The sequence below is a fragment of the Kitasatospora sp. NPDC032757 genome (genome assembly GCF_055579305.1).
Map to the genome: position 1 here is coordinate 108,340 of NZ_JBVINN010000006.1, position 56,470 is coordinate 164,809.

50 protein-coding genes (1 of these 50 cut by a window edge) are annotated in these 56,470 nt (G+C 74.4%); 24 read left to right on the forward strand and 26 right to left on the reverse strand.

Annotated features, from left to right (window positions below):
* The first annotated feature begins 60 nt into the window (after positions 1-60).
* Positions 61-780 (forward strand): TetR/AcrR family transcriptional regulator C-terminal domain-containing protein, encoded by a 720-nt coding sequence (locus ACZ5WK_RS11365; protein WP_465547107.1) that lies wholly within the window; start codon positions 61-63, stop codon positions 778-780.
* A 109-nt stretch (positions 781-889) separates the two neighbouring features.
* On the opposite strand, the gene ACZ5WK_RS11370 is transcribed toward ACZ5WK_RS11365, so the two are convergent.
* On the reverse strand, positions 890-1,360 hold the full coding sequence (locus ACZ5WK_RS11370) for a MarR family winged helix-turn-helix transcriptional regulator (protein WP_465547108.1): 471 nt from the start codon (positions 1,358-1,360) through the stop codon (positions 890-892).
* 133 nt (positions 1,361-1,493) lie between these two features.
* On the reverse strand, positions 1,494-3,623 hold the full coding sequence (locus ACZ5WK_RS11375; RefSeq protein WP_465547109.1) for an MMPL family transporter: 2,130 nt from the start codon (positions 3,621-3,623) through the stop codon (positions 1,494-1,496).
* Positions 3,624-4,055: 432 nt separating this feature from the next.
* Between ACZ5WK_RS11375 and ACZ5WK_RS11380 the strand changes: the two genes are divergently transcribed.
* The gene (locus ACZ5WK_RS11380; protein WP_465547110.1) at positions 4,056-4,856 is read left to right on the forward strand and encodes a HEAT repeat domain-containing protein; all 801 of its coding nucleotides are present in this window, start codon (positions 4,056-4,058) and stop codon (positions 4,854-4,856) included.
* A 61-nt stretch (positions 4,857-4,917) separates the two neighbouring features.
* Here ACZ5WK_RS11380 and ACZ5WK_RS11385 read toward each other — a convergent pair whose 3' ends face one another.
* Both ACZ5WK_RS11385 and ACZ5WK_RS11390 read right to left on the reverse strand, forming a co-directional pair.
* A complete protein-coding gene (locus tag ACZ5WK_RS11385; RefSeq protein WP_465547111.1) occupies positions 4,918-5,286 on the reverse strand; it encodes a hypothetical protein in 369 nt (122 codons plus the stop codon).
* A gap of 183 nt (positions 5,287-5,469) precedes the next feature.
* Positions 5,470-8,592 carry a phosphocholine-specific phospholipase C gene (locus tag ACZ5WK_RS11390; RefSeq protein ID WP_465547112.1) on the reverse strand — a complete coding sequence of 1,041 codons (3,123 nt, stop codon included), beginning with the start codon at positions 8,590-8,592 and terminating at the stop codon, positions 5,470-5,472.
* A 261-nt stretch (positions 8,593-8,853) separates the two neighbouring features.
* On the opposite strand from ACZ5WK_RS11390, the gene ACZ5WK_RS11395 reads away from it, so the two are divergent.
* Positions 8,854-9,123, forward strand: a complete 270-nt coding sequence (locus tag ACZ5WK_RS11395; protein WP_465547113.1) for a GlsB/YeaQ/YmgE family stress response membrane protein — start codon at positions 8,854-8,856, stop codon at positions 9,121-9,123.
* A gap of 42 nt (positions 9,124-9,165) precedes the next feature.
* Here ACZ5WK_RS11395 and ACZ5WK_RS11400 read toward each other — a convergent pair whose 3' ends face one another.
* Complete coding sequence (locus tag ACZ5WK_RS11400; protein ID WP_465547114.1) at positions 9,166-10,977, reverse strand: APC family permease; 1,812 nt, start codon at positions 10,975-10,977, stop codon at positions 9,166-9,168.
* A 460-nt stretch (positions 10,978-11,437) separates the two neighbouring features.
* Here ACZ5WK_RS11400 and ACZ5WK_RS11405 point away from each other — a divergent pair, with 460 nt between their 5' ends.
* Complete coding sequence (locus ACZ5WK_RS11405) at positions 11,438-12,178, forward strand: polyprenol monophosphomannose synthase (RefSeq protein ID WP_465547115.1); 741 nt, start codon at positions 11,438-11,440, stop codon at positions 12,176-12,178.
* Between the two features lie 92 nt (positions 12,179-12,270).
* Positions 12,271-13,551: an FUSC family protein gene (locus tag ACZ5WK_RS11410; protein WP_465547116.1), complete on the forward strand. Its 1,281-nt coding sequence runs from the start codon at positions 12,271-12,273 to the stop codon at positions 13,549-13,551.
* 65 nt (positions 13,552-13,616) lie between these two features.
* On the opposite strand, the gene ACZ5WK_RS11415 is transcribed toward ACZ5WK_RS11410, so the two are convergent.
* From ACZ5WK_RS11415 to dnaK, 9 genes are all read right to left on the reverse strand, one after another.
* Positions 13,617-14,066: an SRPBCC domain-containing protein gene (locus tag ACZ5WK_RS11415; protein WP_465547117.1), complete on the reverse strand. Its 450-nt coding sequence runs from the start codon at positions 14,064-14,066 to the stop codon at positions 13,617-13,619.
* Positions 14,067-14,070: 4 nt separating this feature from the next.
* Complete coding sequence (locus tag ACZ5WK_RS11420; RefSeq protein ID WP_465547118.1) at positions 14,071-14,544, reverse strand: VOC family protein; 474 nt, start codon at positions 14,542-14,544, stop codon at positions 14,071-14,073.
* A 139-nt stretch (positions 14,545-14,683) separates the two neighbouring features.
* The gene (locus ACZ5WK_RS11425; protein ID WP_465547119.1) at positions 14,684-16,684 is read right to left on the reverse strand and encodes a phosphocholine-specific phospholipase C; all 2,001 of its coding nucleotides are present in this window, start codon (positions 16,682-16,684) and stop codon (positions 14,684-14,686) included.
* 97 nt (positions 16,685-16,781) lie between these two features.
* The gene (locus tag ACZ5WK_RS11430; RefSeq protein WP_465547120.1) at positions 16,782-18,227 is read right to left on the reverse strand and encodes an endonuclease/exonuclease/phosphatase family protein; all 1,446 of its coding nucleotides are present in this window, start codon (positions 18,225-18,227) and stop codon (positions 16,782-16,784) included.
* A 405-nt stretch (positions 18,228-18,632) separates the two neighbouring features.
* Positions 18,633-19,961: a cryptochrome/photolyase family protein gene (locus ACZ5WK_RS11435; protein ID WP_465547121.1), complete on the reverse strand. Its 1,329-nt coding sequence runs from the start codon at positions 19,959-19,961 to the stop codon at positions 18,633-18,635.
* A 147-nt stretch (positions 19,962-20,108) separates the two neighbouring features.
* The gene (locus ACZ5WK_RS11440) at positions 20,109-20,465 is read right to left on the reverse strand and encodes a PRC-barrel domain-containing protein (RefSeq protein ID WP_465547122.1); all 357 of its coding nucleotides are present in this window, start codon (positions 20,463-20,465) and stop codon (positions 20,109-20,111) included.
* Between the two features lie 281 nt (positions 20,466-20,746).
* Positions 20,747-21,775 (reverse strand): BadF/BadG/BcrA/BcrD ATPase family protein, encoded by a 1,029-nt coding sequence (locus ACZ5WK_RS11445; RefSeq protein ID WP_465547123.1) that lies wholly within the window; start codon positions 21,773-21,775, stop codon positions 20,747-20,749.
* A 189-nt stretch (positions 21,776-21,964) separates the two neighbouring features.
* Entirely contained in the window at positions 21,965-22,864 is a 900-nt protein-coding gene (locus ACZ5WK_RS11450; RefSeq protein ID WP_465547124.1) for a hypothetical protein, read from the reverse strand.
* Between the two features lie 76 nt (positions 22,865-22,940).
* On the reverse strand, positions 22,941-24,827 hold the full coding sequence (dnaK, locus tag ACZ5WK_RS11455; protein ID WP_465547125.1) for a molecular chaperone DnaK: 1,887 nt from the start codon (positions 24,825-24,827) through the stop codon (positions 22,941-22,943).
* Positions 24,828-25,311: 484 nt separating this feature from the next.
* Between dnaK and ACZ5WK_RS11460 the strand changes: the two genes are divergently transcribed.
* The 3 genes from ACZ5WK_RS11460 to ACZ5WK_RS11470 all read left to right on the forward strand — a co-directional run bounded on the left by ACZ5WK_RS11460 (position 25,312) and on the right by ACZ5WK_RS11470 (position 28,569).
* Entirely contained in the window at positions 25,312-26,436 is a 1,125-nt protein-coding gene (locus ACZ5WK_RS11460; RefSeq protein ID WP_465547126.1) for a DegT/DnrJ/EryC1/StrS family aminotransferase, read from the forward strand.
* A 67-nt stretch (positions 26,437-26,503) separates the two neighbouring features.
* Positions 26,504-27,469, forward strand: a complete 966-nt coding sequence (locus ACZ5WK_RS11465) for an NAD-dependent epimerase/dehydratase family protein (protein WP_465547127.1) — start codon at positions 26,504-26,506, stop codon at positions 27,467-27,469.
* Between the two features lie 11 nt (positions 27,470-27,480).
* Positions 27,481-28,569: an MGDG synthase family glycosyltransferase gene (locus tag ACZ5WK_RS11470; RefSeq protein WP_465547128.1), complete on the forward strand. Its 1,089-nt coding sequence runs from the start codon at positions 27,481-27,483 to the stop codon at positions 28,567-28,569.
* Positions 28,570-28,711: 142 nt separating this feature from the next.
* Here the strand turns inward: ACZ5WK_RS11470 and ACZ5WK_RS11475 are convergent, their stop codons facing one another.
* The 3 genes from ACZ5WK_RS11475 to ACZ5WK_RS11485 all read right to left on the reverse strand — a co-directional run bounded on the left by ACZ5WK_RS11475 (position 28,712) and on the right by ACZ5WK_RS11485 (position 31,445).
* On the reverse strand, positions 28,712-29,440 hold the full coding sequence (locus ACZ5WK_RS11475) for a polysaccharide deacetylase family protein (RefSeq protein WP_465547129.1): 729 nt from the start codon (positions 29,438-29,440) through the stop codon (positions 28,712-28,714).
* Positions 29,441-29,451: 11 nt separating this feature from the next.
* Positions 29,452-30,258, reverse strand: a complete 807-nt coding sequence (locus ACZ5WK_RS11480) for an SDR family NAD(P)-dependent oxidoreductase (RefSeq protein WP_465547130.1) — start codon at positions 30,256-30,258, stop codon at positions 29,452-29,454.
* 299 nt (positions 30,259-30,557) lie between these two features.
* The gene (locus ACZ5WK_RS11485) at positions 30,558-31,445 is read right to left on the reverse strand and encodes a hypothetical protein (RefSeq protein WP_465547131.1); all 888 of its coding nucleotides are present in this window, start codon (positions 31,443-31,445) and stop codon (positions 30,558-30,560) included.
* A 385-nt stretch (positions 31,446-31,830) separates the two neighbouring features.
* Between ACZ5WK_RS11485 and ACZ5WK_RS11490 the strand changes: the two genes are divergently transcribed.
* Entirely contained in the window at positions 31,831-32,238 is a 408-nt protein-coding gene (locus tag ACZ5WK_RS11490) for a YciI family protein (protein WP_396322234.1), read from the forward strand.
* A gap of 8 nt (positions 32,239-32,246) precedes the next feature.
* Positions 32,247-33,392 (forward strand): RNA polymerase sigma factor, encoded by a 1,146-nt coding sequence (locus ACZ5WK_RS11495; RefSeq protein WP_465547240.1) that lies wholly within the window; start codon positions 32,247-32,249, stop codon positions 33,390-33,392.
* Between the two features lie 199 nt (positions 33,393-33,591).
* Here the strand turns inward: ACZ5WK_RS11495 and ACZ5WK_RS11500 are convergent, their stop codons facing one another.
* From ACZ5WK_RS11500 to ACZ5WK_RS11520, 5 genes are all read right to left on the reverse strand, one after another.
* Complete coding sequence (locus tag ACZ5WK_RS11500; RefSeq protein ID WP_465547132.1) at positions 33,592-35,337, reverse strand: condensation domain-containing protein; 1,746 nt, start codon at positions 35,335-35,337, stop codon at positions 33,592-33,594.
* Between the two features lie 174 nt (positions 35,338-35,511).
* On the reverse strand, positions 35,512-36,336 hold the full coding sequence (locus tag ACZ5WK_RS11505) for a 4'-phosphopantetheinyl transferase family protein (protein ID WP_465547133.1): 825 nt from the start codon (positions 36,334-36,336) through the stop codon (positions 35,512-35,514).
* Positions 36,333-37,157 carry a hypothetical protein gene (locus ACZ5WK_RS11510; protein ID WP_465547134.1) on the reverse strand — a complete coding sequence of 275 codons (825 nt, stop codon included), beginning with the start codon at positions 37,155-37,157 and terminating at the stop codon, positions 36,333-36,335. The genes ACZ5WK_RS11505 and ACZ5WK_RS11510 overlap by 4 nt, the downstream gene beginning before the upstream one ends.
* Positions 37,158-37,161: 4 nt before the next feature.
* Complete coding sequence (locus tag ACZ5WK_RS11515; protein ID WP_465547135.1) at positions 37,162-37,452, reverse strand: acyl carrier protein; 291 nt, start codon at positions 37,450-37,452, stop codon at positions 37,162-37,164.
* A 128-nt stretch (positions 37,453-37,580) separates the two neighbouring features.
* On the reverse strand, positions 37,581-38,513 hold the full coding sequence (locus ACZ5WK_RS11520) for a 3-oxoacyl-[acyl-carrier-protein] synthase III C-terminal domain-containing protein (RefSeq protein WP_465547136.1): 933 nt from the start codon (positions 38,511-38,513) through the stop codon (positions 37,581-37,583).
* 123 nt (positions 38,514-38,636) lie between these two features.
* On the opposite strand from ACZ5WK_RS11520, the gene ACZ5WK_RS11525 reads away from it, so the two are divergent.
* The 4 genes from ACZ5WK_RS11525 (at position 38,637) to ACZ5WK_RS11540 (ending at position 41,978) form a co-directional block, all read left to right on the forward strand.
* On the forward strand, positions 38,637-38,936 hold the full coding sequence (locus tag ACZ5WK_RS11525) for a hypothetical protein (RefSeq protein ID WP_465547137.1): 300 nt from the start codon (positions 38,637-38,639) through the stop codon (positions 38,934-38,936).
* Positions 38,933-40,111: a glycosyltransferase gene (locus ACZ5WK_RS11530; RefSeq protein ID WP_465547138.1), complete on the forward strand. Its 1,179-nt coding sequence runs from the start codon at positions 38,933-38,935 to the stop codon at positions 40,109-40,111. Before ACZ5WK_RS11525 ends, ACZ5WK_RS11530 begins: the two co-directional genes overlap by 4 nt.
* Before the next feature lie 121 nt (positions 40,112-40,232).
* Positions 40,233-41,189 (forward strand): ATP-binding cassette domain-containing protein, encoded by a 957-nt coding sequence (locus ACZ5WK_RS11535; protein WP_465547139.1) that lies wholly within the window; start codon positions 40,233-40,235, stop codon positions 41,187-41,189.
* Positions 41,190-41,213: 24 nt separating this feature from the next.
* Positions 41,214-41,978, forward strand: a complete 765-nt coding sequence (locus ACZ5WK_RS11540; protein WP_465547140.1) for an ABC transporter permease — start codon at positions 41,214-41,216, stop codon at positions 41,976-41,978.
* A 78-nt stretch (positions 41,979-42,056) separates the two neighbouring features.
* Here ACZ5WK_RS11540 and ACZ5WK_RS11545 read toward each other — a convergent pair whose 3' ends face one another.
* The 4 genes from ACZ5WK_RS11545 to ACZ5WK_RS11560 form a co-directional block, all read right to left on the reverse strand.
* Positions 42,057-43,397, reverse strand: coding sequence for an aminotransferase-like domain-containing protein (locus tag ACZ5WK_RS11545; protein WP_465547141.1), 1,341 nt, complete (start codon positions 43,395-43,397; stop codon positions 42,057-42,059).
* Entirely contained in the window at positions 43,394-44,332 is a 939-nt protein-coding gene (locus tag ACZ5WK_RS11550; RefSeq protein ID WP_465547142.1) for an alpha/beta hydrolase, read from the reverse strand. The genes ACZ5WK_RS11545 and ACZ5WK_RS11550 overlap by 4 nt, the downstream gene beginning before the upstream one ends.
* Before the next feature lie 115 nt (positions 44,333-44,447).
* The gene (locus tag ACZ5WK_RS11555; RefSeq protein ID WP_465547143.1) at positions 44,448-45,218 is read right to left on the reverse strand and encodes a class I SAM-dependent methyltransferase; all 771 of its coding nucleotides are present in this window, start codon (positions 45,216-45,218) and stop codon (positions 44,448-44,450) included.
* A gap of 244 nt (positions 45,219-45,462) precedes the next feature.
* The gene (locus tag ACZ5WK_RS11560) at positions 45,463-46,554 is read right to left on the reverse strand and encodes an alpha-hydroxy acid oxidase (protein ID WP_465547144.1); all 1,092 of its coding nucleotides are present in this window, start codon (positions 46,552-46,554) and stop codon (positions 45,463-45,465) included.
* Positions 46,555-46,731: 177 nt separating this feature from the next.
* On the opposite strand from ACZ5WK_RS11560, the gene ACZ5WK_RS11565 reads away from it, so the two are divergent.
* The 10 genes from ACZ5WK_RS11565 to ACZ5WK_RS11610 all read left to right on the forward strand — a co-directional run.
* The gene (locus ACZ5WK_RS11565; protein ID WP_465547145.1) at positions 46,732-48,156 is read left to right on the forward strand and encodes a class I adenylate-forming enzyme family protein; all 1,425 of its coding nucleotides are present in this window, start codon (positions 46,732-46,734) and stop codon (positions 48,154-48,156) included.
* A 193-nt stretch (positions 48,157-48,349) separates the two neighbouring features.
* Positions 48,350-48,622: an acyl carrier protein gene (locus ACZ5WK_RS11570; protein ID WP_465547146.1), complete on the forward strand. Its 273-nt coding sequence runs from the start codon at positions 48,350-48,352 to the stop codon at positions 48,620-48,622.
* The gene (locus ACZ5WK_RS11575) at positions 48,619-48,918 is read left to right on the forward strand and encodes an acyl carrier protein (protein WP_465547147.1); all 300 of its coding nucleotides are present in this window, start codon (positions 48,619-48,621) and stop codon (positions 48,916-48,918) included. Before ACZ5WK_RS11570 ends, ACZ5WK_RS11575 begins: the two co-directional genes overlap by 4 nt.
* Positions 48,915-50,075, forward strand: coding sequence for a beta-ketoacyl synthase N-terminal-like domain-containing protein (locus ACZ5WK_RS11580; RefSeq protein ID WP_465547148.1), 1,161 nt, complete (start codon positions 48,915-48,917; stop codon positions 50,073-50,075). The genes ACZ5WK_RS11575 and ACZ5WK_RS11580 overlap by 4 nt, the downstream gene beginning before the upstream one ends.
* On the forward strand, positions 50,072-50,668 hold the full coding sequence (locus ACZ5WK_RS11585) for a beta-ketoacyl synthase chain length factor (RefSeq protein WP_465547149.1): 597 nt from the start codon (positions 50,072-50,074) through the stop codon (positions 50,666-50,668). Before ACZ5WK_RS11580 ends, ACZ5WK_RS11585 begins: the two co-directional genes overlap by 4 nt.
* Before the next feature lie 203 nt (positions 50,669-50,871).
* Entirely contained in the window at positions 50,872-52,491 is a 1,620-nt protein-coding gene (locus tag ACZ5WK_RS11590; protein WP_465547150.1) for a class I adenylate-forming enzyme family protein, read from the forward strand.
* On the forward strand, positions 52,488-53,756 hold the full coding sequence (locus tag ACZ5WK_RS11595) for a beta-ketoacyl-[acyl-carrier-protein] synthase family protein (RefSeq protein WP_465547151.1): 1,269 nt from the start codon (positions 52,488-52,490) through the stop codon (positions 53,754-53,756). The genes ACZ5WK_RS11590 and ACZ5WK_RS11595 overlap by 4 nt, the downstream gene beginning before the upstream one ends.
* A gap of 84 nt (positions 53,757-53,840) precedes the next feature.
* The gene (locus tag ACZ5WK_RS11600; protein ID WP_465547152.1) at positions 53,841-54,923 is read left to right on the forward strand and encodes a VOC family protein; all 1,083 of its coding nucleotides are present in this window, start codon (positions 53,841-53,843) and stop codon (positions 54,921-54,923) included.
* Between the two features lie 30 nt (positions 54,924-54,953).
* On the forward strand, positions 54,954-55,868 hold the full coding sequence (locus tag ACZ5WK_RS11605; protein ID WP_465547153.1) for a phytanoyl-CoA dioxygenase family protein: 915 nt from the start codon (positions 54,954-54,956) through the stop codon (positions 55,866-55,868).
* A gap of 74 nt (positions 55,869-55,942) precedes the next feature.
* Positions 55,943-56,470, forward strand: partial view of a thiamine pyrophosphate-dependent dehydrogenase E1 component subunit alpha gene (locus ACZ5WK_RS11610; protein ID WP_465547154.1) — the 5' portion only. The gene runs 414 nt beyond the window's last position; 528 of the gene's 942 nt are visible here — the first part of the coding sequence; its start codon is at positions 55,943-55,945; its stop codon lies off the right edge, out of view.

Below are 56,470 nucleotides of genomic sequence, written 5' to 3' on the forward strand. Positions count from 1 at the left end.
AGACACAGTGGGGCCGGTTCGGCAAGGAGCCGGCGCCGGAGGCAGGGACGGGAGCGGGGATTGAGCAGCGGATCCGGCAGCGGGGCGGCCGACACGGCACGACTGCTCTGGGGCCCCCACCCGAAACCGACCCGGGGGCCCAAGCCGGCGCTCACCCTGGAGCGGATCGCCCGGGCCGGCATCGAGATCGCGGACGCGGAGGGGCTCGGCGCCGTCTCGATGCAGCGGGTGGCCGGGCTGCTCGACTACACGAAGATGTCGCTCTACCGGTACGTGCCGGGCAAGGCGGAGCTGGTCGCGCTGATGGTCGAGGAGGCGGTCGGCGAACCCGCCGCAGCCACCGGCGCACCCGACTGGCGCGAGCAGCTCCGCGACTGGTCCGCACAGTTGACCGATGCCTTCGGTGCCCACCCCTGGCTGCTGGACGCACCCGTCGGCCCCCGGGTGATGGGCCCGAGGGAACTCGCCTGGCTGGAGCGGGTGGTGGCCGCGCTGGACGGCAACGGGCTGACCGGGCCCGAGCGGATGGACGCCGCCGTCCTGCTGGCCGGCCACGTCCGCGGCATCGCCGAGCAGGCCCGGGCCGCCGGGCCGGGCGGCGAACCCGAGTCGCAGATGCTGGCCGTCCTCGGCGGGTTGGTCCAGGAGCACGCCGACCGCTTCCCCGCGCTCGCGGTGGCGATGACGGCGCAGGACGGCCACGACCAGGCCCTGGCGTTCGGCCTGGAGCGCATCCTCGACGGTCTGGACGCGCTGATCACCCGTCGGCTCGGCCGATAGAGCTCACGGGGGGCACGGTCAGCGCGGGGGGCACGGTCTGTGCAGGTGCCGCTGCCGGCGCGTGCACTCCGGCCGGGGCGCGCACCGCGGTCAGCGCGTGTGCCGCGGGTCAGCGCGTGTGCCGAAGTTCCTCCAGCTCGCCGGTGAGCCGGCCGAGGAAGCGGGCCACCGCGGCCAGCTCCGCCGCCGTGAACTCCCCGCGCACCACCTCCGTGCGCCGCGCTACCGGCGCGAACCACTCGGCGGCCATCAGCCCGGCGCCCGGCAGGTAGTGCACCAGCACCTGCCGGCGGTCGGCGGCGTCCCGGGTGCGCCGGATGTGCCCGGCGCGCTCCAGCCGGTCCAGCACCGCGGTGACGGCGCCCGAGGTGAGGGCCAGCTCCTCGCGCAGCCGGCCGGGGGTGATCCCGCCGGGGCCGCCGTCCTGCCCGGGCGCCGCCCGCATGACGGCCAGCAGCGCCTGGACGTCGGTGGCGTGCAGGCCGCTCGCGGCGGCGAAGCCGTGGCCGAGCAGGTGCAGCTCGGAGGCGAGGTCCTGGAGGAGCCGCCCGAGAGCCGGAGTGTCGGCCGCTACGGGCATCGTCGGGGGCGTGCTCGGCTCCTGCTCCGACAAGATCATCCGCTCCGGGTCGTGTACGGCGTGCTGACCCGTTCAGCCTAACGGGCGGCGCTCACCCGCGGCGCCCGCCGACGGCGCCCGCCGACGGGCGCCGTCAGACCCGCTCGCCGACCTGCTCAGGCACCGCCGGACGAGCCGTCACCCGGCCCGGCCGGGCGGGCCACCAGACCCCCTCCCCGAGGTCGCGGACCAGCGCGGGCACCAGCAGCGACCGCACCAGCAGCGTGTCCAGCAGCACGCCGAAGGCCACGATGAAGGCGATCTGGGCAAGGAACGCGAGCGGGATCACGCCGAGCGCGGCGAAGGTCGCGGCGAGCACCACCCCGGCCGAGGTGATCACCCCGCCGGTCGCGGTCAGCCCGCGCAGCACCCCCTCCCGGGTGCCGACCCGCTGCGCCTCCTCGCGCACCCGGGTCATCAGGAAGATGTTGTAGTCCACGCCCAGCGCGACCAGGAACACGAACCCGTACAGCGGCACCGAGGGGTCGGTGGCGGTGAAGCCGAAGACGTGCGGGAAGACCAGCGCGCTGACGCCGAGTGTGGCCAGGTAGGAGAGCGCGACGGTGGCGGCCAGCAGGACGGGTGCCAGCAGCGAGCGCAGCAGCAGGACGAGCACGGCGAGGATGCAGAGCAGCACCACCGGCATGATGAACGACCGGTCGTGCTCCGCCGTGACCCGGGTGTCGTACTGCTGCGCGGTGTACCCGCCGACCAGCGCGTCCGCGCCCGGCACCGTGTGCACCGCCTGCCGTAGGCGGCGAACGGTGGCGATGGCCTCGTCGCTGTCGGCCGGGTCGGCGAGCGTCACGTCCAGCCGGACCCGCCCGTCCACCACCTTGGGAACGCCTCCCGGCACCCCTCCCGGCGCCCCACCCGTGTACGGCCGGACGCCGGCCGTCCCGGGGACGGCGGCCGCGGCGGCCGCCGCCTCGGCCTGCCCGGCCCCGGCGAGGACGACGGCCGGGTTGCCCGAGCCGCCCGCGAAGTGCGCCGACAGCAGCCGCTGGCCGGCCGCCGAGGGCTGGGCCTTGACGAACAGCTCGCTCTGCGGCACGCCGCCGGAGTCCAGGGTGGGCGCGAACGCGGCCAGGGCGGCGAGCACCGCCAGGCTCGCCGCCCAGGTGGCGCGCGGCCGGCGGCCGACCAGCGCGGCCACCCGCTCCCAGACGGCGTGCACCGGAGCCCGTCCGTCGGCGGCCGGCCGGGCCGGCCAGTAGGCGGCGCGGCCGAGCAGAGCGAGGGCGGCGGGCAGAAAGGTGAGCGCGGAGAGCACCGCACAGCCGATCCCGACCGCGCCGACCGGCCCGAGCGCCCGGTTGTTGGTCAGGTCGGAGAGCAGCAGGACGAGCAGCCCGAGGGCGACGGTCGCACCGGAGGCGGCGATCGGCTCGACCGACCGCCGCCAGGCGGTGCGCATCGCGGCGAACCGGTCGCCGTGCAGGTGCAGCTCCTCCCGGAAGCGGGCGGAGAGCAGCAGCCCGTAGTCGGTGGCCGCACCGATCACCAGGATCGAGAGCAGGCCCTGCACCTGGCCGTCCACCCGGACCAGGCCGTGGCCGGCGAGCAGGTAGACCAGGGCGCAGGCGATCCCGAGGGCGAACACCGCGCCGAGGATGACCAGCAGGGGCAGCAGGACGGCCCGGTAGACCGCGAGCAGGATCAGCAGCACCACACCGAGGGCGACGCCGAGCAGCAGTCCGTCGATACCGGCGAAGGCGCTGCCGAGGTCGGCCGCGACCGCGGCCGGGCCGGCCAGGCCGACGGTGGTGTCCGGTACCCGGGCGGCGAGTTCGCGCACCGCGCGGACGCTGTCGCCGGTCTGCCGCCCGAGGTCGGCACGGAGCTGGACGACGCCCTGCAGGGCGCGGCCGTCCCCGGCGGGCACGGCGGGCGACACCCGCCCGGTGGCGCCGGGGACGCCGGCGGCCGCGGCCAGGGCGCGTTCGGCGGCGGCGCGCTGCTCCTCGCCGACAGCCCCGGTGCGGCTCTCCCAGACCACGATCACCGGCAGCGTGGCGGCGGTCTGGAACTCCTGCCCGAGCCGGGCCACCTCGGTCGACTCCGCGCTGCGCGGCAGGAAGGCGGCCCGGTCATTGGTGGCGACCTCGGAGAGCCTGCCCGCGTACGAGCCGAACGCCCCGCCGAGGCCCAGCCAGACGAGCAACAGGGCGAGCGGGATCAGCAGCCGGGCTCGGCGCCGGGCGGTGGGGCTGCCGGTGAGCATCGTGAAGCGCCCTTCGTGCCGGGGCCGGTGACGGTCGGTCGCATCATATCTCTCAATGATCGAGAGACTTGACCGGTCGAGAGACCCCACCTGCCGCGAGGCCCTCCGGTCGGGTGCCATGCCCGGCCGGACGGCCTGCCCGGTCGGGTACCCTGACCGGCCGCGAGGCCCGACTGCGCGCCGGGCACGGTCAGCCGGCAGGGCGCCCAGCCGCCGTGCGAGTTCGGCCCGCTCGACCCTGTTGGCGGTCAGCCGGATCGCCTCCCGGCACGCGTCCGCGGCCTCATCCTGTGCGACGCGGTTCCTCCGCCGGATTCGACACGTCCGGAGGAATTCGTTCCGGAGCTTCCGGCCCCTCGCCCCTCGCCCCTCGCCCCTGCCCCTGCCCCTGCCCCTGCCGCTGCCCTGGGCAGCGCGCTAGCATCCCGCTCCATGGCGATCTTCGTTCATCTGACCTCGGCGGCGAGCGCGGCCCGGATCCGGCGGGCCGGCATCCGGGCCGACAGCCGGGGACAGGGCGGGGCGCGCGGCGTGTACTGCTTCCCGGTGCTCCCCTCGTACACGCTGACCCACCAGTGGCTGCGCGAGCTGGCCCGGTTCGGGACGAGGGGCGGCCTGGTCGCGGTGCACGTCCGGCTGGACGACGAGCAGCCCGTGCTGGTCGGCCACTACGGGCACCGCGCCCGGGGCACCCAGCAGCTGGTGCCGGCTGCCGAGGCGGTCCGGCGGGTCGCCGCCCTGGACGACCCGCGCGGCTGGGAGGTCTTCCTCCCCCGCGCGGTGACGGCCCGCGAGGTGCACCGGATCCGCAGCGCGCCGCAGGTGGCGGGCTGGCGCTACCGGCCGGATGCGCACGGCACCCGCCCCTGCACCTGTGCCGGCTGCCGGATCCGCGGCGAGTACGGCGGGCGCCGCCTGCGCGAGCGCCGTCCGCACCCGCTGGACGGCCCGCCACCGCCGGTGCGCGTCCTGCTCGCCCGGATCGCCGCGGCGGGCGATCCGGGCGATCCCGCGGTGCTGCGCGAGGCCCTGCACTGGTTCTCCCTGCGCCGCCGCGGCCCGGTGGACCGGCTCGCCGGGCTGGCCGGTCACCCGGAGGCCGCCGTACGCGAGGAACTGGTCTGGGCCCTCGCCCGCTGGTCCACCCCTGGCGTGGCCGAGGTGCTGGACGGGCTCGCCGACGACCCCGACCCGGACGTCCGCGAGGCGGTGGCGGCCGTACGCGAGGAGTAGGTCCTGTCCGGTCGATCGCGCGCCCGGCACGACCGGCCGGACAGGACCTGGCGGCGGGGCGTCAGGAGACGCGCTTCAGCTGCCACGAGTTCTTGCTGAAGCTGGGCACCACGGAGTAGTTGCAGCTGGAGCTGTAGAAGTCGCTGACCTGCACCCAGCCCGCCGGCGGCCAGGTGGAGGCGCAGGCGTTGACCACGGTGCCCACCGGGTAGCCGGTGAGCTGCATGATCTTCTTGGAGTTGGGGCTGAAGGTGCCCGCCCCGCAGCCGGCGCTGTTCCACCACTGCACGTCGACGAACCCGCTCGGGGTGAGCACGGACCCGCAGACGTTGGTGGTGTCCCCCGGCGCGGCGTGCGCGGTGGACATCGTCAGGGTCAGCGCAGCAGCGGTACAGCCCAGGGTCAGGGCGGCAGCCCGAAGACGGATCACGGCTCTCGGCTCCTCTCGTCGACGCGGCGTGTCCGCGTCCATGACATCCTGACGTGACGCCGCATTGACGCACAGCGACTTTCCGGCCCGATCCGGCGATCACCCGGCGCGAATCCGCTCCCCACGCGCGCGGCCCGCGCACCCCTCGCGGACGGGGTGCGCGGGCCGGGGCCTGCCTGGGCGTCAGACGGTGATGGGCCTGGTGTCGAGGCGGATGTGGTCGACGGCCCAGTACCAGTTGTTGCCGGCGTCGTACATCCGGAACCTCAGGGTCACCGTGCGGGCGCCGGCGGGGACGGCGAACTGCTTGGTGACGAAGGTGTTCTGGACGTCCTTGCCGGCGTTGTCGGTTCCGGTCGCCTCGCTGCCGTAGGTGAGCAGGCGGGTCTCGGTGCCGTCGTCGAAGACGGCGGTGACCGTCGCCTTCTGCGGGGCCTCCTGGCGGTAGTGGGAGTCGAAGGCGAGGTGCAGGGTGTCCGTGCCGGCCGGGATCGGGACGGCGGGCGAGACGAGGGTGGAGTCGAAGACGCCCTTGCGGGACGGAGCGCCGGTGTCGTCCCAGTCGTCCGGGTCGGCGACGGCGAGGATGCCGAGGCCGCGGGTGAAGTTGCCGCGGTCCTGGCCGGCCGGCGTGGACCAGGCGCGCTTGGTGTGGAAGGTCCAGCCCTGGAGGCGGACGGTGCCCTGCGGCATGGCGGGGGCGTTGACCACCGACCAGCCCTGCGGCGCCTGCGGCGTCCAGCCGAGCACGCCGTCCAGCGGCTGGAGCGCGCCGGCCAGCGACTCGAAGTCCTCACCGAGCAGGTGGCCGGCCATCACCGGGGCGGTGCGGGCGGCGAGTTCGCCGTCGGCGAGGGCGAAGCGGTCACCGGCCAGGGCGCGGGCGGTCACCAGGATGCGGTGGGTGGCGCCGTCGGGCAGCCGGGCGGGCGGGGTGACGTCCCACTCCGCCGTCGCCACGGCGCCCGCAGCCAGGGCGGCGGGCGGGGCGGTGACGGCGGCGACCGTCCAGCCGGCCGGGACGACCGGCTGCGCCTCGATCGCGGTGAGCGCGGCGGTGGTGGTGAACCGGGCGGAGACCCGGGCCGGGCGGCCGGGCAGCAGGATCGCCTCGTCGATGGTGGCGGAAGCCGCCTTGAGGGTGGCGTCGAGGGCGAGCGGGTCGGCCAGGCCCATCGCCGGGTCGGTCTGCAGGTGCTCGCCGTCCCAGGGGAAGCGCCCGGCGATCCGGCGGCGGAAGGCGAGGTCGCCACGGACGCCGACCGCGACGTCGTACCAGCCCTCGGGGCCGGCCTTGACGTTGACGGTCCTGTCGTCGCCGGCCGCTACCCGGACCTCGCGCAGCCCGTCGCCGTAGGCGAGGTCGCCCACCAGGAAGGTCTGGGCGGTCCGCGAGCGGTTGATCACGTCCACCTCCAGCACCTTGCCGTTCTGCTCCTCGGAGAGCGAGATCTCGTACGCGGAGGCGGCGTCCCCGCGCAGGTGCCAGAGCGCGCCGTTCGGGCCGTGCACCCGCAGGTCGTAACCGTCCGGGCCGACCGTCCAGACGTCGGAGAGGCGGGACTTCGCGCCCACCGTGTAGTGGCGCGGCGCGGCGCCCGGCGCCGGGTAGACGGCGAGGACGGCGCCCTGGCGGCCCTGGTTGATGAGGTCCAGCGTCAGCTCGTCGCCCTTCAGCCGCGGCTTGACCAGCAGGTCGTACGGCAGTGGGCGCGCGGTGCGGGTGCCGCGCTGCTGCTGCGGGAAGGTCTGCGGGCTGGGCACGGTCGGGGCGGGCAGCTTGCCGGTGTCGACCACCTTCTGCCGGTTGCCGCTGGTGTCCGGCAGCTGCGGCCAGACCGGATTGCGGCCGGAGAAGTCGAACACGTTGGTGAGGTCGCCGCAGATCGCGCGCCGCCAGGGGCTGATGTTGGGCTCCTGGACGCCGAAGCACTGCTCCAGGAACCGCAGCACCGAGGTGTGGTCGTAGACGGTGGAGTCGACCACGCCGCCGCGGGTCCACGGCGAGACGACGATCATCGGCACCCGGACGCCGAGGCCCATCGGGTACGGGCCGGAGACCAGCGTCTCCCCGGCCGGCAGGGTGTCGGACCAGGCCGGCGAGCCGTCGGCGGCCTTCACCCGGTACTTTCCGTCCTGGCTCACCACCCGGTGGTAGGTCGAGCCGCCCTTGCTCACCCGGACCACGACCTCGCCGTCCACCGGAACGGTCGACTTGCCGCGCCCGGCGGCGAGCGGCGGGACGGGCGGCAGCTGGTGGTCGAAGAAGCCGCCGTGCTCGTCGTAGTTGAGGATGAAGACGGTCTTCTCCCAGACCTCAGGCTTGGCCGCCAGCGCGGCCAGCAGCCTGGCCGTCAGGTGCTCGCCGTTCGGCGGCGCGTAGTTGGCGTGCTCGGAGAGCGCCGCGGGCGCGACCAGCCAGGAGACCTGCGGCAACCGGTCGGCCTGGACGTCGGCGGAGAAGGCCTCGACCAGCGCGTCGCCCATCGCGAACGGGTCGTTCTTCTTCGCCGGGTCGCCGACCGCGCGCATGCCGCGCTCGTACAGCGGCTCGCCGGGCTTGGCCTTGACGAAGGGCGCGAACCAGGCGAGGGCGTTGTCGTCGAAGTTGTCCAGTGCCTGGTACGTCCTCCAGCTGACGCCGGCCCGCTCCAGCCGCTCGGCGTAGGTGGTCCACTCGTAGCCGCCGGGGATCTCGGTGTTGTCGGTCACCGGGGTGTCCCGCACGGTGCCGCCGCTGGTACCGGTCATCAGGTGGTCGCGGTTGGTGTTGGTGTTGCACTGCACGGACGCGTAGTAGGCGTCACAGGTGGTGAAGACGGAGGCGAGCGCGTTGTAGAACGGCATGTCGGCGGGCTCGTAGTAGCCCTGGCCGAGCCAGCCGCCGGAGCGGCGGGTGACCGAGCCGTCGGCGAGGCCGTCCTTCCAGGCGTTCATCGAGTCGACGAAGCCGAAGGCCGGCGCACCCTGCTGGTAGGCGTTGGTGTGCGCGGCGTTCATCGGGAAGGGCAGCAGGTGGCCCTCCTTGCGGCTCGGGTCGGGCTGGTGGAACACCGTGCGCCCGTTGACCCCGCGCACCGCCGTCCGGTCGCCGAAGCCGCGCACCCCGGCCAGCGTGCCGAAGTAGTGGTCGAACGCGCGGTTCTCCTGCATGAACACCACGACATGCCGGATGTCCGCCAGCTTGCCGGGCTTCGCCGGCGCGGCCAGCGCGTCGCGCACGCTGAGCGGGAGGGCGGACAGCACGGCGGCCGCCGCCGCACCGCCGAGAATCGTGCGGCGCGACAGTTCGGGCATCGGACTCATCGGGGGTCGCTCCTTGTCACGGGCGCTGGGCGGGGGCTGGTTTCGGCCCAGACCCGTTATGTCTACGTGCCCCAGATGGACGGCGCCGGAGTGCCGCATGTCGGCTCGGTGACGACCCGTCGACCCCAAGCTGTCCAGACAACTTGACGCAGATTCCGGGCCTGCCGACACCGGGCGCGCGGCCGCCACGCACCGCTCCGACGTGCCGGGCCCGGCGATCCGGGCGATCATGTGACGACGCGCCTCGAAAGGTGGAATGCGATGTTCCAGCTCCTGTGGATTCTGCTCATCGGCTTCGTGCTGGGCGTGATCGCCAAGTTGATCCTGCGCGGCCCGCAGGCGATCCCGTGGTGGCTGACGATGCTGCTCGGCGCCGCCGGTGCCCTGCTCGGCAACGCGGTGGCCGGCTGGGTCGGCGTCCGCCACACCTCCGGCATCGACTGGATCCGTCACCTCCTCCAGCTCGTCTTCGCCGTCGCCCTGATCGCCCTCGTCGCCCCCGCCTGGAGCAGGTCCCGCCCCAGCAGGTGACGACCCCGGCCCCGGGCGGGCCGCTCGGGAGCGGCCGAGGACTCAGCCGACGTGGACGCGGGGGCGGCGGCGCCGGTCCGGCTCGGCCTCCCGGAGCACCTCGCGGGTGACCGGGGCGACCTCGCCGTGGCCGAACAGGAAGAACCGCAGGAACTGCGCGAACGGATTGCCCTCCGTCCACTCGAAGTAGATGTGCGGCTGCTGCCCCGTCCGGTCGCGGACCGTCAGCAGCAGCGCCGCCAGCGCGTTCGACACGCTGGAGCTCTCCAGCGAGAGCACCCGGTAGCGGTCGTGCAGCACCTCGCCGTGGACGCGCAGCACGGCCTCGAACTCCGAGGGGTCGCGTACGGTGACCTCCACGAAGACCAGGTCGTCCTCGGCCGGGATGTCGTTGTCCGCCCGGATCTGCCGCTTCTTCTCCTGGTACTCCACGAGGTCGCGGTTGTTGGGCTCGTTGGCGATCAGCCGCAGCGGCCGGTGGGTGTAGTCGCGGACGAAACGTTCCGCCGCCTCGTCCAGGACGACGTCGGTGACCCGCAGTTCGAAGGCGCGCTTGAGCCGGGAGAGCAGCGACAGCAGCATGATGCCGGCGATGAAGCAGGCGCCGATCTTGACGCCGTCCGGCCGCTCGGCGATGTTCACCGCCGTGGTGTAGAGGAAGACCGCCGCGATCACCGCGAAGCCGATCGTCCAGTTCCGTTCCCTCGCCTTGTGGGCGGCGATGGTGACGGCGATGGCGGCGGAGCTGATCAGCACCAGCACACCGGTGGCGTACGCGCCGCCCTGGGCGTCCACGCTGGCGTCGAAGAGCCACGTCACCAGGAAGCCGATGGCGGTCAGCACCAGGACGGTCGGGCGCACCGCGCGGGCCCAGTCCGGAGCCATGCCGTAGCGGGGCAGGTAGCGGGGCATCAGGTTGAGCAGCCCGGCCATCGCGGAGGCGCCGGCGAACCAGAGGATGAGGATGGTGGAGAGGTCGTAGATGCTGCCGAAGGTGTTGCCGAGGTACTCGTGGGCCAGGTAGGCGAGGGCGCGTCCGTTGGCCGCGCCGCCGGGCTGGAAGGCGGGCTTGGGGATGAGCAGCGTGGTGATGAAGCTGGTGGTGATCAGGAAGACGCTCATGATCAGCGCCGCCGTGGTCAGCAGCTTGCGGGCGCCGCGGATCCGGCCGGTCGGTTTCTCCTCGGTGTCGTCCGGGTCGCCCTCGATGTGCGGCATCACGGCGACGCCGGTCTCGAAGCCGGACAGGCCGAGCGCCAGCTTGGGGAACGTGATCAGCGCGACGCCGATCATCGCGATCGCGTTGCCGTGCTCGGCGATCAGCGCGTCCTTCCAGTCGGTGACCAGGTGCGGGGCCCGGAGGACCTCCCAGAGACCGGTGATGACGACGACCACGTTCAGGCTCAGGTAGACCGCGACCAGCACCACGGCCAGGCCGATCGCCTCACTGAACCCCTTCAGGAAGACGCCACCGAGCAGGGCCACCAGGATCAGCGTGATCAGCACCTGCCGGCCGCTCAGCGCGCTGTGCAGGTGCGGGTTCTCCACCAGGTGCGCGGTGGCGTCGGCGGCGGACAGGGTGATGGTGATCATGAAGTCGGTCGCGGCGAAGCCCAGCAGCGTCAGGACGAAGAGCTTGCCCTTCCAGAACGACAGCAGCCGCTCCAGCATCGCGATCGAGCCCTCGCCGTGCGGGGACTCCTGCGCCACCCGCCGGTACACCGGCAGCGCACCGAACAGCGTGACCAGCACCAGCACGATGGTCGCCACCGGCGACAGCAGGCCGGCCGCCAGCGCGGCGATCCCGGGCTGGTAGCCGAGCGTGGAGAAGTAGTCCAGGCCGGTCAGGCACATCACCCGCCACCAGCGCTGGCCCTTGTGCTCGACGGGGGCCTGGGCGTGGGGGCCCGGGTGCTGTGTCGCCGTTTCGGCGCCTTGGAGCAGCCACGCGCGAATTCGCTGTCGTACCGACGGGGCGGGCCCCCGAGCGGCCCCCGGATCGGCCGAAGCTGACGAGCCCACGTACTCCCCTGTCCACGACGCCGGCCGCCCACCCTCGTGCGGCTCCCGACCACTGGCCGCCGGACGGACGGCCCGGTCAGGCTATGTGACCTGGTCACCGGTACCCGGGAACGCGGCGGGCGCGCCCCCGCGCGTCGCCCGCTCGGCGCCCCTGGGTCTGCCACCGGGCACCCGCGGTGGAACCCGCCGATCCCCACGCGGCTAGACTCGCCCGACCGAAATGAACAACTGTCCGGCCGGGTGCAGGCGCCGACGGCGCGCCACGGGCCGGGGATCGCGCGAGGGATAGAACATGGTCGAGGCCTCCCCCAAGGTCGTTGTCGTCGTACCCACGTACAACGAGCGGGAGAACCTCCCGGTCCTCGCCGGGCTGCTCGCGGACCTCAAGCTGCCCGGCCTGAACCTGCTGGTGGTCGACGACAACTCCCCCGACGGCACCGGGGACGTCGCGGACAAGCTCGCGGCGGACTCCCCCGGCACGGTCGGCGTGCTGCACCGCACCGAGAAGGACGGCCTCGGGCGGGCGTACATCGCGGGCATGACCCGGGCCCTGGAGGAGGGCGCGGACGTGGTGATCCAGATGGACGCCGACCTCTCGCACCCCGCGTCGGTGCTTCCGGTGATGGTGGAGACGCTGCTGGCCGACGACACCGCCGTCGTGATCGGCTCCCGCTACGTACCCGGCGGCTCGACCGCCGAGGAGTGGCCGTGGCACCGCAAGGCCCTGTCGGCCTGGGCGAACTTCTACGTCAACACGATCCTCAGCCTCGGGGTCCGGGACGCCACCGCCGGTTTCAAGGCCTGGCGGGCGGAGACCCTGCGGGCGATCGACCTGCCCTCGGTGAACAGCAACGGGTACTCGTTCCAGGTCGAGCTGAACTACCGCGTCGTCAAGCGCGGGCTGACCATCCGGGAGGTGCCGATCCGCTTCGAGGAGCGGATCAAGGGCGCGTCGAAGATGAGCCTCGGGGTGCAGGTCGAGTCGGCGATGGCGCCGTGGAAGCTGCTCCGCGACCAGCGCAAGCAGCCGTAGCACCACCCCCGGCCGCACCGGCGGGCGGCTCTTTCGGGTAGCGGTCCGGCGGTTCGGCGGTGGAGGCCGCGTCACGGGGGAAGAAGGGCGGCATGGCCCTACTACCGGAGTCCTTCGCGACCGCACTGCGCCGCGGCGCCCGAGAACCCTTCGTCGTCCAGACGATCCGGGCGACGGTGGCCGCCACCCTGTCGTACGCGGTGGCCACCCAGCTGAGCAGTGAGCCGGCCCCGCTGACCGCGCCGCTGACGGCACTGCTGGTGGTCCAGGTCACCGTCTACTCGACGCTGACCACCAGCATCCGCCGGGTCAACTCGGTGGTCGTCGGGGTGCTGATCGCGATCGGGTTCAGCTCGGTGGTCGGGCTCTCCTGGTGGAGCCTCGGGCTGATCATCCTGGCCTCGCTGACGATCGGCCGGTTCGTCCGGGTGGACGAGTTCGTCCAGGAGGTGGCGATCAGCGCGATGCTCATCCTGGGCGTCTCGCAGGTGACCTCACAGGCCTGGGACCGGGTGCTGGAGACCCTGATCGGCGCCGTCGTCGGACTGCTCTTCAACCTGGTGTTCGCGCCGCCGGTCTGGGTGGACACGGCCGGCGAGTCGATCGAGGACCTCGCCCGGCGCGCCCGTCACCTGCTGAACGGCATCGCCGAGGAGCTCGGCCGGCCCACTCCGGTCGAGCGAGCGGCCGAGCGCCTGCACGAGGCCCGGCGGCTGGACCAGGCCATTGCCGACGTGGACGGGGCGCTGCGGCAGGCCGAGGACAGCCTGCGACTCAACCCGCGGATCAGCGAGGGCCTGCTCTCCCGGCTGGTGCTGCGCACGGGGCTGGACACGCTGGAGATCTGCGTGGTGGTGATCCGGGTGCTGGCCCGCTCGCTGACCGACCTGGCCAAGCGGCGCGCACCGGGCGAGCGTCTCCTCCCGGCCGACGTCGCGGTGGCGCTGGAGGAGCTGCTGGCGCACGTCGGCGGGGCCCTGGTGAGCTTCGCGGTACTGGTCACCACCCAGGTGAGCAGCAACGCCGAGGAGGCCGAACGGCGGCTCACCTCGGAGCTGACCGCCGCCTGGGCCAGCCGCGAGAACGTCGCCCAGCTGCTGCTGCGGCAGGTGCAGCTCCACCCGGAGGCGTGGCAGCTGCACGGCGCGCTGCTGGCCGAGGTGGACCGGATCCTGGACGAGCTGGACCTCGAACACCGCAGCCGGCGGCTGATGGAGGAGCTGGACCGGGCCTCGGTGGCGAACCGGGAGCGGTTCTCCCGCTTCGCGTGGCTGCGCCGGCTCGCCCGCGGCGAGCGGCTGCGCTCCGGACGGCTGCGGCCCGCCCGGCTGGCCCGGCTCTGGCGCGGCAACCGGGCGGGCGAGCGGGCCTAGGTGTTCTGACCTGGGGAGCATCGTGCGCCGGGCGGGAACGGTCGGACACGCCCCGCGGCCGGGTGTCAGGGCATCGACCAGGGTTCCTGCGGGAGCGGCCGGCCGCTCTCCAGGTAGGTCTTCAGGTTGGACAGGACGGCCGACCAGCCGGCTTCGGCGTCGGCGCGCTCGGCCTCGTCGGCGAGCCGGTCGTGCGTGACGGTGAGCCGGGTGAGGTCCAGGTGCCCCTGGAGCTCGAAGGTGACCCGGGAGGGCCCGGCCGGGCGCTTCTCGTCCGGACCGGCCCAGGTGGTGACCAGCAGGTGTGGGCGTTCGGCGGTCTCGACGGTGCCGGCCACGTCGGCGGTGCCGGAGTCGTCGGCGCGCCGGTGCTCCCAGCGGGCGCCGGGCAGCCAGGTCGAGACGTTGCGGTGGCCCCAGTAGACGGCGGACTCGTCCGCGTTGGTGAGCGCGTGCCAGACGTGCTCGGGGGTGGCCCTGAGGTAGAGGATGCAGCGGTAGGGCGCGGCACTCACGGCCTCACCCCCGCGCCGCGTCGAGGAGCGGCTGGATCTCCAGCTTCCGCATCCGCATCATGGCCGCCATGACGCGGTCGACCTTGGCCCGGTCCGGATCGGCGATCAGGTCGATCAGAACGCGGGGGGTGATCTGCCAGGAGAGCCCGTAGCGGTCCTTGAGCCAGCCGCAGGCGCTCTCCTCGCCGCCGTCGGCGAGGAGCCCGGTCCAGAGCCGGTCCACCTCCTGCTGGTCGGCGCACTCCACCTGGAGCGAGATGGCCTCGGTGAAGTGGAACGTGGGACCGCCGTTGAGGGCGGCGAAGCGCTGGCCGTCGAGCTCGAACTCGACCGTCATGACGGAGCCCTGCTTGCCGGGGCCGTCCGCGCCGTAGTGCGTGATGACGGTGATCCGGGAGTTGGCGAACAGCGAGGTGTAGAAGCGGGCGGCCTCTTCGGCCTGGTCGTCGAACCAGAGGAAGGTGATGATTTTCTGCATGCGCCCGACGGTAGCCTCGAGGCCCGGCCGGGCGGCCGCGCCACGTCCGGGGGTCACCGGTTCGGAGCCCCCGGACGGTGGTGCGGCCGGGCTTGGGGCGGGTGGTCGCGCTCAGCAGGCGGTCTCGCTCAGGGGGTGGTCAGTGGACCCAGCCCGCGTAGCGCTGGGTGAACCGCAGGCCGGTGGCGGCCGTCACGACGACGTCGTAGCGGCCCTGCTTGTCCAGCGGCCAGGCCAGGTTGACCTGCTTGCCGGGCTTGACCCAGACGGTCTGCGCGGTGCCCGCGAAGTCGTTGGGCGCGGCGGTGAAGGCGACGTCGGTCATGCCGTCGTTGACCAGTTGGAGGGTGAGCCGGGAGGAGTTGCTCAGGTCGGCCGTCACGATCGGCACGCCCACGTCGTTCTGGCCGTCCGGGCCGTCCGGGGCGTTCCGGCCGTCACGGACCACGGTGCCGGCGAAGCGGCGGACGAAGCCGTCGGGGCCGTGGACCGTGAAGTCGTAGCGGCCGTGGGTCGCGGCGGCCTCCCAGACGTAGGTGGCGGTGGCACCGGGGGCCACCGTGTAGGGCGTGCCGGCGAACGGGAGCACGATGTTCGGGTAGACGGTGTACGGGAAGGCGACCGTGCCGTCGTTGGTCATGGTGCAGGTGACCTTGCCGGTCTTCCGGTCCACGTCGACGTCGGCCCAGGGCTGGTAGGGAAGGTGGCGGTGCGGGCGCTCGCCGCGTTCCTGGACGGGCATCGACTGGGCGCCGACGGCCGGGAGTTGGACGCCCGGGAGCTTGGTGCCCGCGTCGGCCTTGGCCATCAGGGCGTTGGTGTCCGGCAGCCGCGGTATCGAGAGGTCCGGGGCGGCGAAGTCGAAGCAGCTGGTGAGGTCGCCGCAGACGGCCCGGCGCCACGCGGAGATGTTGGGCTCGGCGACGCCGGTGACCTGCTCCATGAAACGCAGCACGGAGGTGTGGTCGAACACCTGGGAGTTGACGTATCCGCCGCGTGACCAGGGCGAGATGACCCAGAGCGGCACCCGGTTGCCGAGACCGATCGCCCGCCCCTGGGTGAACTCCTCGGGCGTGCCCGCCTCCGGGGTGGGCGGGACCATGTGGTCGAAGTAGCCGTCGTTCTCGTCGTACATCACCAGAAAGACGGTGTGCTGCCAGACCGCCGGGTTGGACATCAGCGACTGCAGCGCCATGTCGACCCAGTGCGCCCCGTACGCCGGCCCGGCCTCCGGGTGCTCGGAGAAGAGGTACGGCGCGACCAGCCAGGAGATGGTCGGCAGGGTGCCGTCCTTGCAGTGCGCGTCGAAGGCGGCGGGGTCGAACTTGGTCATCGCGTTGACGTAACGCGGGTCGGTGGCAGGGAAGTTGTGGAACTGCTTGAAGTAGGAGAGGGCGTTGTCGTCGTAGTCGCCCGTCCGGTCGTCCTTGCTCGGGTTGTGGTAGACGCGCCAGCTCACACCGGCCGCCTCCAGGCGCTCGGCGTAGGTCGTCCAGTCGGCGACGGGGTTGTCCGTCACCGGGGTGTTGTCGATCCACGGGCCGGTGGTGCCGTCCCGGCCGGGACCGGCGGTACCCGTCCAGAGGTAGAGCCGGTTGGGGTCGGTCGGGCCCGCCAGCGAGGTGAAGTAGGCGTCGCACAGGGTGAACGCATCGGCCAGCGCGTACTGGTAAGGGATGTCCTCGCGAGTGAAGTAGCCCATGGCGCGCTCGCCCTTGGCGGCGATCCACTTGTTCATCGCGCCGTTGTTGATCGCCTGGTGGCCGGTGGCCCAGTCGTGGGCGAGGCCGCCCGCGTTCTGCGCGTTGTACTTGGAGGTGTCCATCCGGTACGGCAGCATGGCGCCGCCGTCGCTGCGCCCGGCGTCGGGCTGGCGGAACACGTCCGTCCCGTCCGGGAACTGGAGGGCCTGCTTGTCGCCAAAGCCGCGGACGCCGTTGAGGGTGCCGAAGTAGTGGTCGAAGCTGCGGTTCTCCTGCATGAGGACGACGACGTGCTTGACGTCCTTGATGGTGCCGGTGAGCCGGCCTGCGGCGGGCACGGGTGCGGCGTCGGCGGGTGCGGCGGGGAGGCCGGTGAGCACGGCGGCGCCGGCGGCCGCGGTGACGCCGACGAAGGTACGGCGGGAGAGTTCGGACATGGCGAACGGGGCCTCTCAGGGGTGGCGGAGGAGGGTGGGCGGGCGCCGGGGCGCGCGGGTGCGCGGGTGCGCGGGTGCGCGGGTGCGCGCCGGGCCGTCAGAGCTGGAAGGTGGCGACGGCGGCGGCCGTGTCGGAGGGCCACTGGTTGGCGGCGAGGGCGGCCGGGTCGGTGCCGGTGGCGGGCCAGTCGGCAACCAGGGTGTGCGCCTCGACCAGCTTCAGCGGGCCGCCGTACAGGACGTAGTCGATCCGGTCCTGCGGCTCCGGCTTGCTGCCGCGCTGCTTGCGGACCGGGGACCAGGTGTGGCCGGGCGCCTTGGCCGGGTCGCGGTTCTCCTCACGGAAGCTGTCGGTCAGTCCGGCGGCCTGGAGCGCGGTGGTCACCGGCCAGGCGACCGGGCCGACCCCGTTGTGGGAGGCGGCGGTGGCGGCCGTCCAGTCCAGGTGCGACGGCGAGGAGAGCGCCCCGGCGAGGACCACCGGCGTGTGCCCGACGGCGTCCGCCTGGACGGCGGCGGCGAGCGCCTTGGCCTGCCGGCCGCGGGTGGAGGCGGTCTCGGCGGCCTCCACCTGGGCGGCGCTCCGGCCGTCCTGGACGGCGTACGGGCCGTAGTCGGCCTCGTCCAGGTGGGCGGCCCAGAACCGGACGGTGCGGCCGCCCGGGAGCTGGAGGGTGGCCCCGGCGGCGGGCAGCGAGGCGGTGACGGCCGTGACGGCGGTCAGCGGGTACCGGCTGAGGATGCCCACGCTGCCGGCGCTCTGGTAGGCGTACCAGCCGAGGGCGGTGGCCAGGCTCTGGGCGGCCGTCCCGGCGGTCTCCTGCAGCGCCAGGACGTCGATGCCCTGGGTGAGGACGGTGCGCAGCTGCTTCTCCGGTGCGTCGGTGAAGGCGGCGCCCGCGTCGGCGAGGTTCCAGCTCGCCACCTTCAGGCGCAGCGGGCCGGCCGGATCGGCGACCGGGACCTGCACGGTGACGGCGTCGGTGGCGCCGGCGCTGTCCCGGACGCCGACGACGACCGTCTCGGGGTTCCTGGTCGCGCCGCCGGGCGCGGTACCGGTGACCGTGCCGTCAGCGGCCACCGAGAGCCAGGAAGCTCCGCTGACCTTGCGGAAGGTGGCCGTCCCCGCCGGGTTCCCGGCCGGACGGGACCAGAGGCCGCCGAGCCGCACCGAGACGGCGGCGCCGGGGGCGACCGGGGCGGTGGTCAGCGCGTCGACGGCGCTGTGCGGGCGGACGACGGCGGGCTTGGGGCGGAAGGTGAACGGCGCGGTCTGGGCGAGGATGCCGTAGCCGTCCTTGGCCAGTAGGTAGGCGGTGTACGGGCCGCCGGTGAGCGCCGAGGTGTCGAGCTGGACGTCGCCGGAGGAGCCGGGGGTGTACTTCCACAGCAGCGAGCTGCCGGTGCCGGGCTGGCGGGTGCCGTCGTAGATGCCGACCCAGTTCTTGGCGTCGGGGGCGTCGGTCGTCCAGTGGAAGGTGAGCCGGTCACCCTCGACGGGGCTGGCGGGTGAGGTGAGCGTCAGGGCGCTGCCGGTGGCCACGGTTGTCCTGTCCGCCGCGCTCGGGCAGCCGGCCCTCCCGGGGGGGTACGGGCAGGGCCGGGTCCGTCGGCGGCTGGTCACGGAGGCGGGAGGAGGGTTTCCGCAGTTGGCTGTACAACTGCGTGCGGCCCCATTCATCCGAAGGTCAGCGACCGGGACATGAACGACGCATGACGGAATATCGGGCGGTCCGGGAACTCCGGGACGTTTAGGCGGACCCGCGGGTCCGGGGCGCGCCCGCTTCCGACGTCCCGGGCGGGCCCGGCAGGCCCGGCGGGCGCGGCGGGCACAGCGGGCGCGGCGGGCACAGCGGGCGCGGCAGGCACAGCGGGCGCAGCAGGCACGCGAGCACGGCGGCCGGGTATGCGGGTACGGGCGGCGCGGGCGACCAGGCGGCCGGTCTGCTCAGTCGAGACCGCGGCCGTGGCGGAGGCGGGCGGAGATCGCGTCGGGGTCGACGAGTGGTGCCGGATAGCCGGCGGGCGGGCGGTCCAGGCGCCACGGGCGGTGGACGGCCCGCCCGGGGAGGGCGGCGAGTTCGGGCACCCAGCGCCGCACGTAGGCGCCGTCCGGATCCAGCCGGTCGGCCTGGGCGAGTGGGTTCAGCACGCGGTTCGGCCGGGTGTCGGTTCCGGTCCCGGCCACCCACTGCCAGTTGAGCTGGTTGTTCGCCACGTCACCGTCGACCAGCAGGCGCAGGAAGTGCCGGGCCCCGGTCCGCCAGTCCTGGTAGAGCGTCTTCACCAGGAAGGACGCCGTGACCAGCCGGGCGCGGTTGTGCATCCAGCCCTCGTGGGCGAGTTGGCGCATCCCGGCGTCCACCAGCGGGAAGCCGGTGCGCCCCTCGCGCCAGGCCTCGGCCTCCGCACTGTCGGAGAGCCAGCGGTCGCCGCGGGTGCGGTAGTCGCGGTGGGCGGCCTCCGGGCGGGCGGCCAGCACCTGGTGGTGGAAGTCCCGCCAGGCGAGCTGCCGGACGAACGCCTCCGCACCGCTGCCGCCCCTCCGTCCGGCGGAGGCGGCCAGTTCGGCGGCGGAGAGGCAGCCGAAGTGCAGGTACGGCGAGAGGCGTGACGTCCCGTCGGCGGCGAGGTCGTCGTGCAACTCGTCGTAGCGGTCGAGGGCGTAGCCCCGCCAGAGCCTCCGCCCGGCCCGCTCCCCGCCGGCCGGCAGGCCCGGAGAGTCGGGGACGGCGGCGGGTAGCGGCTCGCCGCCGACGCCCGCGGGTGTGCGCACCGCCGTGGGCGCGCGGTGGACCGCCCGGCGCGGCGCCTGCTGCCAGACCCGGAAGTACGGGGTGAACACGGCGTAGTGGTCCTTGCCCGCGGGCGTGAGCGCCCCGGGCACGGCCACCGTGAGCGAGCTGTCGTGGACGTGCAGGCGCGGGCCGAGGAGTGCCCGCAGGGCCAGCTCCCGGCGCTGGGCGAAGTCGCTGACACCGGCCGCGACGTGCACCGAGGCGGCGCCGACCTCCTCGGCCAGCCGGGCCGTCGCCACGGCGGCCGGTCCGCGTCGCAGCACCAGCCGCCCGCCGAGGGCGCGCAGCCCGGCGTCGAGGTCGGCGAGGCAGTCGGCGAGGAAGGCCGCCCGGTTGGGCGCGGCGAAGCCGGCGGCGGCGACGTCCGGGTCCAGGACGAAGAGCGGCACGACCTCGTCGGCGGAGTCCAGGGCGGCCCGCAGGACGGGGTTGTCGTGCAGGCGGAGGTCCTGGGTGAACAGGGCGATGGAGACGGTCATCGGTGGCGGCCCGGGGGTGGAAGGTAGAGGTCGGACAGGTCGGGACTCCACCCGGGCGGTGCCGGGAGGCGACGACCGAGTGTCCCGCCCCGGCGCGGCCGCACGGGGGAACGGCGCGCCGGGACCGGCCCGGGGCCGGCCGGGGCCTCAGCGCCGGGCGAGCCGGCGTTCGCCGCCGGCACCGGTCTCGTAGGCCAGTTCGTAGTGGGCGAAGACCGCCGGTTCGTCCTCGGCCGGCAGGACGTCGTCGGTACCGATCGAGGGCGACTGTTTGACCAGGCTCTTGGGGAACGCGACCCGTACGTACCCCGGCCCGACCACGGCGCCGTCCAGCGGGACGAACGCCAGCCGGTGGCGGGTCGGCAGGCCGACCGTGACCGTCGCGAAGAACGGCTGATCGCTGGCGGTCTCCACGTAGACGGATTCGAGCGTGCCGATCCGGTGGTCCTTCTCGTCGACCACGGCCTGGCCGCGCCATTCCCTGATGTCCGCCATACCGATCATGACGGCCTCCCATCGCCGGCCCGTTCCGCTGGTGGAACCCGGGAGCCTCGTGCTGCCCTGGAAGATCCATCCTGCGCCGCTCTGCCCCGGCCCGCCCGGCGAGGGAGCCGGGTCGGGTCCGCAGGACGCGCCGGGGGCACCGCCAGGGGCGCGCTTCGGGGGCACGCGTCGGGGCGCGCTTCGAGGGCACGCTCGCCGTCCGGACGGCCTGACGGCGCACCTCCCGCCGGCGGCGGCGTTCGGTCGGCGGCGCTCAAGCAGCGGCGTTCGGTCGGCGGCGTTCAGGCGGCGGGCGTATGCAGGACGTCGAGCAGGGGCGGATCGACCGGCCAGGGCAGGCCCGTCGCCGCGGTGGCGGCCAGGCGGAGGGCTCCCAGCAGAGGCGGGCCGTCGGGCCGGTGGAGGCGGGCCGACGGGAGGCGGGTGGTCAATGCGGTGCGGGTGGCTTCGCGAAGGCGGGTGAGACGGAACAGGCCTCCGGTCAGGGCGAGCGTGGGTGCCGTGAGCCCGGCTGCGGTGGCGGCGGCCGTCGCGCTGGTGGCGATCTCCCCGGCGGCGCGCCGGACGATCCCGTCCGCGACCGGGCAGCCGGTGTCGGCCGCGGCGGCCACGTCCGGCGCGAAGGCCGCCAGCAGCGCGGCACGGTCGGGGCGTGGCTGGAGCGCGGCGGGCAGGCCGGTCACCGGGCCGTAGCGCTGTTCGGCCGCCGCCAGCAGGGCGGACGAGCCGCCGGCCCGCCCGTCGTACGCGCGCAGCGCCGCCTCCAGGCCCGCGCGCCCGATCCAGCCGCCGCTGCCGCAGTCGCCGAGCAGTTGGCCCCAGCCGTCGGCCCGCCGCCAGCCCGCGTCCGGGTGGTAGCCGACCGCCACCAGGCCGGTGCCGGCCGCCACCACGACGCCTGCCCGGGTGCCGAGCGCGCCCACGTACGCGGCGACGGCGTCACCGGCCAGCACCAGCCGCGCCGCGCCGGTGGCATGGGCCAGCGGACCGGGGAGCTTGGCGGCGAGGTCGCGGCCGAGCAGGGCCATCCCGGTGGCGCCCACGGCGACGGCGCCGATCCTCGCGCCCGTGGGCAGCCCGGCGGCCAGGGTGTCCAGGGCAGGGAGCAGTTCGGCGAGCAGCGCGTCCGCGTCATGGCCCGACGCGCCGACCCGGGCGGCCACGGCGACGGCCGTCGTCCGCGCGCCGGAAAGGTCCTCGGGCCAGGTGCCGGGCGCAAGGGCGAGCCGGATCCCGGTGCCGCCGACGTCGATGCCGGCCACCCAGGAACCGGCTGCCGGTCCGAGCGGATCGCTACGATCCGACGGCATGGGACCACCCACCCTTCGGCCAGGCGGAGGCCTCCGGCGCCACGCGGAACCGGACGGGCGATCGCCCTCCGGCCACCGGGGGCGGGGCCCCTGCACGGCGGCGCACCCCGGCCTGACGACCGCCGACACTACCCGTACTCCCGCCGCACGGCCGGGTGGGCCGGCGCCTGCCGGGAGGAGGCACGCCGCTCACTCCTCGCCGGCGGGGAGGATCCAGTCGAAGGGCGTCAGCTCCGTCTCCCAGGGGGCCAGAGCGGCCAGGTCGGCGGCGGCTTCGGGTGTCCGGAGCAGGCAGCGGTGGCGGAGCAGTTCGCGGCGCTCGCGGGGTGTCAGCAGCCGCTCCTCCGGGCTGAGGTTCTCCGGGTGGTCCAGGCTGAGTACCGTGCTGCCGTCGATCGGGCGGTCACCGTCCACGTTGAGCCGGTCGCCGGACGAGGTCCGGTAGTCGAGCCGGAGGCCGGTCGCCCACTGCGAGTTGCCGCCCCAGCCCTGGGAGAGGTCGACGGTCGGCCGGTGACGGCGCCGGAAGCCCCAGTACAGCGGCGAGCGGTCGGCCACACCACGCTGCGCATGCTCGGCGCCGGCCCGGACCCGGACGCCCGCGCGGCCGAACACGAGGTCGCCGAGCATCAGGCCCGGCCAGAGCACTCCGGTGACCTCGATCGGCGAGCGGGGGTCGTCGGCCTGCTCGACCTCGACGATCTCGTGCAGGACGGGGTCGAACCCGCGCCCCGCCCCGGCCCCGGCCGGTGTCATGCCGAGGGCGCCGAACAGCCCGAGGTACTCGTGGTCCGGGAACGCCGGCCTCGGTATGGCGTCGTCCACCGCATCGCGGGAGGGCTGCCGGCGGAGCAGCAGGATGTCGCTCACCCGGCTCAGGGCGTAGAGCTGCCGCTGCAGACTCAGGACGCTGTCGTCGGTGCGGTGGGCCGTCCACCACCCGCTGCACTCGGCCGCCACCGCGAGCGAGGTGCGGTAGCCGCCCTGGGCACGGTCCAGCCACGGGGTGACGACCTCCCCGTACGCATCCGTGCCCTCGTGTCCCAGCAGTCCTTCGTAGAGCTCACGCGCTCCCACCCTGTTCCCCATGGGCCGGACTCTATGCGAAGGCCGGCGGGCCGCGGCCGGCCGTTCCGGACGAGGAGAGGCCCGGCATCCGACCGGCTCAGCCGCCCGGGCGCCCGGGCCTGTCCTCGTCCACGATCTCGGCGTCGACGACCTCCTCCTCGCCGCCCGGCGCGCCCTCGGAGCCGCCCGCCGGGCCGTCCGAGGCGCCCTCCGCGGGCCGGGTGCCGGAGCCGGACGAGGCCTGGGAGTAGATGGCCGTGCCGATCTTCTGAGCGACGAGGGCCGCCCGCTCCAGCGAGATCCGGACGGCAGCGGTGTCCTCGCCCTTGAGCTTCTCCTTGAGGTCGGCGAGCGCCGCCTCCACCTCGGTCCTGACCTCGCCGGGGACCTTCTCGGGGTTGTCGGCGAGGAGCCGCTCGGTCGAGTAGACGAGCTGCTCGGCCTGGTTGCGGGTCTCCGCGGCCTCCCTGCGCTGCCGGTCATCCTCGGCGTGCTGCTCGGCGTCCCGCATCATCCGCTGGATGTCGTCCTTCGGCAGCGAGGAGCCGCCGGTGACGGTCATCTTCTGCTCGCGGCCGGTACCGAGGTCCTTCGCGCCGACGTGCATGATGCCGTTGGCGTCGATGTCGAAGGTGACCTCGATCTGGGGCAGGCCCCTGGGCGCGGGCGGCAGGCCGGTCAGCTCGAACATGCCGAGCCGCTTGTTGTACGACGCGATCTCGCGCTCGCCCTGGAAGACCTGGATCTGCACGGACGGCTGGTTGTCCTCGGCCGTGGTGAAGATCTCCGAGCGCTTGGTCGGAATGGTCGTGTTGCGCTCGATCAGCCTGGTCATGATGCCGCCCTTGGTCTCGATGCCGAGGGACAGCGGGGTGACGTCGAGCAGCAGGACGTCCTTGACCTCGCCCTTCAGCACACCGGCCTGGAGCGAGGCGCCGACCGCCACCACCTCGTCCGGGTTGACGCCCTTGTGCGGGTCCTTCCCGGTGAGCGACCTGACCAGCTCGGTGACGGCCGGCATCCGGGTCGAGCCGCCGACCAGGATGACGTGGTCGATGTCGGACACCTGGATCCCGGCGTCCTGCACCGCCTGATGGAACGGGCCCTTGCACCGCTCCAGCAGGTCGGCGGTGAGCTGCTCGAACTGGGCGCGGGTGAGTTTCTCCTCCAGGTGCAGCGGACCGTCGGCGGAGGCGCTGACGTAGGGCAGGTTGATGCTGGTCTCACTCGCCGAGGAGAGTTCGATCTTGGCCTTCTCGGCGGCCTCGCGCAGCCGCTGCGCGGCCATCTTGTCCTTGGCGAGATCGATCCCGTAGCCGTTCCTGAACTGCTGCACCAGGTGGTCCACGACCTTCTGGTCCCAGTCGTCGCCGCCGAGACGGGTGTCGCCGTTGGTGGACTTCACCTCGACCACCCCGTCGCCGATCTCCAGCAGCGAGACGTCGAAGGTGCCGCCGCCGAGGTCGAAGACCAGGATCGTCTGGTCGTTCTCCTTGTCCAGCCCGTACGCGAGCGCCGCCGCGGTCGGCTCGTTGACGATGCGCAGCACCCTCAGACCGGCGATCTCGCCCGCCTCCTTGGTCGCGGTGCGCTGGGAGTCGTTGAAGTACGCCGGAACGGTGACGACGGCGTCGGTCACGTCCTCGCCCAGGTAGGCCTCGGCGTCGCGCTTCAGCTTCTGCAGCACGCGGGCGGAGATCTCCTGCGCGGTGTAGCGCCGGCCGTCCACGTCGCCGGCCTCGGGGAAGCGCCACTGCGCCTCGCCGACGTGCCGTTTCACCGAACGGGCGGTGCGGTCCACGTTGGTCACCGCCTGCCGCTTGGCCACCTCGCCGACCAGCACCTCGCCGGCCTTGGCGAACGCCACCACCGACGGGGTGGTGCGGGCGCCCTCCGCGTTGGGGACGACGGTGGGTTCGCCGCCCTCCAGGACACAGACGACGGAGTTGGTGGTGCCCAGGTCTATCCCGACCGAACGAACCATCGCCGGCCTCCTTCCGCACAGGCCCCGCCGGGCTGCGGGCCTTGAGTCGGGCCAAGTCAATTGTCGCTCCGTCGTGGGCACCCGGCCGCCCCGTTCCGGCCCGGCCGGACCTGCCCGGACCTGGCCGGACCTGGTCGGGCGCCCGGGCCGGGGAAGGCGCCGCGGGCGTCCTCGGACACGTCCGGTGAGTGCTGTGCGCGCAGCGGTGGCGACACCCGGACGGAGTATCCGCGGCCTGCGCAGGGCGACGGAGGGGTCGCCTCCCGGAGCCCTGGGCGGGCGGCCGGGCGCGGGCGAGGGCGGCGGGGCGCGGCGGGCAGGGGCCGCGGATCACCCGGGTGGGCGGTGACGACGGGCCGGGGCCGGGCGGGCGAAGTAGCGTGATGTGCCTGGCCCGACCGTTTTGCCTGGTCTGCCCGGAGATACGTGTTTCCCAGAGATGCATGTCCTATGAAGTGTTCATCCTGTTGCCGGAGGAGGCCCGATGGGCGTTCCAGCCGCTCGCATCGTCTTCGACGAGAGCGACCGTTCGGCCGTCGCGGACGCGGTGACGGAGATCCTTGCCACCGGCGCGCTGACGCTCGGCCCCTGGACCGAGCGGTTCGAGGAGGCCTTCGCGGCCGAGCACGGTGCCACGCACGCCGTCGCCGTCGCCAGCGGCACGGCGGCGCTGGAGATCGTCCTGCGCACCGTCGACGTCCGTGACCGTGACGTGGTCGTCCCGGCCGTCACCTTCTACGCGACCGCCGGAGCCATCCTGCACGCGGGTGGGCGGCCGGTCATCGCCGACGTCGACCCGGCCACCTTCGCCCTCAGCCCCGAGACGCTGGAGGCGGCGCTCACCCCGGACACCGCCGCCGTGGTGCTGGTGCACATCGGCGGGCTGATCACCCCCGAGGTGGACGCCCTGCGCGCGATCTGCGACCGGCGCGGCATCCCGCTGGTGGAGGACGCCGCACACGCCCACGGCTGCAGCTACGACGGGCGCCCCGCCGGGTCGTTCGGCCTGGCCGGCGCCTTCTCGTTCTATCCGACCAAGGTCACCACCAGCGGCGAGGGCGGCATGATCCTCACCGGGTCGGCCGAGCTGCGCGACGAGGCCCGGATCCACCGTGACCAGGGCAAGGGCTCGTTCACCACCAACCACCACATCCGGTTCGGCGCCTCCTGGCGGATGAGCGAGCTGAACGCCGCCGTCGGCACGGTGCACCTGCGGCGGCTCAAGGAGTTCGTCGAGACCAGGCGCCGGGTCGCCCAGCGGTACGACGCGGCGCTCGCCGGGCTCGACGGCCTGCGGCCGATGGCCGAGCCGGCCGGTTCGCGCAGCAACTACTACAAGTACGTGGTGCTGCTGCCGGCGGGCGTCGACCGCGCCGCGTTCAAGCGGGCGGTGGCCGAGGAGCACGCCGTCCGGCTCTCCGGCGAGGTGTACGACCTGCCGCTGCACCTGCAGCCGGTCCTGGCCCCCTACCGACGGGGGCCGCTGCCGGTCGCCGAGGACCTCTGCGCCCGGCAGGTCTGCCTGCCGGTGCACTCCGACATGACCGAGGACGAGACCGACCAGGTGATCGCGGCGGTCACGGCCGTCCACCGGCGGCTCGCGGGATGAGCCCCAGCCGGGAGCACCCCGCCGTCCGGAGAGCCCCGACCCAGCCAGCCGGAGAAGGAGAGAGAACGTGCGCGTAGCTGTCACCGGGGGGTGCGGATTCATCGGCTCACACGTCGTGGACCGGCTGCTGTCGGCCGGGCACGAGGTGCTCGCGGTGGACACCACCGACAAGTACCTCAACCCCGGCGCCGAGCACGCCCGGATCGACATCCTGGACCTGCCCGCGCTCACCGCCGCCCTGGACGGCAGCGAGGTGGTCTTCCACCTCGCCGCGATGGCCGACGTCGAACACGTCGCCGCCGACCCGGTCCGCGCCGTGCGCACCAACATCGACGGCACCGAGGCCGTCCTGGAGGCGGCCCGGCGCAGCGGGCTCAGCCGCACCGTGCTGGCCAGCACCGTCTGGGTCTACGGCGCCGCGCTCGCCGAGGCCGGGATGGACAACGGCGAGCAGGAGCTGGACGAGCACGTGCCGATCGAGCTGGACCACAGCGGGCACCTGTACGTCGCCACCAAGCTCGCCGCCGAGATGCTGGTGCACAGCTACCGGGAGCTTTACGGGGGGCACTTCACCATCCTGCGCTACGGCATCCCGTACGGGCCGCGGATGCGGGACGAGCTGGTGGTCGCCCGGTTCGTGCAGGCGGCACTGGCCGGACGGCCGATCACCATCGCGGGGGACGGCCGGCAGAGCCGCAACTTCGTCTACGTCGAGGACCTCGCGGACGCCCACGTCCGGGCCCTCTCCCCCGCCGCCGAGGACCAGACCTTCGCCCTGGAGGGCTCGACCGCGATCTCGGTGCGGGACATCGCCGACACCGTCGACCGGTTGCTCGGTCCGGTCAGCATCGAGCACATCGAGGCGCGGGCAGCCGACTACTCCGGGCGCCGCATCTCGGCCGCGCAGGCCAAGCGGCTGCTGGGGTGGTCGCCGCGTACCAACTTCGCGGACGGGGTACGGCGGTACGCCGACTGGTACCGGGACGAGGCGGCGCCGGCCCCCGCGCCCAAGCCCGCTCCGGGCACTTCCTGAGGCCGCGCCCGGTGCCGCACGCGCTGCTGGTCTCCGGCTCGCTCGGACAGGGCCACGACGTGATGGCCCAGGCCTGCGCGGACTCGCTGCACGACCGCGGGTGGACCACCAGCACCGTGGACGCGATGGCCCTGCTCGGCCAACGGTCCGGCGCAGCCGGGGAGCTGGTCTTCCGCCGGCTGCTCGGCCTGCCCGGGGTCTACGACGCCTTCCACTTCTCCGCGCTGCGGCCCGGCGCCCGGATCGCGCTGCTCGCCGACGCGGCGGCTCGGACCCGGCTGGTGCCGGCCCTGCGGAAGCTGGTCGCCGAGCAGCGGCCGGAGCTGGTGGTGTCGGTGTTCGCCACCGCGACCTCGGCGGTGAACCGGCTGGGCAGGGACCACGGCGCGCCCGGCTTCCGCCACCTCGTCCTCTGCACCGACGTCACCCCCCACCGGCTCTGGGTGCAGGCCGGCACCGACCTCTTCCTGGTCACCTCCGAGGTCGCCGCGTGCGCGGTGCGGCGCTACCGCCCCGAGGCGGCGGTCGCCGTACTGCCCGCGCCGCTGCGGGAGCCGTTCTACCGCCCGCCGGGGCGGGCGCAGGCCAGGGCCGAGTGCGGTGTGCCGCCGGACGCGCGGTGCGTGCTGCTGATGTCCGGGTCCTGGGGCCTCGGCCCGCTCGCCCGGACGGCGGCCTCGCTGGCGGACGCCGGGCCGCACGTGCTCGCCGTGGCCGGCCGCAACCGCGAGCTGGAGCACCGGCTCCGGCACGCCGCCGGGCCCCGCCCCAACCTGCACCCGTTCGGGTACACCGACCGGATCCCGGCGCTGATGACCGCCGCCGACCTGGTGGTGACCAGCTCCGGCGACACCTGCAGCGAGGCGCGGGCGCTCGGCCGCCGGCTGCTCCTGCTGGACGTCGTCCAGGGGCACGGCCGCGACAACCTCCAGCACGAACTGGAGCTGGGCCACGCCGACGTGACCTCGGCCGGCCCCGCCGAGGTCGTCCGCAACGCCCTCGCCGCCCTGGACCGCCCCTCCCCGGCCCCCTCCCCCGGCGCCTCCCCGGAGGGATGGCGGACGGGGTTCGGGGCGGCGCTGGAGCGGGTGGGGCTCTAGCAGGGCTGTACCAGAGCGGTATCAGGGCTGTAGCAGGGCGGAGTAGGGCGGGTACCAGGGGCCGGATCGGGCGGTTCCGGAGCACGTGGGCCGAAGCACGTGGGCCCGGAGCACGTGGAGCTGCGGCCGGCCGCCCGGCGCGTCACGCCACGCCGTGGTCGCGCAGCGGGCCGAGGGTCAGGCCGTGGCTCCGGCAGTGGGCGGCGATCAGCGGGAGGGCGCCGAGGGTGGCACGCCAGGAGCCGGGGGCCGAGGTGCAGTCCGAGTCGTGGAGCAGCAGAGTGGCGCCGCCGGTGAGACCGGGGCGGGCGGTCACGAAGACGGAGTCGGCGGTGGCGCGGTCGGTCCAGTCCCGGCCCCAGGCCGTCCAGAGGACGGTGCGCAGGCCGAGGCGGTGGGCGGCCAGCGCCGGGCCGGCCGTGCGGACGCCGTAGGGCGGGCGGTACCAGCGCGGCCGGGCACCGCAGAGCCTGGTGACCGCCTCGGTGGCGCGGCGCAGCTCCCGCAGATCGCGCCCGGGGGCCGGGTACCACTGCTGCCGGTGGTGCCAGCCGTGGACGGCCACCTCGTGGCCGCGGGCCACCAGTTCGCGGCCGAGGCCCGGGGCGCGTTCCAGCATCGCGCCGAGCAGGAAGAAGGTGGCGCGGGCTCCGATGCCGTCGAGGGCGTCGAGGATGTACGGCGTGCTGCGCCGGTCCGGGCCGTCGTCGAAGGTCAGTGCCACATGGCGGGGTTCGGTGCCGTACCCGGCGGTGCGGCGGGCCACCGTTCGGCGGACGGCGGTCAGCCGGACGGCGGCCGGGGAGAGGTGGACGAGCTGGACGCCTGCCACCGCCAGGGCGGCCCGGCGGACGGTACGGGCCCGGTCCATCGGCGCCTGCCTCAGCCGAACCGGGCGGCCATCCGCCGGAACGCCCCCGGTGCGACGCCGTGGATCCGGGCCGGGAAGCCGAGCCAGCGCGGGACGAACGGCCGGTCACAGGCGGTGGTGAGAGTGGCGAACACGGTCTCGGCGACCACTTCGGGAGTGACCGGGCGGGGGCGTTCGCGCTGGTACGGGGTGCCGCGACGGGCGAAGAACGGGGTCTCGACCGCACCCGGCAGCACGATCCGGACGCCGACGCCCGTCCCGCGCAGCTCGTACCAGAGGCTCTCGGCGAACATCGCCAGCCCGGCCTTGGTCGCGGCGTAGGCGGCCTCGTCGCGCACGCCGACCTGGCCGGCGATGGAGCCGAGCAGCACGATCCGGCCGCGGCCGCGCTCCAGCATTCCGGGCAGGAGGAGGCGGACCAGACGCAGCGGGGCCGCGAGGTTGACCTCGATCATCCGGTCCAGGGTGTCGGTGGGCGTCTCGGCGAAGGGGCCGCGCCAGCCGAGGCCGGCGCTGGCGATCAGCGCGTCCACCCGGCCGGCGGCGGCGAGGGCGGATTCGGCGAGGCGCTGCGGGCCGTCCGGCTTGGCGAGGTCCTCGGGCAGGGCCCGGCCGCCGGTGCGGGCGGCGACATCGTCCAGGCGGGCGCGATCGGTTCCGGAGAGGAGCAGCTGCCAGCCGGCCGTACCGAGGCGGGTCGCCGTGGCGGCGCCGATGCCCGAGGAAGCACCGGTCACCAGGACCACCGGCGGGTCGGCCACGGGCCGGCGGGGCTTCCGGAATGGCTTCCGGAAGGAGTGCTGGGCTTCGTCCGTCATGGCTCCTGCCGCTCTGTGCGCGCCGCGCCGTCGGCCGGGTCGGGCGCGGGGGTCCCGAATGTGCGTCCGGCGCGTGAGCCCGGCGTGACCTGTGCTGTGTGGCCTGTGCCTGCTCGGTTCGTCCGGTGTTCGGTCCGTCATGTTTTGCCCGGCAAGCCACCTTCGCACGGCGGCGCCGTCCGGGCGACCGGGCACCGTTCGGGGTGCGCAGGTGTCGTTCGCGGTACGGGTGTCGTTCGGGGCGTGGGTGCCGTTCGGGCTGTACGTGTCGTTCGAGGTGCTCGAGGCCGTCCGCCGGCCTACCGGGGTGGCAGCGCGGCCTCGGCGGCCTCGTCCGGGGCCGGGCGAGCGCTGGGGCCCACCTCGGGCTCCACCTCGCCGAAGCGGGAGAGGACGAAGGTGCCGCCGACCGCGACCGCGAAGCCGGTCAGCGCGCACCAGCCGTAGCCGGGGCGCGCCGCGTCCCCGAGCGCGGCCACCCCCACCAGGGCCGGGCCGAAGGTCTCGGCGACCGACCCTGCGGCCGTCGCCGCCGTCACCGTCCCGCGTTGCAGGGCGAGCGCGTACGCGAGGTAGCCGCCCAGCCCGCCGGCGGCGAGCGCGTACGCCGCCGGATCGGTGAAGACGTCCGCCGGGCCGGCGGCGTCCAGGACGCGCACGGCCAGGCTGGTCACACCGAAGCCCACGCCCGCGAGCAGGCCGAGGCCGGCCGCCGCCGCGTTGCCGCTGCGCCGGGCCAGCACCAAGGTGAGCAGCAGCATCAGCGCCGTGGTGGCCAGCAGCGACCAGTGGAAGGCGGGCGGGGCGTGGTCGCGGCCCTCGTGGCCGGAGCCGAGCGCGAGCAGGGTCAGGCCGGCCACCACCGCCGCGATCCCGGCCAGGTCGGAGCGGCGCAGCCTGGCGCCGAGCAGCCGGGCGGCGGCAAGCGCGGTGACGGCCAGGCTGGCGTTGGTGACCGCCTGGACGAGGAAGAGCGGAAGGGTGCGCAGCGCGACGATGCTCAGCGCGAAGCCCGCGATGTCCAGGCCGGTGCCGAGCAGGAACTGCCAGGAGCGGGCCAGCGCGGCCAGCAGCCCGACCCGCACCCGGTCCGCCCGGGGAGCCGACCGGGCGCCGCGGGCCTGGAAGACCGACCCGAAGCCGAAGCAGACGGTCGCGACCAGCGCGGTGGTGAGTCCGAGCAGCATGGCTCTCCCAGCCTCGGCGGCAGGATCCACCACCAGTCTCTGCCCGCACGGCCGGGCCCGCACCGGAGGCGGCGTGGGTGGGAGGTGAGGTGACCGGCGGCGAGGGGCGGGCCGGCGTTGTCCCCGGGCCCCCGGCGTCCGGGCCGGGCCTGCCGGACACGGCGCCGGACCTCGCTCCGTCCCGACCTCGCGCCACGCCGCGCCGCGCCGTGGACCGGAGCGCCGCGGACCGGGGCGCCGCGGACCGGAGCGCCGCGAGGCGGCTCACCCGGCTCGTCCCGGGCGCCAAAATAATTCCGCCCGCGATGTCGAGAGCCGGTGACCGGCTCCGTCCCCGCAGTGAAAGCGACCACAATGGGCCGCACCAGTACCGAGGAGAAACACGATGGCCAAGTACCTGCTGCTCAAGCACTACCGTGGCGCCCCGGCTTCGGTCAACGACGTGCCGATGGACCAGTGGACGCCGGAGGAGATCTCGGCGCACGTGCAGTACATGAACGACTTCGCGGCCCGGCTCGAGAAGACCGGTGAGTTCGTCGACGGTCAGGCACTCGCCCCCGGGGGGACGTTCGTCCGGTACGACGGCGAGGGGCGCCCGCCGGTCACCGACGGCCCGTTCGCCGAGACCAAGGACCTCATCGCCGGCTGGATGGTGATCGACGTCGACAGCTACGAGCGCGCCGTCGAGCTGGCCGGGGAGCTGTCGGCCGCCCCCGGGGCGGGTGGGAAGCCGATCCACGAGTGGCTCGAGCTGCGCCCCTTCCTGTCCGCGCCGCCCACCATCACGGAGTGACCTCATCGATGGACGAGGCCCTGCTCCGGAGCCTCACACCGAGCGTGCTCGCCGTCCTCGTCCGCCGCGGAGCCGACTTCGCGGCGGCCGAGGACGCCGTGCAGGAAGCGCTGGTCGAGGCGGTCCGCGTCTGGCCGGACGACCCGCCGCGGGACCCGAAGGGCTGGCTGATCACCGTGGCCTGGCGGAGGTTCCTCGACGCGACCCGGTCCGACGCCGCCCGCCGCCGGCGTGAGGACCTCGTCGACGAAGAGCCGGCGCCCGGGCCCGCACCCGCGGTGGACGACACGCTCCAGCTCTACTTCCTGTGCGCCCACCCGTCGCTGACGCCGTCGTCCGCGGTCGCGCTCACGCTGCGTGCCGTCGGCGGGCTGACCACCCGCCAGATCGCGCAGGCCTACCTGGTGCCCGAGGCGACCATGGCACAGCGCATCAGCCGGGCCAAGCGCACCGTCTCCGGCACGCGCCTCGACCGGCCCGGTGACGTCGCCACCGTCCTGCGCGTCCTCTACCTGGTCTTCAACGAGGGCTACTCCGGCGACGTCGACCTCGCCGCCGAGGCCATCCGGCTCACCCGGCAGCTCGCGACCCAGGTCGACCACCCCGAGGTGGCGGGGCTGCTCGCCCTCATGCTGCTCCACCACGCCCGGCGCGCCTCCCGGACGGCACCCGACGGCAGCCTGGTGCCGCTCGCCGCGCAGGACCGCGCCCGGTGGGACACCAGGGCGATCGCCGAGGGCGTCGGCATCCTGCAGGCGGCCCTCGCCCGCGACCGGCTGGGCGAGTTCCAGGCCCAGGCCGCCATCGCGGCACTGCACGCCGACGCGCCCACCGCCGGGGAGACCGACTGGGTGCAGATCGTCGAGTGGTACGACGAGCTCGTACAGCTGACGGACAGCCCGGTCGTGCGGCTCAACCGGGCGGTGGCCGTCGGAGAGGCCGACGGACCACGCGCCGGCCTGGCCGCGCTCGTGGCGCTGGACGACGCGCTGCCCCGCCACACCGCGGTGGCGGCGTACCTCCACGAGCGCGACGGCGACGTGGCGACGGCGGCACGGCTGTACGCCGAGGCGGCCCGGAAGGCGCACGACCTCGCCGAGCGCGACCACCTGACGCGCCAGGCCGCCCGGCTCAACGACCGCCGGCGCCGCTGAGGGATCGTGCGTGGACGCCCGCTCGGCACGTGGCGGGGGCGGTGGCGCGGTCCCGTGGCCGGAGCGGTCGCCCCGACCGGTCGGGCGAGGCCCGGAGATACCGGGCGAAGAACCTGGTTGCGCTGCCGGCCTCGAACAGGGGGATATCGACGTGCCTCCGACGCATTTCTCCACCACTGATCACAACTCCGGGCGAGCACTACGGCGTTCCTCCCGGAGGGCCCGCGGCGGGGCCGGCGATCGCCGGGTCGCGGCCGGTGCCTTCGGCGGTGACCGGCAGGGTGCTCCAGGGCGGCAGCCCGTCCGGGAGGGCGCCGGTGGCCGTGTGCACGAGGTAGTGGTGCGGCGCCATCGCGGTGTCGTGGCCGGGGAGAGCCGCCACCACCGCCCGGTGGGCGGCGAGCGGGGTGAGCGCCGGATCGTGGGTGGCGATGCGGGCGACGAGGCGGCCGTCCACGCGTTCGACCGCGGTGCTCACGGTGGTACCGAGGGCGCCGGCGACCAGGGCCCGGACGGCCTCCAGGTCGATCCAGCAGCCGTCGATCAGTTCCCAGGCGCCGGTCCGGACGGCGGACGGCACACCGGTCAGGGCGGGCAGGTCGGCGAGTGGGAACGGCCCGTGTGCGGCGGCCCCGAGGAGGGCCGGCAGGGCGAGCGCGAACCGCTCGGCCTCCGTCCGGTCGAGCACCTGCGGGCAGGTGAGCAGGGCGAACTCCAGGCTGCCGGAGGTCCGGAGGACGGTGAGCATGATGCGGACCGGGAGCGGCTGGTCGGGCAGCCAGGTCAGTTCGGGGTCGCCGACCGGGGCCGGGCGGGCGTCGGACATCGCCTCGGGGATGGCCGGACTGAGGTCGTTGACGACGACCTGCCGGGCGAAGCGGGCGCCGCGCAGGTGGGCGACGTCCTCGATCAGCTGCCAGACCTTCCCGGCAGGGAGGGTGCTGTGCCAGTAGCCGGCGAGCGAAGCGGCCTTGGTGCGGCCGATCAGCTCGTCCAGGTCGACGGCGCCGGCGTCCAGCGCGAGCAGGGCGTCCTGGGCGAGCGTGCCGATGTGGTCGGCCATCGCGGCGCGTTGGCGGTTGGCGGAGAGAGCGGCCAGCACCAGTGTGGAGTGGCCGGCGCGCTGGGCGACCAGGGCGGCGAACGCCGCGAGCAGGACGACCGAGGGGCTCGCGCCGGTCCGCCGCGAGGCGGCGGCGAGGTCGGCACCGGCCGCGCGGGAGCGCAGGACGACGGCGGCGACGTTGTCCGCGGGGCCGGTGATCCGGGAGTCGGCGAAGACCGCCTGCGGGCCGGTGGCCAGGATCCTCTCCCAGTGCCCGAGCCCTGCGGCGGCCTTGCGCCGGCCCTGGTCGCTCCGTTCCCGGGCGGCCACCTCCAACGGGGTCCGGGCCGTTGCGGGCGGCAGCTCCTTGCCGGCGGCGAGCACCAGCCAGTCCTGGATCAGCAGCGTGGTCGCGACGCCGTCCGCGCCGGCGTGGCAGACCACCACGATCAGCCGCAACGCCCGGTCGGCGTCGGCCAGCAGGGTGAAGCGGAGCCGGATGCCGTCCGCCAGGTCGAACGGGACTGCCACCTCGCGACGGCCCGACTCCTCGGCCAGCCTGTCGAGTTCGGTCTCCGCAAGGTCTCCGGTGTCGAGTACGGTGACGGTGAACTCGCCCTCGCCGCGGACCTCCTGGCGCTCCGGGAACGCCTCCGGGCCGGGGCCGGGCGGGAAGACGGTGCGCAGGGATTCGTGCCGCTCGACCAGGACGCGCAGCGCGTCGAGGGCGGCGGGCAGGGTGGTGCCGTCGGGCACCGGCCAGACCGACTCCTTGTTGATCTGGGCGGGCTGGTCGCGCCGGATGCAGCGGATCATGTTGTCCTGGCCGAGGGTGAGCGGCCCGGAGCCGCTGCTCGCGCCGCTGTACCGGACGGTGATCCGCCGGCTGGTCTCTGTCACGTCGTCCGTGCCCTTCGGCTCGCCGGGGGTCCAAGGGGGGTCTGAAGGGTCTGAAGGGTCTGAAAGTCGGGGTCTCGGTGATTCTCAGTGGGGTCTCAGCGAGGTGCGGACCGGGACGCTATCAGCGACCGGGAAAGTGGTCCAGACCAAGAGTTCCGGAGATCTGACTGACCGTCAAATATGCGATGAGAAAGGATCGGTCAGTACTGTCGGAGCGGACCACCGATGAAGGCGGAGCCGGAACGGGCGGTCGCCGACGGCCGCCACCGCGGCCCGGAACGGCCCCGGCACCGGGGCGTCGTCGATCCGGCAGGGGCCGTCGCCGAGGGCGCCCACGTCGGCCAGGACGACCGGCGCCGGACCGGCCAGCGGCAGGGCGAACCCCTGCACCAGCCGACCGCCGTACGCCTTCACACAGGCCTCGCGGCGGCACCAGAGCTCGGTGAAGCGCTCGGCCAGGGCGGCGGGCGAGGCGGACGCGGCCAGCGCCGCGGCCTCGGCGCCCGGGAAGTAGCGGTGGGCTATCCGGGCCGCGACGCGCGGATCGTGGACCTCCTCGACGTCGGCGCCGACCTGCCGGCCGTCGGTGAGGGCGAGGACGGCGCGGGCACCGGAAGCGGAGTAGCTGACACCGGGCGTGCGGCCTTCGCCGACCGGCTCGGGCTTGCCGTGCGGGCCGAGGCGCCAGGTGAGTTCGGCCGGGTGCAGGCCCAGGCGTTCGGCCACGAGCAGCCGGACGGCGCCGTGCACAACCGTGAAGCGGCGGCCTGCCCCAGGGGCCGATCCGGCGGCTCGGGCGCGTTCGCCGAGGTCCAGCAGGGTGCGCAGCGCCCGCACCACGGGATCGGGTTGGTCGGTCGGTATGACCCAGAGATCGACCAGGTCGGGCACATCCGCCGGGCCGTCCGGGCCCACCGAGTCGGGCACATCCGCCGGATCGCACAGGTCGGGCAGGTCGGGCAGGTCGGGCAGGTCGGGCAGGTCGGGCAGGTCGATCATGGCCCGGCCCGCAGGGTCAGGGTGCTGAGCACGCCGAGCCGGCGGTCGAGACCGGCGGCCAGGACGGGCCGCCCTTCGGCCCGCCAGGCGGGGAGCCGCTCGGCCAGCGCGGACCAGAGCCCGGTGAACGGCTGGCCGCCGGGTACCTCGACCACGCCGTCGAGGCCGGGGCCGACCGCCAGACCGGGGCCGAGCAGCACCGCCGCACCCTCCCCCAGCGCCTCCGCCTCCACCCGGACCGTCTTCGCCGCGAGTTCGGCATCGGCCGAAAAGATCTGATGGATCGTCAATTCATGGCCCTCTGCCTCCTCGCAGACCAGCACGACAGCACAGTGCCGCTCGGGCAGCTCGACCGGTTCGGCCGCCCGGTGGTGCAGCGCCGTCTGCTCGGCCAGCACCACCACCGCCCGGCGGCAGGCACCCGTCCGGTGGTACTCGGCGGCGATCCGCAGGGCACTGAAGGCCGCGGCCGAGCCCTGGTCGCAGAGCGCGAAGGCGAGCGGCTCGCCCGGGCAGGAGCGGCTGAGGGCCAGCGAACTCGGCGCCCCCGGGCGGACGTCCGGGGAGTCGAAGGCGAGGATCAGCAGGTCGACCGGCCGGCCGTCGGCGAGCGCCTCGCGCAGCAACCCCTCGGCCATCTCCTCGTAGGAGTGGCCGACACCCTCGGTCAGCAGGTCCTCACGCAACGGCAGCCCGTACGGGCGGACCAGATCGGAGACGAAGACCCGCAGGTCCGGGTCGAGCGAGGCCTCCGACCGGCCGTCGACGTACCCCGCCACGACCCGGGTGACGGCCAGGCCGGGGGCGGAAGCGGCGGCCACCCGGTCAGTCCTCGGGGATGATGTGGCCGGCCACGTAGTCGGCCAGGCTGGTCACCGAGCGCAGGTCGTCCTCGCCGATCTTCTCGACGTCGACCTGGATGTCGAGCGCCTCCTCGACCTCCAGGATCAGCTCGATGGTGCCCGCCGAGGTGAGGCCGAGGTCGTCGAAGAGGCAGGCGTTCTCGGGGATCTCGGAGAGGTCGCGCTTGAGTACGCGGGGCAGCAGCTCGCCGAGGCTCTTCAGGATCCGCTCGCGCAGCTCGGCTTCAGTGGTCTGGACCGCGGGGTCTGGCATGGATGTCCCGTCCCGTCGTGCATGAAAGGTGAATGGGTGCGGTGGAAGCCGCGGCCGAGGGTGTGGTCGTCCTCGCCGTGCCACGGCATCGCCTGTGCTCGCCCTGCACTCGTCCGACTGACGGTGCCTCAGTGCTGAACGGCCATGGCGGAGAAGGTGGCTCCGACACCGGCGGCGGCGATCAGGTAGCGGTCGCCGCGGCGGAGCAGCCCCCGTGTGGTGGCGGTGTGGAGATTGATGAGGCTGTCTGCAGCGAAACTGTGCCCGACCGAGGGCACGTTGTCCAGCACCACCTTTTCCACCGGGTACCCGATCCGGCGGCAGATCATCCGCCAGGACGCCTGGTTGACGTTGTGCGGAAGGACCACCGCCACGTCCGAGAGGTCCAGACCTGCCTGGTCGAGGGCGGCCTCGATCGCCTCGATCATCACCGTCGGGTACTCCCGCTGGTAGCGGGCGAGCAGGTCCGGATCCCCGGCCAGGCGGCCGTCGAACTCGGGCCGGTGGCGGACGGCGTAGGAGAGCACGCGGTTGCGCTCGCCGGTCGCGCGGACCAGGCAGGCGGCCGCACCCTCGGCGAAGATCCCCGTCTCGGGCACCACCTGGGCGTCCTTGGTGAAGGTCTTCTCCCCGGCCAGGACCAGGGCCAGCGCCTCCGGGTCGTCGGTGCCGGCCAGCAGCCGGCCGGCCAGGTCGACGGCCAGGAGGCCCACCGCGCAGGCGTGGTGGGTCACGGTGAAGGCGCCGGCGCGTGCCAGGCCGTAGCGGTCGAGCAGTTGGTGCAGCGGGTTGAGCGGGTACGGCACCGCCACCGGCATGCTGCGCGCGTGGATCACGAAACGGACGTGCCGTTCGCGTCCGCGCAGCTCCGGTAGTGCCTCGACGGCGGCGCCGAGCAGGTCGGGCAGCGTCCCGTCCGGGTCCAGTCGCAGCTGGTCCAGGCCGTGGAAGCGGCGGAAGAGTCGAAGTTGACGTGGGGTCAGGCCGATGCGCTCGCCCACCGCCTCGATGGGCACGGTGTGGTGGGGAAGGTGGACGGCCACTGCCTCCAGTGCGGTCACGCGGGCTAGTATTCCGACGCCCGACGGGTCGCACAAGTGATCTCGGGCCGTTCGGGCGCGAGTCTGCGCACCCGCCCCCCGCCATCATCCGCCCCCTGCCGTCGAGCTGGTGGAGCCACCCCCATGACCCATCGTGAACCGTCCTTCCCCCCTGTCCCGGTCCGCCCGGAGCTGGTCGAGCTGCTGGTCAAGGCCGCCGACGCGCCGCCGGAGTGGGCCGCACTGATCACCCCGCAGGCGCGGCTGGACGCCGATCTGCTGCTGGACGAGTGCGAACTCGCCCTGCTGGACGCCCTGCTGACCGAGCGATTCGGTACCGCGGCCGGCCTGGCCGCGCTGCGCGCCGGGCTGGACCTCGGCGCTCTGGAGGCACTGACCGTCGCCGAGGTGCAACGCCTTCTGCCCGAAGGGGCAGCCCGATGAGCCGGTTCCTGCTGGTCGTGCCTCCGCTGACCGGACACGTCAATCCGACCGTCGGCATCGCCCGCGAGCTGACCGCGCGCGGGCACGAAGTCGCCTGGACGGGCACCGAGTCGGTCCTGCGGCCGCTGCTCGGGCCCGAAGCGGCCGTCCTGGGCACCGGCACCCGGGCGTTCCGGGCGCAGGGCGGGCACGGGCTGGCCGCCCTGCGCTCCCTCTGGGAGGGGTTCATCGTCCCGTACGCGCGGTTCACGGCGAAGCCGTTGGACGCGGTGGTGCGGGAGTTCCGGCCGGACGCACTGCTGGTCGACCAGCACACGCCGGCGGGCGCCCTGGTCGCGCACCGGTACGGGCTGCCGTGGGCGAGCCTGGCGCCGGGCGGGATGGAACTCGGGCGGCCGATGCGGGCATTGCCGCAGGTGGAAGCCTGGATGACCGGGCTGCTGCGCGGCCTCTGGCAGCGGGCCGGGCTGCCCGAGGGCGAGTACACCGATCCGCGTTTCTCCCCCGCCCTGGTGCTGGCGCTCACCGGCCCGGCGCTGACCGGCGCGGCGTTCCCGGAGCACGTGGCACTGGTCGGGCCGGTGCTGACCGAGCGGCCCGCCGATCCGGCGTTCCCGTGGGAGCGACTGGAGCACGGGCGGCGCAGGGTGCTGGTCACCATGGGCACGCTGGCCGGCGAGCTCGGCACCGGCTTCCACACCCGGGCCGTCCGGGCGCTGGCGCTCTGCGGCGACGACGTGCAGCCGGTGATCGCGGCTCCGCGCGCGCTTCTGCCCGAACTGCCCCGTCACGCCGTCGCGGTGGACCGTGCACCGGTGCTGGAGCTGATGGCCCGCGGCGCGCTGGACGCGGTGCTCTGCCACGGCGGGATGAACACCGTCGGCGAGGCTCTGGCGCACGGGCTGCCGCTGGTCACCGCACCGATCCGGCACGACCAGCCGTTCGTCGCGGCGCAGGTCACGGCGGCCGGCGCCGGGCTGCGGGTGCCGTTCGCCCGGGTGACGCCGAAGCAGCTGGCGGCGCGGCTGCGCACCGTTCTGGACTCGGAGGACCACCGGGCGGCCGCCGTTCGCGTCGGGGCCGAACTGCTGGCCGGCGGCGGGGCCGTGGCGGCGGCCGACCGGCTGGAGTCGCTGGTGGTGGGCGGAACGGACCGGCAGAATCCATTGGTCTAGGCCATTGTTTCAGGGGCGCCGCAGACCCTAGGGTGGCGCGCAGTGCCGCGTTCGGCGGCGCCCCCTCCGCAGCACCGCATCCCAGGTGCCCCGGCAACCCATCCCCGCACGGGAGTTCTGGTTGATCGAGACCAAGGGACTTCGCAAGTCCTATCCGTCCAAACAACGCGGTCAGGCCGCCGTCGACGCCGTCCGCGGCATCGACCTGGACGTGGCGGCAGGTGAGATCTTCGGCTTCCTCGGCCCCAACGGCGCCGGCAAGACGACCACTCTGCGCATGCTCGCCACGCTCATCCGCCCGGACGGCGGCGAGGCCCGGATCGCCGGCGCCGACCTGCTCGCCGACCCTGCCGACGTCCGCCGCCGCATCGGCTACGTCGCCCAGGGCGGCGGCACCACCGACGCCGTCAGCACCCGCGAGGAGCTGGTGCTCCAGGCGCGGATGCACGGCACCGGAAAGGCCGCGGCCCTGCAACGCGCCGAGGAGGCCCTGAAGGCCTTCGAGCTCACCGAGTTCGCCGACCGGCCGTGCCGCACCTACTCCGGCGGTCAGCGCCGCCGGGTGGACATCGCACTCGGCGTCATCCACGCCCCCCGGGTGCTCTTCCTGGACGAGCCCACCGTGGGCCTCGACCCCGCCGGCCGGGGCCAGGTCTGGGCGGAGATCCGCCGGCTGCGCGACGAGGGCATGACCGTCGTGGTGACGACCCACTACCTGGAGGAGGCCGACGCGCTCTGCGACCGGGTGGCGATCGTCGACCACGGCGAAGTCGTCGCCGAGGGCACGCCCGAGACCCTCAAGCGGGAGATCTCCGGCGACGTCGTCCTCGTCGGCCTGCCCGCCGGGGAAACCGAACGGGCCACCAACGCCCTGCGCGAACAGGCCTACCTGCACCGCCTGGAGGCGCAGGGCGAGGGCGGCCTGCGGCTCTACCTGGACGACGGCGCCGCCGCGATCCCGCAGCTGCTGCGCGCGCTCGACGGCGCGGGCGTGGTGCCCGGCACGGTGCAGTTGCAACGGCCCAGCCTGGACGACGTGTTCCTGGCCCGCACGGGCCGCTCGATCGAGCAGGCCTGACCTCCGACACCCCAAGGGGCTCTCTTGAAGCTCGCCCGTGACACCTGGCTGGTCTTCCAGCGGCAGCTGCTGCTGATGTGGCGAACGCCGGTCTGGATCGCCGTCGGCGTGATCCAGCCGGTGTTCTACCTGCTGCTGTTCGCGCCGCTGCTCAAGAAGGTCCTGGAACCGATGGGCGCGACCACCTACGCCGCGGCCTACCAGATCTACGTTCCGGGCCTGTTGGCGGTGCTCTGCATCTTCGGCGGCCTCTACACCGGCTTCAGCCTGCTCGGCGAGCTCAAGTCCGGCATCATCGAGCGGGCCCGGGTGACCCCGGTCAGCCGGCTGGCGCTGCTGCTCGGCCGGGCGCTGCGCGAGACGGTGGCGCTGCTGGTGCAGGCCGTGATCATCACCCTGGTGGCGCTGCCGTTCGGCCTGCGGGTCGGCCCGGTGGACCTGCTGCTGGCCTACCTCTTGCTGGGCCTGCTGGCCCTGATGACCTCGGCGATCTCCTACGGCATCGCCCTGCTGCTCCCGGCCGACGAGGCGATGGCGCCGGTGGTGAACACCCTCGCGCAGCCGATCGCGCTGCTCTCCGGCGTCCTGCTGCCGCTGGCGCTGGCGCCGGTGTGGCTGCAGTCGCTGGCCAGGTGGAACCCCTTCTACTGGGCCGTGGAGGGCATGCGGGCCCTGTTCTCCGGCCGCGTCGGGGACAGCGTGGTCTGGCAGGGGCTGCTGGTCGTCGTGGTGATGACGGTGGCGGCGGTGTACTGGTCCGCACGGCTGTTCTCCACGCGGGTGCGCTGAGGCCGGACGGACGGCGAGGCGGGGCCGGGGCTGTTCGGCCCCGGCCCCGCCTCGGTGGCACCTGGCTCCCGTCCGGACCTAGGCGGTCGGACCTGGTGCGGCCTGCTCGCGGACGAAGCGGGCCAGCGCGGCGACCCCGTCGACGATCTGATGCTCCGTCAGGGCACTGATGGAGAGCCGCAGCCGCCGCTCTCCACCGCCGGCCGGGTAGAACGGCGCCATCGGGGTCCAGAGCACCCCGTGGTCCCGGGCGCACCGCTCCATGGCCGCCTCGTCGGCCGGGAAGGGCACCGTCAGCACGGCGAAGAAGCCGCCCTCCGGCCGGTTCCAGGACAGGCCCAGCCGGTGGCGCTCCGCCGCGGGGAAGTGCCGCTCCAACTCCCGTAGCAACACGGTCATGTTGGCCGCGTAGTGGGCCGTCGCCCCGGCGTTGGCTGCGCGCAGCCGGCAGCCGTGGCGCAGCAGCATGCCACCGATCACGGCCTGGCTGAGCGCCGGCGTGTTGACCGTCGTCATGCTCTTCAGCTTGGCCAGCTCGTCCGCCAGCAGCGAGCGCCGCCCGCCGGGCCCGGCCACCTCCTGGTCGGCCACGACGTAGCCGAGGCGGGCGCCGGGGAAGCAGGTCTTGGCGAAGGAGCCGAGGTAGACGACCTGGCGTCGCCGGTCCAGGGCCTTCAGCGTGGGCCGCTCACCTGGGTCGCGGGCGAAGAAGCCGTACGGGTTGTCCTCGATGACGAGCAGGCCCTCCCCGGCCGCGGCGTCCAGCAGCCGGGCCCGGGCGGGGACGGGCATGCTGGTGCCGGAGGGGTTGGCGAAGTCGGGGACGACGTAGAGCGCGCGCGGGCGCCGCCCCCCGGCCCGCACGGCGTGGGCCGCGGCGCAGACGGCCTGCGGGTCCGGGCCGCCGTCGGGGCCCTCGGGCACCGGGACGGTGGTCAGATCGAGCAGCCGGGCGGCGCCGGTCACGCCGACGTAGCAGGGCGAGCTGACCAGCAGGACGTCGTCCGGGCCGGCGCAGAGGGCACGCAGCGTCAGCAGCATGCCCTCCTGGGCACCGACGGTCAGCACCAGGGCCTCGGGCGGGACGGCCAGGCCCTCGTCGTTGGCGAGGGTACGGGCGACCAGGCCGGCGATGACCCCCTTGGTCGGCCCGTACTGGAAGAGCGTGGTCCGGACCGCGTCCCGGCCGGCGCCCCGGTCCGCCAGGTGGTCCAGGTAGGTGTCCAGGTAGGTGTGGACGTCCTCGGGTTCGAAGAAGCCCTCGTAGGGCCGGCCGGGGGCGAAGGAGACCGCGTCGGGGTAGCGGGTGGTGACCTCGTTGAGGAAGGTCATCGCGTCCAGCAGCGGGTCGGCGAGGGAGGCGTGCAGCTCGGCCAGTTCCAGCGGCGGGACGGGCTCCGGCGGCTCGGGCGCGCTCACCGGAGGGCCTCGCGCAGCCGGTCGGCGGCGTACCGCTGGGCGTCGCCGGCGGCGTCCAGGACGCCCGTCATGGCGAAGAAGCCGTGCGGCATGCCCGCGTACCGCCGGGATTCGACGGGGACGCCGGCCGCCCGCAGCGCGTCGGCGTAGCGTTCGCCCTCGTCCCGCAGCGGGTCGTACTCGGCGGTGATCACGGTGGCGGGTGGCAGCCCGGCGAGGCTCGGGGCGCGCAGCGGGGAGGCGTGCGGGTGGTCCCCGTCGGCGGGGTCGGCCAGGTAGTGGCCCCAGTACCAGGCGACCGAGCGGCGGTTGAAGAGCGCCGGGTCGTCGTGTTCGCGCAGCGAGGCGGTGTCGGCCCGGTGGTCGGTGTTGGGGTAGACGAGCAGTTGGTGGCGAAGGGCCGGGCCGCCCTCGTCGCGGGCGAGCAGGGTCAGCGCGGCGGCGAGGTTGCCGCCAGCGCTGTCGCCGCCGACGGCCAGGCGTGTCGGGTCGATGCCGAGGCCGGCAGCGTGTCCGGCCAGCCAGCGCGCGGCGGCCCGGCAGTCGTGGACGGCGGCGGGGAAGGGGTGTTCGGGGGCGAGGCGGTAGCCGACGGAGGCGGTGACGCAGCCGACGGCGTTGGTGAGGCGGCGGCAGATCGCGTCACTGGTGTCGGGCGAGCCGAGGGTCCAGCCGCCGCCGAACAGGTACAGCAGGGCGGGGAGTGCCGGGCCGGCGGTCCGCTCCGGGCGGTAGAGGCGGAGCGCGAGTTCGCCGCCCGGGCCGGGGATGCGGTGCTCCTCGACGGCGGCGACGGGTTCGGGGGTGCCGGCCGCGGCCCGGATGTCGGCGAGGTCGGCGGCCCGGGCCTCGGCCGGGGTGAGGGTGTAGAGCGGTGGCGTGCCGGCCCGCGCGCGGCGCTCGCGCAGGGCCTTGGCCTGGGGGTGCAGTGGCATGGGTCGTCCCGTCGAACTGTGGGGTGCGCGGCCGGGTCACCGGCTCGGGCCGGCGGCTCGGGGTCAGGGTCTGGTGGGCCGGTTGGGATCGTCCGGTCGGACGTGCCGGTCGAGGTCAGCGGTCCGCCTCGACGTAGATCGTCTCGTCGGTGCGGAAGGCGGTGTCGAGGTTGGCGACGTCGGCGCGGATGCCCTGCCGGTAGGCGCAGTGGCGGATCTGCCCGGGCTCGAAGCCGGCCCGGGTGAGGACGTGGCACAGCTCGTCCAGGTCGTAGATCCACTGGTGACCGTAGTACCGGAAGATCTGGTTGACCAGGAAGGCCGGGCGTTTCGGCATCGGCGGGCCGAAGCCCATGGTGGTGAGGCGGCGGCGGTGCCTGGCGAGGAAGCCGTCGTCGGTGACGTAACCGGCCAGGTAGCGGGCGAGGTCCGGGGTGGTGAGGCGCAGGACGCCGCCGGGGCGCAGCACGCGCCGGGCCTCGCGCAGCCAGCCGACGGCGACCGGCAGGGTGACGTGCTCGATCAGGTGCTCGGCGTAGACCCAGTCGACGCTGGCGTCGGCGAACGGCAGCGGCCGGGCGATGTCGAGCTGGGTGAACCAGCGGTCGCCGTCGACGCGGTAAAGGGTGCCGGGCTCGGTGGCGGCGTCGGAGCTGGACAGAGCCGTGAGGTCGGTGCCGAGGCCGGCCGGGTGGGCCGTCCGGAAGGCGGCGAACTCGATGCCGGTGAGGCCGAGTTCGCGGAACTCCTGGTGGTCGCGCGGGAGCCGGTCGGCCGGTTCGAGGGTCTTGCAGGTGGCGACCCGGTCGCTGACCTCGTCGAGGCGCGCGGCGAGCCCCTCGGGGTCGTCCCAGTCCCAGCCGGGGAAGGCGTCCTGGTTCTTCATGTCGTCGGTCCTTCGGTCGGGGCCGCTGCCGGGCGGTGTTGCCGGCTGTGCCGGGTGGTTGCGAGAGGTATGCCGGGTGGTTGCGCGAGATGGGCGGGGTGGTTGCGCGAGATGGGCGGGGTGGTTGCGCGAGATGGGCGGGGTGGTTGCGCGAGATGGGCGGGGTGGTGCGCGGGTGCTCGGGGTGGTGCGCGAGAGGGGAGCAGGCGGTGCGCGGGCAGATCTTCGGGCGGCCGGGCCGTGGTCAGAGGGGCCAGGGTGCGAGGGCCGTACGGTCCAGGTCGGCGGGCGTGGGGCGACCCAACAGGGCCAGTGTGTGCTCCAGTTCGTCGCGGAGCAGGCCGAGGACGGCGGCCGCGCCGGCCTCTCCCCCGGTGGCGAGCCCCCAGAGCACCGGCCGGCCGACCAGGACGGCGCGGGCCCCCAGGGCGAGCGCGACCGCGACGTCGGTACCGGTGCGGACGCCGCCGTCGAGCAGGGCCGGGACGTCCGGCGGAAGAGCGGCGGCGACCTCGGGCAGGGCGGCGAGGGCGGGCAGTGCGCCGTCGAGCTGGCGGCCTCCGTGGTTGGAGACCACGACGGCGTCCGCCCCGTGCTCGGCGGCGAGCCGTGCGTCCTCGGCGGTGAGGATGCCCTTGAGGACGATCGGGAGCCGGGTGCGCTCGCGCAGCCAGGCCAGGTCGGACCAGGTCAGGGTGGGGTCGAACTGTTCCAGCGCGTGGTCGGCGATGCCGGAGGAGCCGGCGCCGGCCCGGTGGCTGGCGGCCATCAGGGCCGGGTCGAGGTTGACGGCGCGGATGTGCGACGGGACGGCGAAGCCGTTGCGCAGGTCGCGCAGCCGACGCCCGATCCGGGGGGCGTCCACCGTCAGCATCAGGGCGGTGTAGCCGGCCGCCTCGGCCCGTTCGACCAGCGCGGCGAGCGCGTCACGGCGGCGCAGCCAGTAGAGCTGGAGCCAGAGCGGCCCGGTGGCTGCGGCGGCGATGGATTCGAGGGTGGCGCTGGCGAAGATGCCGGCGACGAGCAGGGATCCTGCCCGTCCGGCTGCCCGGGCGGTCGCAATCTCGCCGTCCGGATCGACCAGACGGTGGTAGGCCATCGGGGCAATCCCGACCGGGAGTCGGAGCTCGGAGCCGAGCAGCCGGACGGCGGTCGAGCAGCCCGAGACGTCGACGAGCGCGCGCGGCCGCAACGCATAGCGGGCGAACATTTCCCGGTTCGCCTCGAGGGTGCGTTCCGCTTCGCTGCCACCCTCGATGAAGTCCCATATTTCCGGGGGAAGTTGGGCGCGTGCAGCGCGCTCGATCCCGGCCAGCGTGAGTAGTCCCACGGGCATCCTCGTTCCCGGACGGCCGCGCTCGGGCCAGTCCCGGTTCGGCAGCGTAGGAGGTCTACACCAGATTGGTATAGACCTTGATTTGACCAATCGTCTGTGCAAAGGTCTGGCAACGGAATTGAACGTATTGGTTGAGAACGGCGTCCATGTCAAATCTCCTCACTGCGTGGAGTGGCGTTGACCGGCATTTCCCTCTTCTCACTTCCGCCCTCTTCACCGCCGCACGCCGATGCCCCCCACGACTGGGTGGAGCGGTTGCTGCTGGCCGGCCCCGGGGGCGAGGAGTGCCTTCACTTCGGTACACCCGTCGACCGTGACGCCCTGCGCGCCCTGGTCGGCGAGCAGGTCGAGCGGCTGGCCGCGGCCGGCCTGGCACCGGGCGGTACGGCCGCACTGCGGCTTCCGCCCTCGCTGGGCTTTGTCGCCGCGCTGCTCGCCTGCTGGCAACTGCGCGCCCAAGTGGCCCTGTTGGACCAACGGTTGACCGACCACGAGATCGCCCTCGCGGTCGAACGGTTGGCCCCGCAGGTGCTGGTAGGGTCCGAGCACGGGACCTCGGCGGCGCTGCGCGGCTTCTCCGAGGTCGACCCGGTGGCCGTCCGGCTGCCGGGCGGGCGCCCGGCCGCGACCGGCCATGCGCTGGTCCAGCTGAGCTCAGGCTCCACCGGGCCGGCCAAGGTCATCGCCCGCACCGCCGGTGACCTCGTCCGTGAACTCACCTGCTACCGAAAGCTGGTGGACTTCCCGGGGGAGGGCGAGCGGGTGGTGCTGCTCTCCTCGGTGGTGCACGTGCTCGGACTGGTCGGCGGACTGCTGAACAGCCTGCACGCCCGCGCGCCGCTGACCGCACCGGCCCGGATGACGGCTGCGGGCATCCTCGCCGCCGTCGCCGCGGAGCAGGAGCGGCCGACCACCCTGATCGGTGTCCCCTTCCACGCCGAGCTGCTGGCCGGCGCGGCCGCACCCCCGCCGCTGCCCCGGCTGCGGCGGATGGTGGTGGCCGGGGAGCTGGTGCGCCCGGGCCTGCCGGCCGCCTTCACCGCCAGGTACGGCGTCCCGCTCGGCACCATGTACGGGATGACCGAACTCGGTGTCATCGCCACCGACCTGACCGGCCGGCTGCACCCGGCCAAACAGCCGGTGGACGGGATGGAACTTCGCCTGGTGGCCGGGGAGTTGCAGCTCAGGACGGCCGCCTCGCCGTACCCCGGCCTGGACGACCCGACCCGCTGGTCGGACGGCTGGCTGCACACCCGGGACGCCGCCGTCCTGGACCGGGCCACCGGACTGGTCACCGTGCTCGGCCGGCGGGACTCGCAGGTCTCGATCGGCGGCCTGAAGGTGGACCTCACCGAGGTCGAGCAGACCCTGGCCGCCCTGCCGGAGGTCCGCGAGGCCGTGGTCGTCTTCGACGAGGGCGCCATCGAGGCGTACCTCGCCGCCGAGGACGGCGCGGATCACGCGCTCGTCCAGGAGCGGCTGGCCCGGCAGCTCGCCGCCTTCAAGCGGCCGCGCCGGCTGGCCTTCCTGCCGCAACTGCCGCGCACGGCCACCGGAAAGCTGCTGCGCGACCCGGCCGCCCTGCGCGCGGCCGCCCGCTGAACCGCGATTACCTCCGAACCCGGCCGCGTTCCCGCAAAGACCCGATTCGCATTCCCGGCCCGGCCGCGGCGATCACCCCGCCGCACCCACGGCACCATCCCGGTGGGCCCGGGCCGGCCTTCCCGCCGTATCCGAACGGAATTCCCCGACAACCCGCACGCGCCGCCCGCGTGCAGGCACCAAGGAGCACACCATGCAGGACCGCATCCGCGAGTTCGTCCTCGCCGCGCTGGCCGAGATGCAGTACGACGTGTCCGAGGTCACCGGCGACACCGACCTCGGCCCGGCCGGGCTCGACCTGGAGTCGCTCGCCCTCGCCGACCTCTCCGTACAGGTCGAGGACGAGTTCGGGGTCACGTTCGACCTGGACGAGATGGAGAACACCGCGCTGATGACGCTGGACCAGTTCACCGCCGACGTCGCCACCCGTCTCGCCGCCACAGCCACCTCGGGCAGCCCGGCGTGACCGGCCCCGCCCTCCCCGACCGGGCCGAGGTGCTGGAGATCCTGGCGGCGTTCGGGCAGCGCGCCGCCGACTCCGTCCCCGAGGAGCTCGGATCTCTCGAACTCACCTGGCTGATCGCCGAGTTCGAGCAGCGCTACGGTATCGAGCCAGACCTCGACGACGAGCGGTTCGAGGCGATCAGGACCGTGGACGACGCCACCGAGGTGCTCCGCGCGGCCGTCCTGGCCGGCGCCGCACCGGCCGCGCCTGCACCGGCCGCGCCTGCACCAACCACACCCGGGGCCGCGCCGTCATGACCGGCCACGCCCCACCCGCCGTCCGGCCCGTGGTCCCGCCCGCCGTCCGGCCCGTGGTCACCGGCGTCGGCGTGCTCAGTGCGGCCGGAACCGGGCTCGGCGAGCTCGCCGAGGCCACCGCCCACGGCAAGGCCGCCTTCACCACGGTGACCAGGTTCGACGTCTCCGCCCGCCGGGCCACCCGGGCCGCGTTGCTGCCCCGGCCGGTGGAGCTCGCCGACGCCGTGCTCGCCGCCGTGGAGCAGGCCTGCCACCAGGCCGGCCTGCCCGCCGGTCCCGCCGCCTCCGGCAACGCGGCCATGCCGGTGCTGCTCGCGCTGCACAGCGACCTGCGCACCCGGGCGGTCACCACGGCCGTCGCCGCCGGGGCGGCCGCCGCCTGGGGGGTCGCCGGCGTCACCCGCGTCTACACCGGTGCCTGCGTCGCGGCCGGCACCGCGGTGGCCGACGCCGCCGCGCTGGTCGCCACCGGCCGGCACCCCCGGGTACTGGTCGCGGCCGGGCACCTGGTCGAGCCGGGCGTCTTCGCGGCCTTCGACGCCGGACGGGCGCTGGCCCGCGACGGCGAGCTGCGCCCGTTCAGCGCCGGCCGCACCGGCACCCTGCTCGGCGACGCGGCGGCCGCCGTGGTCGTCGAGGCCGAACCCGCGGCCGGGCAGCGCGGCGCGCCCGTCGTCGCCCGGCTGGCCGGCTGGGGCCGGACCGGCGACGCCCACCACGTCTGCCGCCCCGAACCGGACGGCGAGGGCGCGGCCCGGGCCGTCGAGGCCGCGCTCGCCCGGGCCGGCCTCGGCCCGGCGGAGATCGGCTACGTCAACGCCAACGGGACCGGCTCGCCGCTGGCCGACCGGGCCGAGGCGAGCGCACTGCGCCGGGTGTTCGGAGCGCACACCGACCGGCTGCCGGTGAGCTCCAGCAAGTCCGTCCACGGCCACGCCCTGGAGGCCTCCGCGCTGCTCGAACTCGCCGTCACCATCGCAGCGTTGCGCGACGGGCGGCTTCCGGTGAACGCCGGCTGGCTCGGCCCGGACCCGGACCCGGACGCCGGCCTGGACCTCGTCCTCGACGGTCCGCGCACCGCCCGGCCCCGCTACGCACTCACCCTCAACTCGGCGTTCGGCGGAGCCAACACCGCGCTCCTGGTGGCCGCCCGGTGACCGAGCTGCGCATCCTCGCCGAGGCCCGCTGGCCCGACCCCGGCCGGGCGGACCGGGACCGGCCCGACCCGCTCCCGCCGATCCCCGGCTTCTCCGCCTCCTCCTTCAACCCGCTGGTGGCGGAGACCGCCGAACGCTGTCTGCGCGCCCACCACGGCGCCGCCCCTGCCCCCGGCCGGACCGCCCTGCTGCTGGCGAGCGCCGGCGGCGACCGTGTCACCGCGCGGGCGATCGACGAGGCCGCGGCCTCCGGGCGGCGGGTGCCGCCGCTGCTGTTCTTCCAGTCCAACCCGAACGCCGTCCTCGGGCACATCGCCGCCCGCTGGGGCCTGACCGGGCCCGTGGTCGCGATCAGCCCGGTCGGGGCACGAGCGGGCGAGGTGCCGCAGGACGCGCTCGACCTCGCCGCGCTGCTCCTCGCGGACGGCGACGCCGGCCACGTCCTGATCGTCGCCGCCGAACAGGCCGAGGCGGCCGGCGCCGGGGCGGACGACGAAAACGCCGCCGAACAGGCCGACGAGAAGGCCGACGCCACCGAAGACGCCGGGACGAGCACCGACCGGGCCGTCGCCGTCCTCGTCACCACCGCCTGACCCGCACCACCCCGCACCACCCCGCACCACCCCGCACCACCGCCGGCCGTACACGCACCGTCACGAGCACACGTCCGTCGCCGGGCACGCCGTCCCAGGCACACCCGTCACCCCGCACACCGTCACCCCGCATCCGCGCGAGCGGCCCCCGCACGCCGCGTCGCGCCGCAGTACGCCCTGCACCATGGGAGGGATCCACCACCGTGAGCATCCGCAGTATCCGCACCCTTCTGGCGGACGACCCGGACGTCGGCGCCGGCAACGCCCTGACCAGCCGGCTGGACCTCGGCCTCGGCCTGGACGAGCCGCTGCTGACCTTCGACACCCAGGTGGCCGACCACCCCGCCTGGCAGCCGTTCACCCTGCGCGAGCTCGACCGCGCCGTCCGGGCCCGCGCCGCGGCGCTGCACGCGCTCGGCGTCGGCCGCCGCGACCCGGTGGTGGTGTTCGCGAGCGACGCCGCCGACCACGTGCTCGCCTTCCTCGCGCTCGCCCGGCTCGGAGCCATCCCCTCGCTGCTCAATCCCAACCTCGACGGCGAGCGGGCCGCCCGCTACATCGCCAAGCTGGGCCCGGTCGGCATCCTCGCCGACGCCGCGCACCTGGCCGCGCTGGCCGGCTACGACACCGGCGCCCCCGCGTTCCCGGAGATCTCCGCACTCGGCGCGGGCGACCCGGACGCCGCGCCCGCACCGTACCGGCACTGGTCCGGCGACCCGGTGGCGATCACCCACTCCTCCGGCACCACCGGCATGCCCAAGGCCGTGGTCCACTCGCACGCGAGCCTGTACGCGGCGATCCGCCACCGCCTCCGGCTGCCCCGCCCGCAGGGACAGGAGCGGATGCTCAGCGCGTTGCCCGCACCGCACGCGGCCACCCTGATCGCCGTCAACCTGGCGCTCAGCTCGCACACCCAACTCGCCCTGCTGTCCGGCCAGTCAGGTGCCGGCGTGCTGGACGCGATCGAGGGCTGGCGGCCCACCGGGGTGGTCGGATTCGCCGCCACCTGGGCCGACCTCGCCCACCATGACCTGGCCGCACGGGAGTTGGGTTCCGTCGCGCTCTGGTGGAACACCGGCGACTGCGCACACGAGGTGCACATCCGCCGGCTGATCGCGGCCGGCAGCCGCGAGTCGGTGACCAGGGAGGGCCGGGTCCGCCTCCCCGGCTCGCTGTTCGTGGACGGCCTCGGCTCCACCGAGATGGGCCACTCGCACTTCTTCATCACCCACGGCCCCGGCACCGAACGGTACGGCCGCTGCGTCGGCCGCCCGCACGCCTTCGTCGACTGCGAGGTGGTCGGACCGGACGGCGAGCCGCTCGGCCCGGGCGAGGTCGGCGAACTGGCCACCGCCTCCCCGACCCTGGCGCTCGGCTACTGGAACGACTCGGCCACCACCTTCCGGACCAGGATCCGCGGCCGCTTCCTCACCGGCGACCTGATGTACCGGGACGAGGAGGGCTACTACTACCACGTGGACCGGCTGGTCGACTCTGTCGAACTCGGCGACGGGAAGCGGCTGTTCACCGCGATGTCGGAGGAGCGGGTGCTGGCCGCCTGCCCCGACGTCGCCGACTGCACGGTCGTCGCGGTGCGGGACGGCGAGCGGGTGGTCACCGACGTGCTGCTGATCCTGGCCGCCGGCGCCGACCCGGCGGCCGACCGCACCAAGGCGGTCACCGCCGCGCTGGACGAGGGCGCCGCGGCCACCGTCCGCCAGGTCCTGGTGGTGGCCGGCGACGACATCCCGCTCGGCCCGACCGGCAAGGTCCGCAAGGTGCTGCTGCGCCGGCGCTACCTCGACTCGGTGGCGGGCCGATGACGCCCCACACCGGCGGCCGCCCGGCCGCCGTGGTCACCGGCATCGGCCTGGTCACACCGGTCGGCCGCAAGCCCGCCGAGCTCTTCGACGCGCTCACCGCCGGCCGCTCCGGCATCCGCGCACTGCCGGAGGGCCACGCCGCGCACGGCTGGCTCACCGCCGCCGGGGTCGCGCCCGCCGTGGACGGGCGCGAGGTGCTGCCGCCGACCGAGACCCGCTGCGTGGACCGGTTCGTACTGCTCGCCCTGGCCGCCGCCGACGACGCGCTCGCCGACGCCGGCCTGGTGGTCGGCCGGGACGCCGACCCGCACCGCACCGCCGTCGTCCTGGCCACCGGTGGCGGTGGGCTGGAGACCTTCGAGCAGCAGTCGCACCGACGGCTGGAGCGCGGCCGGCCCGGCGTCAGCCCGTACCTGCTGCCCGGCATGCTCTCCAACATGGCCACCGCGCGGGTCGCCATCAAGCACGGCATCCGGGGCTTCAGTTCGGCGATCGTGACGGCCTGCGCGGCCGGCGCCCAGGCGGTCGCCGAGGGCCTGCGGCTGATCCGGGCCGGCGACGCCGACGTCGTGGTCTGCGGCGGCAGCGAGTCCTCGCTGCACCCGACGATCGCCGCCGCGTTCACCAACGCCCGCGCGCTGTCGTCCGGTTGGGACGACCCGGAGCAGGCCAGCCGGCCCTTCGACACCCGCCGCAACGGCTTCGTGCTGGGCGAGGGCAGCGCCGTCCTGGTGCTGGAGCGGGCCGAGCACGCGGACGCCCGCGGCGCGGCCGGCTACGCCGACCTGACCGGCTGGGGTGCGTCCACCGACGCCCACCACCCGACCATGCCGCGCCCGGACGGTGAGGGAGCCGCCGACGCGATGCGCACCGCGCTCGCCAACGCCGGTCTCACCCCGTCCGACATCGGCTACGTCAACGCGCACGGCACCGGCACCAGGCTGGGGGACGTCGCCGAGACCGCCGCGCTGCGCGCCGTCTTCGGCGAGGACGGTCCCGCGGTCAGCTCCACCAAGGGCGCCACCGGCCATCTGCTCGGCGCCGCAGGGGCCTTGGAGGCTGCGGTCACCGCGCTCGCGGTGGCCCGGGGGACGCTGCCGCCGACGGTGAACCTGACCGACCCGGATCCGGCCTGCCCGCTCGACCACGTCCGCGGCGCCGCCCGGACCGCGCCGCTGCGGGCCGCACTCAGCAACGCCTTCGCCTTCGGCGGCCACAACGTGAGCCTGGTCTTCGGGCCGGCGTCCACGCGGTCCGCCCGGTAGCGCCCGGACCGGCCGCGTTCGGCCGTGCCGTGACCCGACCACGTACTCAGCCACTCGTCCTTCGCCACTTCCGGGGAGATCCCGTTGTCCATCCAGTCCATCACCCATGTCGAGTTCCACTGCGCGGACGCCGACGAGGCCGCGACAGGCCTCTGCGCCGACTTCGGCTTCAGCCCCGAGGAGTTGACGCCCGAGGAGTTGACGGCCGACGCGCTCACGCCCGTGGAGTTGACGGCCGAGGGGTTCACGCCCGAGGCGCTCGCGGCCGCCGGCCAGGTGCCGCAGCAGGAGGGCGTGCGCGCCGTCCGCCTGCGCCAGGGCGGCATCCGGCTGCGGCTCCTCTCGGCCGCCGACCCCGCCCACCCGGTGGCCGAGTACGTCGCCCGGCACGGCGACGGCGTCGCGGTGATCGCGCTCGGCTGCACCGACCCGCAGGCTTCGCTGGAGCGCGCCGAGCGGCACGGCGCCCGCGTCCTGGACCGCGCCGGTGGCCTGCTGGCCGGGTTCGGCGACCTCGCGCTGCGGTTCGTGCCGCAGCCGCCGCTGACCACGGCGGAGCCGGCCGCCGGCACCCTGCTGGACGCCCTCGACCACGCCGCGATCTGCGTGCCGGCCGGCGAGCTGGCCCCCGCGGTGAAGTTCTGCGAGGCCGCGCTCGGCATGCACCGGATCTTCGGCGAGTACCTCGAGGTCGGCGAGCAGGCGATGGACTCCAGCGTGGTGCAGAGTGCCTCCGGCGACGTCACCTTCACCCTGATCGAGCCCGACACCGGCCGCCGCCCCGGCCAGATCGACACGTTCCTCGCCGACCACGGCGGCGCCGGCGTCCAGCACCTGGCCTTCCGCACCGGCGACATCGCCACCGCCGTCCGGACCATCCGCGGCCGCGGCGTCGAGTTCCTCAGCACCCCGGGCGCCTACTACGACACGCTGGCCGAGCGGCTCGGCGGCACCGCCATCCCGGTCGGCACGCTGCGCGAACTCGACGTGCTGGTCGACCAGGACCACGGCGGGCAGCTGTTCCAGATCTTCGCCCGCTCCACCCACCCGCGCCGGACGTACTTCCTGGAGCTGATCGAACGGCAGGGCGCGGGCACCTTCGGCACCGCCAACATCAAGGCTCTGTACGAGGCCGTCGAGCGGCAGCGCGCCACCGCCTCCGCCTGAAAGCCACCACCCCGAAGGAGGCCACGACCCATGACCACCGCGATCGAGTTCCGGCTCACCGAAGCCGAACGCGCGCTGCTGCCCACCCCCGAGGAGGTGGCCGGCTACCTCGAACACGGCTGGTACCTCTCCCGCCGGCTGTTCAGCGACGAGGAGCTGGACACGCTCCAGGCCGCCACCGAGACGTACTACGAGGGCCACCGGGACCGCCAACTGCCCGTCCGCCCGCCGAACCTGGCCTCCTGGGAGCCCGCCCACGGGCCCGTCCAGCGGCACAACGACTACGTGCACTTCGAGAGCGACGCGATCGGCGCGATCCTGCGCAAGCCGCTGCTCGGCGCCGTCGCCGCCCTGCTCGCCGAGGCCGAGGAGATCCGGGTCTTCCAGGCGACGCTGATCTACAAGCCGCCGGTACCCGAGGAGCCGAGCAACCAGGTGCCCTGGCACTTCGACAAGCACTACTGGCAGACCTCGTCCTCCGAGCGGATGCTCACCGCGTTCCTGCCGTTCCACGACTGCCGCGAGGAGAACGGCACCATCACCATGGTCGACGGCAGCCACCGCTGGCGCGAGCTGGACTCCGGCGAGGACTCCACCCGGCACTTCGCCCACCGTGACCGCTCCCGGCTGGAGGAGATCCTCGCCGAGAACGCCCGCTTCAACGGGCAGCGGGTCCACAAGGTGCCGATGCTCATCCCGCGCGGGCACGTCAGCTTCCACCACTGCCGCACGTACCACGGCAGCGGCCCCAACCTCGCCACCACGCCGCGCCGCGCGGTCTCGCTGCACCTCCAGGACGGCGCCAACGCGTACCGCGGGGCCACCCGGCCGGACGGCAGCACGGTGGTCTACAACCACGACGTGGTGGTCCGCCGCACCGACGACGGCCGGCCCGACTACGCCGACCCGGACATCTGCCCGACGCTCTGGCGAGGAGCGCTGTGACACCGCCGCCCCCGTCGCCCGCCGCCCCACGCGCGCCCCTCTCGCCTCTTGGCAGCCCGGGGCAGCGGTACCGGATGCTGCGGCTGATCCGGGGCTTCGAGGAGCTGGCGCTCGGCCTGGTGAAATCCGGGGTGATCCCCGGTGGCATCCACCCGTACATCGGTCAGGAGGCCGTCGCGGTCGGCGTCTGCGCCGCACTCGGCCCGGACGACCGGCTCACCTCGACCCACCGCGGCCACGGCCACGTCCTCGCCCGGGGCGCCGATCCGCGCCGGCTGCTGGCCGAACTGGCGGGCCGCGTCGGAGGGTTGAACCAGGGTCGGGGTGGCTCGATGCACGCCGCCGACCTCTCGCTGGGCATCCTGGGCGCCAACGGGATCGTCGGCGCCGGCGCGCCGATCGCGGTCGGCGCCGCCTGGGCGGCCCGGCAGGCCGGCGAGGACCGGGTGGCGGTCTCCTTCTTCGGGGACGGCGCGCTCAACCAGGGCGTCCTGCTGGAGTCGCTCAACCTGGCCGCGATGTGGAAGGCCCCGGTGGTCTTCGTCTGCGAGAACAACGGCTACGCGACCACCCTGCCGGCCGCCACCGCGGTCGCCGGCAGC

Bases quoted from the DNA above. Each gene is read 5' to 3' on its own strand.
- ACZ5WK_RS11450 (WP_465547124.1), bottom strand. From the start codon at position 22,864: ATGGGGAACAGGGTGGGAGCGCGTGAGCTCTACGAAGGACTGCTGGGA.
- ACZ5WK_RS11480 (WP_465547130.1), bottom strand. From the start codon at position 30,258: ATGACGGACGAAGCCCAGCACTCCTTCCGGAAGCCATTCCGGAAGCCC.
- ACZ5WK_RS11580 (WP_465547148.1), top strand. From the start codon at position 48,915: ATGACCGGCCACGCCCCACCCGCCGTCCGGCCCGTGGTCCCGCCCGCC.
- ACZ5WK_RS11440 (WP_465547122.1), bottom strand. From the start codon at position 20,465: ATGATCGGTATGGCGGACATCAGGGAATGGCGCGGCCAGGCCGTGGTC.
- ACZ5WK_RS11425 (WP_465547119.1), bottom strand. From the start codon at position 16,684: ATGTCCGAACTCTCCCGCCGTACCTTCGTCGGCGTCACCGCGGCCGCC.
- ACZ5WK_RS11395 (WP_465547113.1), top strand. From the start codon at position 8,854: ATGTTCCAGCTCCTGTGGATTCTGCTCATCGGCTTCGTGCTGGGCGTG.
- ACZ5WK_RS11560 (WP_465547144.1), bottom strand. From the start codon at position 46,554: ATGCCCGTGGGACTACTCACGCTGGCCGGGATCGAGCGCGCTGCACGC.
- ACZ5WK_RS11380 (WP_465547110.1), top strand. From the start codon at position 4,056: ATGGCGATCTTCGTTCATCTGACCTCGGCGGCGAGCGCGGCCCGGATC.
- ACZ5WK_RS11550 (WP_465547142.1), bottom strand. From the start codon at position 44,332: ATGCCACTGCACCCCCAGGCCAAGGCCCTGCGCGAGCGCCGCGCGCGG.
- ACZ5WK_RS11525 (WP_465547137.1), top strand. From the start codon at position 38,637: ATGACCCATCGTGAACCGTCCTTCCCCCCTGTCCCGGTCCGCCCGGAG.
- ACZ5WK_RS11420 (WP_465547118.1), bottom strand. From the start codon at position 14,544: ATGCAGAAAATCATCACCTTCCTCTGGTTCGACGACCAGGCCGAAGAG.
- ACZ5WK_RS11555 (WP_465547143.1), bottom strand. From the start codon at position 45,218: ATGAAGAACCAGGACGCCTTCCCCGGCTGGGACTGGGACGACCCCGAG.
- ACZ5WK_RS11485 (WP_465547131.1), bottom strand. From the start codon at position 31,445: ATGCTGCTCGGACTCACCACCGCGCTGGTCGCGACCGTCTGCTTCGGC.
- ACZ5WK_RS11400 (WP_465547114.1), bottom strand. From the start codon at position 10,977: ATGTGCCTGACCGGCCTGGACTACTTCTCCACGCTCGGCTACCAGCCC.
- ACZ5WK_RS11595 (WP_465547151.1), top strand. From the start codon at position 52,488: ATGACGCCCCACACCGGCGGCCGCCCGGCCGCCGTGGTCACCGGCATC.
- ACZ5WK_RS11445 (WP_465547123.1), bottom strand. From the start codon at position 21,775: ATGCCGTCGGATCGTAGCGATCCGCTCGGACCGGCAGCCGGTTCCTGG.
- ACZ5WK_RS11570 (WP_465547146.1), top strand. From the start codon at position 48,350: ATGCAGGACCGCATCCGCGAGTTCGTCCTCGCCGCGCTGGCCGAGATG.
- ACZ5WK_RS11505 (WP_465547133.1), bottom strand. From the start codon at position 36,336: ATGATCGACCTGCCCGACCTGCCCGACCTGCCCGACCTGCCCGACCTG.
- ACZ5WK_RS11435 (WP_465547121.1), bottom strand. From the start codon at position 19,961: ATGACCGTCTCCATCGCCCTGTTCACCCAGGACCTCCGCCTGCACGAC.
- ACZ5WK_RS11530 (WP_465547138.1), top strand. From the start codon at position 38,933: ATGAGCCGGTTCCTGCTGGTCGTGCCTCCGCTGACCGGACACGTCAAT.
- ACZ5WK_RS11515 (WP_465547135.1), bottom strand. From the start codon at position 37,452: ATGCCAGACCCCGCGGTCCAGACCACTGAAGCCGAGCTGCGCGAGCGG.
- ACZ5WK_RS11490 (WP_396322234.1), top strand. From the start codon at position 31,831: ATGGCCAAGTACCTGCTGCTCAAGCACTACCGTGGCGCCCCGGCTTCG.
- ACZ5WK_RS11370 (WP_465547108.1), bottom strand. From the start codon at position 1,360: ATGCCCGTAGCGGCCGACACTCCGGCTCTCGGGCGGCTCCTCCAGGAC.
- ACZ5WK_RS11460 (WP_465547126.1), top strand. From the start codon at position 25,312: ATGGGCGTTCCAGCCGCTCGCATCGTCTTCGACGAGAGCGACCGTTCG.
- ACZ5WK_RS11405 (WP_465547115.1), top strand. From the start codon at position 11,438: ATGGTCGAGGCCTCCCCCAAGGTCGTTGTCGTCGTACCCACGTACAAC.
- ACZ5WK_RS11495 (WP_465547240.1), top strand. From the start codon at position 32,247: ATGGACGAGGCCCTGCTCCGGAGCCTCACACCGAGCGTGCTCGCCGTC.
- ACZ5WK_RS11605 (WP_465547153.1), top strand. From the start codon at position 54,954: ATGACCACCGCGATCGAGTTCCGGCTCACCGAAGCCGAACGCGCGCTG.
- ACZ5WK_RS11410 (WP_465547116.1), top strand. From the start codon at position 12,271: ATGGCCCTACTACCGGAGTCCTTCGCGACCGCACTGCGCCGCGGCGCC.
- dnaK (WP_465547125.1), bottom strand. From the start codon at position 24,827: ATGGTTCGTTCGGTCGGGATAGACCTGGGCACCACCAACTCCGTCGTC.
- ACZ5WK_RS11475 (WP_465547129.1), bottom strand. From the start codon at position 29,440: ATGGACCGGGCCCGTACCGTCCGCCGGGCCGCCCTGGCGGTGGCAGGC.
- ACZ5WK_RS11375 (WP_465547109.1), bottom strand. From the start codon at position 3,623: ATGCTCACCGGCAGCCCCACCGCCCGGCGCCGAGCCCGGCTGCTGATC.
- ACZ5WK_RS11390 (WP_465547112.1), bottom strand. From the start codon at position 8,592: ATGAGTCCGATGCCCGAACTGTCGCGCCGCACGATTCTCGGCGGTGCG.